Here is a 56,920-nt window from a genome sequence, read left to right on the forward strand (position 1 = left end):
GCCGGAAACCTGAGGGGCGGGCGTGGGAGCCGCCGCAGCTGCGGGCGCGGGCGCGGCGGCGGGCTTTTCCGGCGCGGGCGCGGGCGCCGCTGCCGACGCCGACGCCTTCGCTTCCGTATCGATGACCGCGATCACTTCATCCGCGTGAACGATGTCGCCTGCTTTTTTCAGGACTTCCACGAGCGCGCCGGCCGATGGCGCGGGCACTTCGAGCACGACCTTGTCCGTTTCCAGTTCGATGAGGATTTCGTCCTGCGCCACGGCGTCGCCCGCATTTTTCTTCCACGGCAACATCGTCGCTTCGGTGACGGATTCGGAAAGTTGCGGAACCTTGACTTCAACCCTGGCCATTCAGATTCTCCTTGTGAGCGATGCGTCGCGATGGGCGTGCCTTCTGTACGCGGCCTCGTCCGGCCGGCCCGACCCGCCGAAGGACACAAGGATACGCCGTGTGCGGACCGTGCGCGCGCGGTGTGGCCCTCGGCATTCGTCGATCCGGTTTTTCGCCCTCGTTATATTCGGTGGTATATTACGAAGCACGAATCGATTGACCCGTCGACGAGAAGACCCGGCGCAAGTCCCGAAAGCACGCGCCTTCCGGCCCAGCCGATCGAGCACGAGGTGATCATGCAAACCCCTCCGTTTCAACTCGCCCGCACGAGCGCGCCTGGCGCACGCGATGCCTGCTGTCAGCCGAGCGAAGCCCATTTGCGCGCGTTGCGCCGGCGCGCGCGGCTCGCCGAACTGGATTCGCATCTGCATTGCTCGGTGATCGGCACCTGTCTTTCGACCGGCGAACTGCGCAAGCTCGCGCCGAAGTTCACCGATCTCGACCGCTATCACGCAAGCGATCTGGAGATTCATCACGCCTCCGTCGAACTCGCGATTGCGGGCGGTGCGGGCGCGAAGGCGCTGAACAAGGCGCTCGACGAGCGCTATGCCGGTGCGATCCGCCGGTTCGACGCCGCGCGCGATCCGCAGGCGCTGCTCGATTTGTGGAACGATGCGTTGAAATCCGGCGATATTCCGCCCGCGTATTGGGCGGTGATGTCGCATCCGCACGCGACCATCGAAGTGCGCCAGTCCGCGTTCGGCGAACTGCATATGCTGTCGCATCTGGTCGGGGCGGCGAATCGCGCGGATATCCGGCGGCTCGTCGCGCTCGAAGCGGAGAATCAGGAACTCAAGGAAAAAGTCGAACGGCAGCAGGCGCGTCTCATCGAATTGAGCGCGGAACGTGACGCCAGCGTTAAACAGTCGAACGAGCAAGCGCTGCAGCTTGCCGCGCTCGCGGACCGCAAGGCGTATTTGTCGACGGCGCAACTCGAAGCCGAAGTCGAGCGCCTGCGCGAAAAGGTCGAAGACGGCGAATTACGGCTCGCGCTGCACACGAGCCGCCGCGCGGCCGCCGAGCAGCGCGCACTGCGGGACGAGGACGAGACGCGCGCGTTGCGCAACAAACTGGGCGACGCGCAGGCGCTACTCAAGATCGTGCAGGCCGAATGCACGGCGCTCGAACGCGCGACGCTCGATGCTGGCGATCGTCCCGATGCACGACAACGCGCCGTCGAATGGGTGAGCGGCAAGCGCATCGTCTATGTTGGTGGAAGGCCGAATTCGAATGCGGTGCTGAAGGCGCTGGTGCAGGCCGCGGGCGGGGAGTTGATCGTGCACGATGGCGGCATCGAGGATCGCAAGGGCCTGCTCGCGGCCGCGCTGCCGAACGCGGATGTCGTGCTGTTTCCCGTCGATTGCATCGATCACGATTCGATGAGCATGCTCAAGCGTGTCTGCGAGCGGCATGGCGTGGAATATTCGCCGTTGCGCACGGCGAGCGTCGCGAGTTTCGTGGAGTTCGCCGCGCGGCTTACCGCCAGCGCCCAGGCGACGCACCCGAGCGCGCCGCCGCCGTCGGCGTTCTGCCTACGTCACGGTTAGGGCTTGAGCAACCGCGTGAGCGATTCGATTTGTCCGGCGCACGCGGCTTGCGCCCGCGCTTCGACATCGCGATAAAGCCGGACGATGCTCTCGCCGACGGGTGTCAGCACGCAGCCGCCGCCGCTTTGTCCGCCTTGCTCGGAAATGGTCGCGGGCGATTCGAGCGAGCGATTGAGTTCGTCGATGAGCAGCCACGCGCGCCGGTACGACATGTCGAGGCTGCGCGCCGCCGCCGAGATCGAACCGTGCTTGCGCACCGCTTCGAGCAGCGAAACCTTGCCCGGACCGATTGCGATGGTCTCGCCTTTCATGACGCGCATGCGAAAGCGCACTTCGGCGGGCAGATTCGCCGCGTCCGTTCCCGATGCGCTTTCCGGTGTTTTCAGGGTCGTCGCCATGCCCGAGAGAATACACGAAGGAAATCGGACGGACGTTTCATGGCGGGCGTGCCGGCGTTATCGGTTCTCCGGATAGCAGAATCCGAAATCCTCGCATCCGGGACACCCCGGCGCGCAGGTCGGCTCGACGCCCCGCGCGTGCGCGACTTCCTGCGCGAGAAACTTTTTCCAGCGCATATTCGTGACGTTACGCGCGATGAGATCGGGATAGTGGCGGCCGAGCATGTCGGTGACGTCGTCGCGGCCGCCGAGACCCAAGTCGCGCCACAGGTGATCGGGACGCAGCGACGCGGCCGAAATGATCGTCGCGAGACAAAGCGCATCCTGCCGATGGCGCGTCGCCGAGCGGTCGTGCCACATCAGCAGTCCGCGCAGATCGCGCACGAACGCCCAGTGCGGCGTGGCGTGCATCGCGCCCGGCGGACGATCCATCGGCGCGCCCGGGAAATGACGGCTGGCCAGCGCCGAGAATGTGCCGGCGTCGAGTCCGAGCAGAAGCAGATCGTTCGATTCGATGCGCGCGCCGATGAGCCGCGCGAACAGCACAGTATCGGACGAATCGGGATTTGCCGCGTGCGCGAGCAGCGCACGCGCGGACGCGTTCATCGATGCGACGCGCCCAGCACGTGCGCATCGACGCGCACGAGGCGCTTCAGATGGCGCGGCGCGCGCACGGTGTCGGCGCCCGAAACGAGCACAGGCAGGCCATCCCCGATGCCGAGTTCGCGATCCTCGCATTCATACGCGATGATCACCTGCGCGCCGATCGGCGTATTGAAGAGTTCATGCCACGAAAACGTCACGGCATAGCCGTCGTGCGCGTGCGCGAGAAACACGGTGCGCTTGAAATCGGTGTTGTCCGGGCGGCGCACGCCCGCGGCGTCGAGCAGCACGCGCAACTGCACGCCGCGATAGCTTCCCATCGGACGAAGGTAGCGGCCCGTGGAAAAGCACACCAGATCGAACGGCTCGATGCTCGCGCGCTCGAATTCGCGCAATGCGGCGATGTCGAGCGTGAGCGGCCGCTGCACCGCGCCGCCGATCTCCACGTAGGAACTGCTCTCAATACTTGGGCTCAGTGACGACATGATTCCTCGAAGCATGGGCCGCGCGAACCGCGCTATATCCGAGACTATATTACGGGCTTTGGCCGATGACATTTCCGGGCGCGAATAATCGACATGCCTTGCGGGTAATCCCGGCAGCGAAACCGGCAAACGTGTACTGTTCTAGGCGGGCGCCCGCCGCTGGCGCTCGAACCGGCGAAGCGTAGTCGAATGCCGGTTGTCTCCCAGTTCCGCCCGCAAGAACGTCGAAGTCACTGCTGAGCGATGCGCCCAGCGTGGCGTCCTGCTCCATACCCTTTAACAAGAGAGGATTTGTCATGCCGTTCGTCACGACCAAAGATCACGTCGAAATTTTCTACAAGGATTGGGGACCGAAGGACGCGCAACCCATCGTCTTCCATCATGGCTGGCCGCTTTCTTCGGACGACTGGGATGCGCAGATGCTGTTTTTCGTCCAGAAGGGTTATCGCGTCGTCGCGCACGACCGGCGCGGACACGGGCGCTCGTCGCAAGTCTCGGAAGGTCACGACATGGACCACTACGCCGCCGACGCCTTCGCGGTCGTCGAGGCGCTCGATCTCAGGAACGCGGTGCATATCGGCCATTCGACGGGAGGCGGGGAAGTCGCCCGCTATGTCGCGAAGCACGGCGAACCGTCGGGACGCGTCGCGAAGGCGGTGCTCGTGAGTGCGGTGCCACCGCTCATGCTGAAGACGGAAGCTAACCCGGAAGGCCTGCCTATCGAGGTCTTCGACGGCTTTCGCAAGGCACTCGCCGACAACCGCGCGCAGTTCTTCATCGATGTGCCCGCGGGCCCGTTCTACGGCTTCAATCGACCGGGCGCGACGGTGTATCAGGGCGTGATTCAGAACTGGTGGCGTCAGGGCATGATGGGCAGCGCCAAGGCCCATTACGAGGGCATCAAGGCGTTCTCGGAAACGGATCAGACAGAAGACCTGAAGTCGATCTCCGTCCCTACGCTCGTTCTGCATGGCGACGATGACCAGATCGTGCCCATCGCCGACGCCGCGCTGAAGTCCATCGAGTTGCTGAAGAACGGCACGTTGAAAACGTATCCGGGCTTCCCGCACGGCATGCTGACCGTGAACGCGGACGTTCTCAACGCGGACCTGCTCGCATTCGTGCAGGCCTGAGCTTGGATACGGCCGGAGCGAGCCAGCTCGCTTAACAGGCTTCCATCCACGTTGCGATGAAGTGCTCGCGCTTTCCACTGGAAAGCGCGAGCACGCTCGAACGCCTCACGACGCCACATTCTTTTGCGCGGACATTGTTCGGCCGCGCCGGCAAGTCTGTTCAAGTCCCGATGCTTTTTCCCGCGCGCAACCGCGCTTAAAGTCTGGGACTCCAATCTCGCACCAATGCCATCATGCAAATCGATACACCATCCGTTGCGGCGTCGTCGCAAGGAGATCCGACGTCGATGCGTCAATGGCTCGCCGTCATTGCCGTGGCCGTGAGCGCGTTCGCGTTCGTGACCGCCGAATTCCTGCCGGTCGGATTACTGCCGCAAATCGCACACGACCTCGGCGTGTCGACCGGCGTCGCGGGCCTCATGGTGACGACGCCAGGCGTCATGGCCGCCATATTCGCGCCGACGCTCATCGTCGGCGCGGGCCGCATGGATCGCCGCCATGTCTTCCTGCTTCTCACGGCGGTGCTCCTCGTCGCGAATCTCGTGAGCGCCGTCGCGAACAGTCTTCCCGTCATGTTGACCGGGCGCGCTTTGCTCGGCGCCGCGCTGGGCGGTTTCTGGACGCTGGCGACCGCTGCCGCGCCGCGACTCGTGCAGGCAAAAGACGCGGCCAAGGCGACCGCGACCATTCTCGCCGGCGTGACCTTTGCGACCGTCATCGGCGTGCCGCTCGGAACGTTCATCGCGTCGTTCGCATCGTGGCGTCTCTCGTTCGCGGCGACCGCGGGACTGGTTGCGGTGGCGCTGGTCGCGCAGGCGCTTCTCGTGCCTTCGTTGCCGTCGGCGTCGGCACTGCGCATCGCCGATTTCAGGAAGCTGCTCGCACGGCCACACACGCGGTTGAGCATGCTGATGGTCGCGCTCGTTTTCGGCGCGCATTTTTCGACCTACACCTACATCGCGCCGCTGCTCGAACAGGATTTCTCCCTGAGCGCCATCACGCTGCTGCTTTTCGGATTCGGGCTCATCGGTTTCTTTTCGAATGCGTTGATGTCGATGGCGGTATCCACTCATCTCAAGAAGTCCGTCGCGGTGATGGTGTTGTTGTTGCTCGGCGCGATCTCGTCCATGTTGCTGCTCGAACATTCGGCCATCGGCGAAACGGCGGGAATGCTGCTTTGGGGCATCGCGTTCGGCGCGCTGCCGCTGTGTTTCAGCGTGTGGATTCAGCGCGGCACGGCGGACCTGCCGGAAGCGGGTTCGGCGATGTTCGTGAGCATCATTCAGGTCGCGATCGCAGTCGGTTCGGCGGTGGGCGGCACAATCGTCGACCGTGCGGGCGTACACGCCGACTTCATGCTGGGCCTTGCGCTCGCGCTCGTCGGGCTCGTTACGCTGCAACGGCTCGCCGCATCGGAGAGGCCTGCGGGTTCGTCCGCTTTCAAGCGCGGATACGACGCCTCGCCCGATTGACCGATCGTTTCGCGAAGGCGCGAAATGCCCGTGTCAGGCGCCTGAAAGTGACCGCGCGTGCTGCCGTGAGCGATACCGTGTCTGCGCTATATTGATCGTCCGGCCCGACGCCATCGCCTTGGGCTCATCGACGGAATATCGACGGACAATCGACGGGAGAAGCGCATGAAGCGTCGGCTGATGGCGGCAATCGCAACCACGTTGTTCCTCGCGGCGTGCGGATCGGTCGCGCCGGGCGCTGCGGTGCAGAACGTGCCGCTCGCGGGCACGCCCAACGGCGTCGCCGTGCGCGAATCGGACGGCGCCGTGTTCGTCACCGACGACCGAACCAATGCCATCGTGATGACCACGCATATCGGCGAAGACGACGCGCCCGCGTTCTCGCTCTACGCGCGCATTCCGGCAGCCGAGAAAGAGCGCACGAGCTTGAGCCAGATCGCGTTCGCGCCGAACGGTCATCTGCTCGTCGAGCAATTCGGTTTCGGAACGTCCGCCGCAATCTACGATGTCGCGCCGAGCGGTCAGGTCGCGCTCGCGTCGGACACGAATTCCGCGCGCCGGCGTCTGGGCTTGCTCGTGCTCGACGGCGGCACGTTCGTGTCGAGCTGGTTCATGAAAGAGGGCAGCGCGCCCCCCGAAGGCGGCGTGAGCGTGATTACGCGCGGCACGGCGCCGCGACAGGTGATCGAGCGCGATATCGTCACCGGATTGGGCAAGCCGGTCGGACTCGCGACGGTCGGCGACATGCTCTACATCAGCGATCAGGCCGCGAATCGCATCTACAAAGTGGATCTGCAGGCGGCGCGGGCGGCGAGCGCGCCCGTGCCCGCGAGCGATGTCTTCGCGACCGTCGAATCGCCCGACCTGATGGCCGCGACGCCCGACGGCAGGCTTTACACGAAATGCGGCGCGCACGCCGTATGCAGCTTTTCGAAGCGCGGCCACGCGACGGTCGTCGCGGACGGTTTCGAATCGCCGCGCGGCGTCGCGGTGGACGTCGCGCGCAACCGGTTGCTCGCGGTGGACCGGTCGAGCGCGCCGGACAAGCCGAGCGCGCTGCGCGTGGTGCCGATCAAATAACGGCGACCGCGCTCAACGCGGCGACGACCATCCCTTGTAGCTGCCAATGTTCTCGCGCGTGACGAGCGTCGAGGGCAACAGAATCGTCGCGTTGGCCGGCTTCTTTCCGTTCATCAGATCGTAGCCGACGCTCACCGCCTGCTGCGCCATCGCCCATGGGTCCTGACTCGCCGATGCCTGAACCATCGTGTCGGACTTGAGCGCCGTTTCGATATCGGGCGCGCCATCCACCGACGTGATCACGATATTGTTCCGATGCAGTTGCTTCGCCGCGAGGTCCGTGCCGATCGCTTGCGGATCGTTGATCGCGAACACGCCGTCGAGCTTCGGGAACCGCGTCAGATAACCCTGCATCGCGTTCATGCCGCCTTCGCGCGAGCCTTTCGCGTCCTGATCGTCGGAGAGAATCTTGATGCCCGGATTCTTCGCGAGCACGCTCTTGCAGCCCTTCACGCGATCGATCACCGCCGAAACCTGCGGCCCGTTCTCGATCACCACGTTGCCCTTGCCGTTGAGCTTCTTCGCCAGAAAATCGCAGGAGATTTCGCCTGCCTGCACGTTGTTGGTCTGCACGGTCGCGTCCGCGCCGGCCGCCGCGACGTCCACCGCGACCACGACGATGCCCGCCTTCTGCGCCTTCTTCACCGCCGGCTCGATCGCTTTCGGATCGACGGCGTTCAGCAGGATGATGTCGACGTGCGCCGAGATGAAGTTGTCGATCTGCGTGAACTGCTTGTTCATGTCGTAATCCGACGACACCGCTGTCACCTTGGCGTTCGGATTGATCGCCTTCGCTTTGGCTTCCGCGCCCTTCGTGATCGTGACGAAGTACGGATTGCCGAGCGAGCCGACCGTGATGCCGACCGACTTCAATTGCTTGTCGGCGGCGTGCGCGGATAGCGACAGGGTGAAACCGAGGGCGAGTGCGACGCTGGCGAAAAGCTTATTGTGCTTGCGCATGTTGTTGTCTCCAGGTTGGTCCGTTGGTATAGGGGCGGGCGCGAGCGGACCTGCAAGCGCCCGGATGATCGATGAAAATTCAGGTGCGAGCCGAGCCGCGCTGACGGTAACGATCGAGCGCCACCGCGCCGATGATCACGAGGCCCTTGATGATGTACTGCCAGATATCCGACACGCCGAGCAGCACGAGGCCGTTGCTCAAGACCGCGATGATGAGCGCGCCCACCAGCGTGCCGACGATCGAACCCACGCCGCCGACGAAACTCGTGCCGCCGAGAATCACCGCCGCGATGGCGTCGAGTTCATACGACTGGCCGAGCTGCAAGCCGTTGGCCGCATAAAGACGCGCCGCCGACATCACCGCGCCGAGGCCCGCGAGCAAGCCCGAAATCGCGTAGACGAAAAGCTCGATGCCCCACACCTTGATACCGGAAAGACGCGCCGCTTCGGGATTGCCGCCGACCGAATAGATGCGCAGACCGAGCACTGTGCGGCGCAGGATGAACCACGACACGGCCACGACGAGCAGCGCGATGATCACGAGCCAGGGCACGCCGAGCAGCGTGTCGTTGCCGATGAACGCGAACGACAGTTGCGGATTGAAGATCGTCGTGTCGTGCCCGATGAGCCGCGCGATGCCGCGCACCGCGGTCAGCGAGCCGAGCGTCACGATGAACGGCGGCAGCTTGAGCAGCGAGATCAGCAAACCGTTGATGACGCCGAAGCCGAGACCGACCGCGAGCGCCGCCGGAATGCCGAGCCATCCCCAGCCCGGAATGTTCGATGCGAGCAGCGCGGCGACCGCGCCCGCCGACAGAATCGAGCCGACCGACAAGTCGATGCCGCCCGTCAGAATCACGAAGGTCATGCCCGCCGCGAGCACGATGTTGATCGATGCCTGCTGCGTGACGATCGACAGATTCTGAAGACTGAAGAAGCCATCGGTGCCGACGCCGAAGCCGATGCACAGCAGGATCAGCACGGGCAGCATGCCGGCGGTGCGCATCAGCACCTGCATGCGTTCGCGATGCTCGATTCGGTTCTGCCGCTGCGATACGCTCTCGGCCGTCTTAACCGGCGCGCTGCCTGTTTCGTCGTGTTTCGTCGTGTTAGCCATGTCTCTCTCCAGATATCTTTTAAGCCGCCTGATCGAGCGCGACCTTCGAGCCCGTCGCCAGTTCGATGATCCCTTCCTGCGAAATCGGCTTGCCCGAATGGCCGCCGAGTTCACCCGCGATTTCGCCTTCACGCATCACGAGCACGCGGTCCGCCACGCCGATCACTTCGGGTAGCTCGCTCGAAATGACGATAACGCCGACGCCCGAGCGCGCCAGATCGTTGATGATTCGATAAATCTCCGACTTGGCTCCAATATCGACGCCGCGCGTCGGCTCGTCGAGAATCAGCACTTCGGGCTGGGTTTCGAGCAGCCGCGACAGCAGCACTTTCTGTTGATTGCCGCCCGATAGCGCGCCCACGTTCACGCGCATGTTCGGCACGCGGATGGTGAGCGCGGCGATCGCGTCCTTCGCGCGCGTGTTGCCGCGCGCGAGGTCCATCACGCCCGCTTTCGCATCGCGTCCGGCGATGGTGATGTTGATGTTGTCGCGCACGCTCATGTCGAGGAAAAGGCCCTGGCCCTTGCGGTCTTCCGTCAGATAGACGAGACCGGCGTCGATCGCGTCGCGCGGCGTGCGCAGTTTCACGGGCTTGCCGTGCATCGATACTTCGCCGCGCGTTTTTTCTTCCGCGCCGAAGATCAGCCGCGCGAATTCCGTGCGCCCCGCGCCGACGAGTCCCGCGATGCCCAGCACTTCGCCCTTGTGCAGATCGAGGCTGCATCCTTTCACGCGATTGCCGTCGGCCAGATCGCGCACGGAAAGCACGACGTTGCCCGGATCGTAAGGCGCGTGCTGCTTCTTGTAGAAGCCCGAGATGTCGCGCCCGACCATCATCTTGACGAGGCTGTCGGCGGAGAGTTCTTCGCGCATCAGCGTGCCGACGTAGGCGCCGTCGCGCAGCACGGAAACGCGATCGCTCAGCTCGTAAATCTCTGCCATCCGGTGACTGATGTAGATGATCGCGATGCCTTCCTCGCGCAGTTGCCGCACGAGCTCGAACAGACGATCGGTTTCGCGCGAGGACAGCGGCGTGGTCGGCTCGTCCATCACGAGGATGCGCGCATGGGCGTGCACGGCGCGTGCGATTTCGACGAGTTGCCGCTCCGCGATCGACAGATCGCCGACGAGCGTATGCGGCTTGAAGTTCGCGCCGAGACGCTTCAGCACGTCCTGGCAACCGTGCTCCATGCCCCGGCGATCGACCAACCTGCCGCGCCGGAGTTCGCGCCCCGCATAAATGTTCTCCGCGACCGAAAGATTCGGCGCGAGGCTCAGTTCCTGATAGATCACCGCGACGCCGAGCGCGCGCGCGGCGAGCGGCCCATCGATGACGACGGTCTTGCCGTCGATCAGGATTTGCCCGCCCGGATCGGCCTGATACGCGCCCGAGAGGATTTTCATCAGCGTGGACTTGCCCGCGCCGTTTTCGCCCATCAGCGAATGGACTTCGCCGGGATAGACCGACAGACGCACGTCGTTCAACGCGCGCACGCCGGGAAAGGTCTTGCTGATGCCGCGCATTTCGAGAAGCGGCGGTCGGCTGGAAGCATCATGCGGCATGGTTCACCTCCTGCGGTTTGATGCCCGCGTGGCGGATCGCCGCGCGCGGTGAGAAGTTGAAGAACATCGGTAGCGTGGCCGCGCCGATCGCGCCCGCATCCGGGCCGAAGGAGCCGCGCACGAGCGTCGGGGTGCCGCGCGCTTCGGGCGCGTTGGCGGCGAGCGTCTTTGAGAGGCGTTCGACGAGCTTGTCGAGCAGGCCGCCGTCGATGTCGGAATCGATCACGACCATCGGCACGTCGAGCACGCAGAGCGTCGCGCGCAGGGCGGGCGCGAGCGCCTCGATGCAGTCGTCGATCCATTCGTCGACGGCGGGAAGACTTCGCTCGATGCAGGCCTGCAAGTCGATGCGGTTGTCCGCCGCCGCGCCGCAGTAGTTCAGATGCCGCACGAGCGCGTTCAGCGACGCGCGCGACAGCAGAATGTCCCACTGGCCGTTAGGCTGCGGCGCGGAGGGCAGGCGGCTCGGCGGCACCGGAATCACGCCGATGTCGCCTGCATTGCCCGACGCGCCGCGCAGACAGTCGCCGTTGATCGCGATGCCGCCGCCGATTGCCGAGCCGAGAAAGAGATAAACGAAGTCGTCGCAACTGCGGCCGTGGCCGTAGAACAATTCGGCGGTCGCGGCGGCGTTGCCGTCGTTTTCGCTGAAGACCGGCAGCGAAAGCGCGCGGCCGAGTTCGTCGGCGAAATCCGTCTCGTCCCACGCGCGAAAACGCTCGGCGGGCAGCCCGAGTTCGCGCAGCCAACTGCCGAGATTGAACGGCTGCGCAACGCCGACGCCCGTCAGCCGCTCGCGCTCAGGCGCGGAAAGCAGGCGAAGCATGCTTTTAACATCGCGTTGAACGATTTTGACGACTTCGGAAGGGTGCGGTAGCACGGCGTCGAGTGCGCTGCGGGCGAGCACGTCGCCGGCGAAATTCACGAGCACCGTCTCGATTCCCGTGCGGTCCAGTCGCACGCCGATACCGAACGCGCCGCGCGGATCGAGCCGGATCAGCGACGCGGGCTGTCCGCGCTGGCCTTCGATGCGGCGTCCGGTGTATTCGATCAGTCCCGCATTTTCGAGCGACTCCACGATGCTTCCGACCGCCGTGCTCGTCAGATTCGCGTGACGGGCGAGATCGGCCTTCGACGCCGGCTCGGCGCGCCGCAGCGCCTGCAGGAGCAGGCGCTCGTTGTACCGGCGCACGTTCGCGGAATTGCTGCCTCTGCCGCTTGGGGATTTCACGCGCTGTCTCCGAAATAGCCGGCCATCGAGTCGTGGCCATTAATTAAATCAAGTTGATTTATTTAAGAACGACGGCGCGTCGAAGTAAAGGAGGGAAATCCCGGAGCGGCTGTTTAAGCGTTTTTTGAAAAGACGGATGCGTGAGGCACGATGCCCGACCACCGCAAATCACGGACCCGGTGAGCTTTCACACTAGGCGATGCAATCAGCAGTTCCAAGCTGCGCGCCGATGCTTTTGCGACGAGCTTTCAAGCCCCGATGAATCAACTTTCGACGCGCGGCGCGCGCGAAGCGCCGGGCGAATCGATGTGCTATCGTCTGCGACACTTTTCGACAACTCGTTCGCTGTTGCCATGTTTTCGATCTCCCAGGCCACGCACGCCAGCAAGGCCGTGCAATACGACGATCTGCTTCAGCAAGCGCGCGCGCTCATCGCCGATGAAACCGACTTCATCGCCAATGCCGCGAATTTCTCGTCGCTGATCTTTCATGCGCTACCCGATCTGAACTGGGCCGGCTTCTACCTGTTCGACGGCGCCGAACTCGTCGTCGGGCCGTTTCAGGGCAAGCCGGCGTGCGTGCGCATCGCGCTCGGACGCGGCGTTTGCGGCACGGCCGCGCGCGATCGGCGCACGCAGGTCGTGCCGGACGTGCACGCGTTTCCCGGCCATATCGCCTGCGATTCGGCGTCGCGCTCCGAGATCGTCGTGCCGCTCGTCGCGAGCGACGGCACGCTGATCGGCGTATGGGACGTCGATAGCCCGGTGCCGAACCGCTTCGACGACGAAGACGCGCTCGGCATGGAAGCGCTGTGCACGGCGTTCATCGCGCTCGCGTGGACGAAGCGCGAGACAGCGCGATGAGCGTTGACTCTGCGGATAACGGCGTCGTCACGATCGCGAGCGCGCACGGCGCCGTCGCGACCGCGGACAAACTGGAGGCGCTGATCCGCGCGCGCGGGCTGATGCTTTTCGCGCGTATCGACTTCAGCGGCGACGCCGCGCGCGCCGGCCTTGCCATGCCGCCAAGCCAGTTGCTCGTGTTCGGCAATCCGCGCGCGGGCACGCCGCTGATGCAGGCCGTGCCGACGGCAGCGCTCGACTTGCCGCTCAAGGCGCTGGCGTGGGAAGACGCGGACGGCCGCGCGTGGCTTTCCTATAACGCGCCGGATTATCTGCAAGCGCGTCACGGACTCGATGCCAGCCTGATGCAGCCCGTCAGCGGCGTGGCCGCGCTCGCGGAAGCGGCGGCGCGCTAACAATTTGGCGTTACTGGCGGCCGGGCGCCTGCGTCTACAATGAGACGTTTTCATCTGTCTCAAAATTCATGACGAGCCTTGTCCGCCGCCGCCTGCTTGCCGCGTGCGCCTTGAGCGCGTGCGCATTCGCACGCGTGCGCGACGTGCGCGCGGCATCGGATAAAGCGACCGTCGCGCTCGTGCTGAAGTCGCTCGGCGATCCGTTCGTCGTGTCGATGATCGACGGCGCGCGCAACTATCAGCGCCATTACGCATCGCAACTCGATCTCACGACGAACGGCACGCTCACCGACAACGACGTCGCCGGGCAGATTCACATCGTCGAGACGTTCATCGATACGAAAGTCAGCGCCATCGTCATCGCGCCCGCCGATTCGAAGGCGTTGCTGCCCGTGGCGGAGAAGGCGATCGCGGCGGGCATCATCGTGATCGCGATCGACAATCCGTTCGACGAAGCCGCGCAGGACGCGGCGCGCGTCACGATTCCGTTCGTCGGGCCGGACAGCCGGCGCGGGGCGAAGCTCGTCGGCGCGTATCTCGGTTCGAAGCTGAAGACGGGAGATGAAGTCGGCATCATCGGCGGGCCGCCGAACGATCGCAACGCGCAGCAGCGCACGCTCGGCTTCACGGAGTCGATGAACGCGGCGGGCATGCGCATCGCCGCCGTGGACAGCGGCGACTGGACGGCGGCGAGCGGCAAGGCGAGCGCGCTGGAAATGCTCTACGCGCATCCGGACGTGCGCGGCCTGCTCTGCGCGAACGACAACATCGCGATGGGCGCGATCGACGCGATCCGCATCGCCGGAAAAAACGGCCGCGTGCTGGTGACGGGCTACAACAACATCGACGCCGTGCAACCGATGCTCGACGACGCACGCCTGCTCGCGACGGTCGAGCAATTCGGCGCGCGGCAGGCGGTGTTCGGCTTGGATGTCGCGGTGAAGGCGCTGCTCGAAAAGCGGCGGCAAATGGATTTGTCGCCGTATATGGAAACGCCGGTGCAACTGGTGACGAAAGCGCAGGCGAAAGGGTTCCGGTTCGGGGCTTCCTAGACCGCCTTAAACCAATCCGCGCGCGGCGAGACTTCGATACAACGCGCGCACGCCGAACGTCCACGGCTCGATTTCGGTCGACAACCTCACCGTATTGACGAGCGCGCCGAGACTCGGCGTCGAGATGGTCACGACATCGCCGAGATGATGCGTGAAACCGCCGTCTTCGGTGTCGCGGTCCTTGATCGGCGAGAACATCGTGCCGAGAAACAGCATGAAGCCGTCCGGATACTGATGATGCGCGCCGTGCGTCTGCGTGACGAGATCGGCGGGATCGCGGCTGATTTCGCTCATGTGGCTCACGCCGTCGAGCACGAAGCCATCGTCCGCGCCTTCGATGCGCAGCGACAAGCTCGTGGCGCGCACCGAATCCAGCGTGAAGCGTTCGTCGAAAAGACGCACGAACGGGCCGATCGCGCACGACGCGTTGTTGTCCTTCGCCTTGCCCAGCAACAGCGCGCTACGGCCTTCGATATCGCGCAGATTGACGTCGTTGCCGAGCGTCGCGCCGACGATCTCGCCGCGCGCATTCACCGCGAGCACGATTTCCGGTTCCGGGTTGTTCCATTTCGAGGTCGGATACAGGCCGACATCCGCGCCGAATCCGACCGACGACATCGGCTGCGACTTCGAGAACACTTCCGCGTCCGGCCCGATGCCCACTTCCATGTATTGCGACCACGCGTCACGGCGCTCCAGCTCGGCCTTCAGCTTCGCCGCGCTTTCGGAACCCGGCTTGATCTTCGAAAGATCCGCGCCGATCAGCTTGGTGATCGTGTCGCGCACTTCCTGCGCGCGGCTCGCGTCGCCGCCCGCCTGTTCCTCGATCACGCGCTCCAGCAAGCTCACCGCGAACGTGACGCCGCACGCCTTCACCGCCTGCACGTCGCAGGGCGCGAGCAGGCGCGGGCCGTCGGCGGATGCGTCGAGCGTCGCTTGCAGCAGGTCCTGAACGTTGCCGAGATGCTCGCCTTCGGCGTTGCGGGCGATGTCGAGCGCGTCGGCGTTGTCGAAGAGATCGGCGGTGGTCGGCGCGGCGCGCGTGATGTCGAATACTTCGCCCCGGCGCACCGCGACGACGGCGGGACCGTTCACGGGCGCGGGACGCCAGACGCGGCCGATCAGCACGGCGTCGGCGAGATCTTCGGGCAGACAGGAGGAGACGTTGACGGTTTGCATGAATGCGAATGAAGGGCGGAAAAGGAATGCCGATCGTAGCCCGCGTGTCCTGATGTGTCCATCGGGTTGATTGAATGTCCAGCCTGTTGGAATATTCGTGCATGGAAAAAACTTACGACGTCCCCGCGCTGCGCCGCGCAAACGACATTCTCGAAGCCCTGGCCGCCGCCGCGAAACCGGTGCGCGCAGCCGCGCTCGCCGAACGCACCGGACTCTCGCGCAGCACGCTTTATCTGATGCTGGAAACGCTCGCGCGCATGCAATGGATCGAAAAACGCGACGACGGCTACATGATCGGCGTCGGCCTCTTCGAACTCGGCAACGCCTACGTGCGGCACGACAAGCTGCAAGCCGCGTTTCGCGACGGCGCGGGCGCGTTCATCAACAAGCACAACGAGGTCGTGCAACTCGCGGTGCTCGACGGTGTGCAGGTGGTGTATATCGCGCGCGAAGATGCGCATCGCCCGGTGCGGCTCGTGTCGGATCTCGGTTCGCGCCTGCCCGCGCATTGCTGCGCGCTCGGCAAGGCGCTGCTCGCCGGAATGACCGACGAAGCCGTGAGCGAGCGCCTTCCCGAGCGTCTCGAAGCGGTGACGCCGCGCACCATCACGCGGCGCGCGGCGTTGTTGCGCGAACTCGCGTCGATTCGCGCGAGCGGCCTCGCGATCGAGCGTGAGGAAGTCGCCGAAGGTCTTGCGTGCTTCGCGGCTTACGTCGGGATGACGCCGGCGGGCAAGCGCGTCGCGGTATCGACGAGCGTGCCGGTCGGCCGGCTCGATCCGAAACGCGAAAAGCAGATTTCGATCGGCATCGTCCAGCTCGCGGCTCACTTGCGCGGCGCGCTTTGACGATGCGAGCGGCGCGCGTCCGCATGGCCCGGTGACGCGGCGAAGCGCGCCTCGACCGCATCCATTTCCCGGTCCGCGGGAAGTTGCGCCGCTGCGTGCGCCGCGATCAGCACGTCGCATCGGGCGTGCGAGCAGACCACGTCGCGCAGTCGCGCTTCGCCGTGCCGCCACGCGGTGTCGGCCTCGCCGCCGAGCACGATGAGGTCCGCGCCCGCCGCTTTCGCCTCCCGCGCGATCAGTGCGCCGACGCTCGTGCCGTCGAGCGGCTGCGTGACGCTGCGCGCGATGCCGTCGATGCCCGCGCTTTCGATCAGCCGCGCCGCGTAGCGCGTGACGGCGCGCGCGTGGTCCTCGATGACGTCGAGCGTTTCGCCCGGATTGCTGTCGGCGGTAACGATGGCCCACCACGGCGTCTGATCGACGATATGCAACGCGGTCAGCCGCGCGTTGCAGTCGCGGGCGCGCGTGATGGCCGTGGTCAGGGCGCTTTCGCTGAGGCTCGTGCCTACCGCGACGAGAATGTGCTTGTACATGATGAGTCTCCGTTCCGTTTCGTTTCGCTCAGACCGGATGATCGGCGCGCAGAGTTAGCTCCGAATGAGCACACGACGCCGCGTCTTTTACAAAGGAATTTAAGAAGGACGCGCTCGCGTTGAAACGCGCGTCGCGCGGATTCCCGCCACGGCGCACACACGAAGCGTCTCTGCTCGAATCGCAAGGCGTGTACGACAGGTGCGACGGCTTCGGCGCGAACGCATCGATTCCGCGACCCGACCGGTCACGCTCTTTCAGGACGGCTTCGATGCATCGTGGGATCGGCGAATGCGCAGACGCAGGCCGAGATCGAAAGCCGCAACGATGCGCTCGTGTCGCTCGAATCGGAAGTCGCGCGTGCTCGACGCCGAACGGAAGCTTGCACAGACGCGCGAGCAACTCGCGCAATCAATCGACGGTCAACGTGACGACCGATCTCATCGCCGTGTACAAGTCGCTCGACGGCGGATGGCAGGACGACGCCGCCGCGACCGCGCAAAACTAAGGTCTGCGCTTTTTCCAGTCGTAGTCGGCGGGTGGATCGGCAACGCCGGGCTTGCCGACCGAATGCGGATTTTCACTGCATAGCGTGACGAAGCCAATGGACTCGCCGTCGGACTGGCGGCGGCGCAGGTCTTCCGCGAAACGCAGCGCTTCGGCGAGCGCGTTTTCGTCGAAGCGCTTGTAGCAGGCCGCGCCTTCGACGTTAGGGTTGCCGCCAAGCCAATACACGACGAACATCGATTAGCCTCTCATCTTGGGGATGTATGCACCATCGTCGACGCTCACGCGACGGCGATGCAGATCCTGCACGGCGACGGTGCATCGGCGCGCCGCGACAGCCAGCGGGTATTCCCGAAGTGTAACGTCGGCCGGCCGCGCGCCGCCTGACGATGCGCTCCCGGGGCCCGCGAGGGAACGATCGTTGCTGTCATCTCCGTTCATTCCGAGGCCTGAACGATGCAACGACACGACCGTGTTTCTTCGCAAGCGCTGTGGCATATTCCGCCAAGCGCGATGTGCTACGACGAGCCGCGCGTGCTCATCGCCGATGACGATATGGACGCGACGCGCGCGATTTGCCTCGCGCTCGAAGACGCCGATTTCACCGTGCGCGCGGTGCACACGGGTCTCGACGCCGTGACGCTCGCGCGCAAATGGCGGCCGGGCGTGGTGCTGCTCGATCTGATGATGCCGCTCGGCGACGGCTGGGAAGCGGCCGAGGCGATCCGCGCAATCGATTTGTCGATGCTGCTGATCGCGCATACGAGCTGCACGGACCCTGAGGATTTGAGGCGCGCGCAACGCACGGGCTTCAATGGCTATTTCGTGAAACCGACGGAGCTCGACGGAATGATCGCGGTGCTGCGCGATTATTTCTCGGCGCGTCTAGGCGACACGGTCCCAACGCGTTCATAGCATGGGGAATCGCTCAGGCGTCGGGGCGCTTGTGGGACGTATGGACCAGCTTCAATGCAGGCCGGCCGCGGCTGCGCTCGCCGCGATCCTGCAGCATGGCCTCCCAGTACTGGCAATAACCCGCCCAGAAAGGCATCTGCGCATGCGCGGACACGGCTTCGGGCAGGCAATCGGGCAGCATGCCGCTTAGACGCCGGATCTCCTTGTGCTTCCACTGCAGCAGCGTCCGCCGGTGTCCGCGCAGCGGCGGCCACGATGCGTTCATTTCGTCGACCGTCAGCCTGAGGCCTTCGGCGGGACGCGAAGCCATTGTGTTCAGGACGTTCGTCTGCGGCGACGGGCCGCGTTCATGGCAGATGATTGCGCCGATCTGGCCCAGGATATACATGACTCTCGCCGTCGGCGTTTCGGAATGGTGTTGCATGGCGCCTCTCTGTTTTGTCGTTACCAGTTATTGCGATTTGAGCGCCTCTGAGCGAGTTCATCTCAATATTGATACGTTGTCTTGTTATTAAGATACAGGAAGGCGATTGTTACGCATCACGAATCGACGAAATGATACAAAAATGCCCTCGCACACCGATGCGAGGGCTTGGCTATCGTCAGGTCAGGCGAACCGGCGCTGCGCGCGGTCCTCCTTTGGCGCCACAGGCTCAGTGGCCTTGAGCGACTGGCAGAGGTTGGGGACTTTTGATGGCCTCTTCTTTCTGACGATGCTCGATCGCCGCGCGAACGCCGCGTTCGTAGTAGGTCTGCGCCATGTGCTTTTCGAGCGCTTCGAGATTCGGAATCTGCTCTTCGGCGAGCGACTGCATCAGCGTGAACATTTCGCGCTTGAAGGGTTCGGCGAACTCGCCGAGACGCTCCATGCCGCCCGGCGCGGCGAGCGTGTCGATGAGCGACGCGAGCCGACGCGCGCGGCTGCGGCAATGTTCGCCGATCGGCATCGAATGAGAAACGACAGCATTGCCTTGGGCGTCGACGGTAACTTGAAGGGATTTCATTTCCACACCGTTAATTTGCGATGAGTGCTATTAAGCATCATCCCGATTAAGAAACGGCTAAGACGCATCCTATAGAATGTTTCGCTTGCTACAACGAACTGGATCGATCAGCGAAACGAGTCCATGTGGTCGAGCACGAATTGCTCGAAAAGTCGGCGCACATGTTCCGTGGGAGGATGGATTTCCGACGCGACCGCCGCGACGATCAGCTCTCGCCGCGCGATGAAAATGAACTGTCCGCCGTGTCCCGCCGCGAAGACGTAACGTGGATCGATCCAGCAGAGATAGCCGTATTGGGCATCGTCCATCGGCGGACCGCCGTCGCTTTGCACGGATATGGCTTCGTCGATGAACGCTTCGTCTATGATTCGCGCGCCGCGCCATACGCCGCGATGCATCATCAGGAGGCCGAGATCGATCATGTCGCGTGTGCGCAGCATGAGGCCGCGTCCACCGAACGTGTGGCCGTCCTCGTCGCTGATCCATTCGCCCGCCGAGATGCCGAGCGGCGCAAACAGCGCGTCGCGCGCATAGCATTCGAGCGTGCGTCCCGAAACTGATTCGATGACCTGCGACAGCAACTGCACCGCGTGCGAGTCATATTCGAAACGCATGCCGGGCTGCGCGATCGGCCGTCGCAGAATGAAGCGCAGACGGCTCTCTTCGCGGCTGAACTGTTCGCAGGGACCGAGCACGCACTCGTCGACGACGCTTTGATCCCACTCGAAGCCCGACGTCATCGTGAGCAGGTGCCGGAGCGTGATGCGCTTAACGCGTCGATCGAGATCGTGCTCGCGCATCTGCGGCAAGATCTGGCCGACAGGCGTGTCGAGCGGCGGCAGCAAGCCTTCGTGCAGCGCCGCGCCGACCGCCAGTCCGACAACGGTCTTCGTGACCGAATTGACGTCGTGCAAGGTTTCCGGCCCGAGGTCGCTTCGATAGTGCTCGAACACGACGCGATCGTCATGCGCGACCAAGAAACTGCGCACACCGGCCTGCTCGGTGAGCGCCTGACGCAACTCCTTTTCGAATGTCATGGATGAATCAAGTGAGCGTGAAGATAAGTAGGATAACAAAGTAAGTGATTTCGTTCCTCGATCGAGAGATGAAGATCGAGCCATCCGTGTGCAACGTCAGCGAAATCGTGTTACACATTGAGCAATCCGGGTGCCACGCACGAGCGGCATCGCAGCCTTTCAGCGGTTTCAATTCACTTTCGACGAGCCTGAATTTGTTTCTGCGACGACTTGCGACGCTCTGGCGGCTTGGCCGGGCGTTCGTCCACGAAAGCCATCTGACAGGCGACGGCGCAGCGATGACGCGCGTGGCGCATTTCTTCGCCACGCACGGCGCACGCGCCGCGCCGCTCGGCGCCGGCGTGCCTGCGCTTTCGCAACTCTCGCGCGTGCTGGAAAACGCATCCGGCGCGCTCGCGCGTCATCCGGCGCTCGCGGAAACGGCGGTGCGCGTCGCGCTGACCGAAGTCGACGGGCTTTTCACGCCTTACGACGCGACTCGCTTTCGCGACGCGTGCAAGGCCGCGTTCCCGCCAACGCTATCTTTCGAACTCACCGATCTGAGCGACGTGCCGCTGCGCTCGGGCATCGCGGAGCAGACGCATCGCGCGCGCATCCGCGACATGGCGGTGCGCGTCACGCTATTGCGCGCCGACGCGCATGCCGAACTAGACGACGATCTCGACCTCGCGCTAGCGGCGGCGCGATTCGCGGAACGACGCTCGGCGAAGGCGCGCGACCTGCATCCGGTGGAGTGGGTGCGGCGTTCACGCGAGAGCGTGGAAGCGATGATCGATCTGCGCCAGCGCGCCGCGGACCAGAGCTACTTGCGCTTCCGCCTGCGTGACGACGAGCGTCTCGCCGTGCCCGAAGTGCTCTGGGACTATTGCAACGATTCGGTGCTGACTACGCGCGCGATCGAAACCGCCGCGTTCTCGGACGCGCAAGCGCTCGCGTCATGCGGGCTCGATCAGGCCGATGTCCTCGCGACGCTCATCGAAGCGTTCTTCGAAATGGCGCTGGGCGTCGGGCTGTATCACGCGGGACTGGATGCGGCGGGCGCGCGCGTGAGCATCGAGCGCGAGACGCGCGGCCAGATCGTGCTCGAAGCCGACAATCCGATGATGTTCTTCGCGGCGCACGAACGCGACTTCATCGTCGGCGTTTCGCATGCGCTGATGGAGGGCGATCACAAGGCGGCGGCGCGCGCGCATCTCGAACACGGCCGCCCTGAGGCGAACGCGACGCAGCATGAAGTGCGCGTCGAAGCGACGTATCGGCGCGAAGCCGAGCGTTTTGCTTCACCGAACGCGCGCCGCAATGTCGGCGTGGCGCATCTGTTCGGCGCGATCGGCAAGGCGCCCGCGGAGCACATGTTCAGCGCGTCGCACGGGCGCATTGCGTCGCGGGCGGTGCTGCTCTCGCGCTCGGCGGAACGCATCGAGCGCGCCGCGCAGCAGATCGCGCCGGACCTCGATGTGTGGAAGATCGCGCGCAAGGTCATCGTGCGGCTCGCGGCGGATCAACTTAGCTTCAGGAGCATAGCGGCGCGCTTCGCGCACGAGGCGACGCATTGGCCGCACACGTTGCCGCGTCTGCCACGGCTGATTGCGCAGCGCGCGGACGCGGCCGGCACGTTCCGTCGCGTCCGGTAACGCGTCAGCGCGTGCCTGGCGACATGCGTTCCGCGACCGCGCGGCACGCTTGCCTCAACGGTTCGACGTAGGTTTCGAGCGGCGTCGCGCTCTTTCTGAACAGCGGAATGCTGACGCTGACGCAGCCGAGCGTCACGCCGTTCGCGCCGACGATCGCGCAGCCGTAGCAGAAAATCTGCGCCTCGTTTTCCTCGCGGTCTTCGGCGTAGCCGCGCGCGCGGGTCGCGTCGAGTTCCGCGTCGAGCGCGCCTCGATCGACGATGGTATTCGGCGTGAAGCGCGCGAACGCGATGCCGTGCAAAAGCGCATCGCGTTCGGCGGGCGATTGTGTCGACAGATAGGCCTTGCCGACGGAACTCGAATAGAGCGTCACGCGCGTACCGATACGCGAGGCCATGCGCACCGCATGCGGACTTTCGAGCTTCTCGACGTACACCATCTCGGAGCCGCTTCGCACGGCCAGATGCACCGTTTCCTGCGTCGCGTCGCGCAGCGCCTGCAACGCGTCGGTGGCGGCGATGCGCAGATCGGAGCGCTCCCAACTGCGGCTCGCGAGCGACATCAGGCGCGGACCGGGCGCGTAACATGCGCCGCGCGCGCTCTCGACGACCAGGCCTTCCGCGATCAACGCACCGACGATGCGATAAACGGTCGGGCGCGGATAACCGCTCGCCGTGGTGAGACGCGCGATGGTCGGCGCTTCGTCGGCATCGGCGATGAGTTGCAGCACCACCATGAACTTCGAGAAGGCGGCGGTGCCGGTGGCTTTGGCGGCGTCGAGGGCGGGAGAGTCAGCAAGCATGATGCTGCGAATCATGCCACGAGATAGCCGCCATCGACGGGCACGATCGCGCCCGTCATGAACGACGCCGCCGGCGACGCGAGAAACGCCGTCACGCGCGCGACATCTTCTGGCAAGCCCCAACGCTTCATCGGCGTGCGGTCGAGAATGGCTTGCGAGCGGCCGTCGTCCTCCTGCAGCGCTTGCGTGAGCGGCGTCGCGATCCAGCCGGGCGCGACCGCATTCACGCGAATGCCGTCGGCGGCATAGGCGATCGCGAGCGATTTCGTCAGTTGCGCGACGCCGCCCTTGCTCGCGCTGTACGCGGGCACGAGTCCGCCGCCGAAGAACGTCAGCATCGACGCCGTGTTGACGATCGAACCTTTGCTCTTCGCGAGCAACGGTCGCGCGTGGGCGCACATGCGCATCGTGCCGTTGAGATTCACGGCGATCACGCGCTCGAAGATTTCGATGTCATGCTCGTCGCCGCGACGGATCATGCCCGCGCAGTTGACGAGCACGTCGAGCGAATCGAGGCTGGCGAAAAGCGCGGCGGCGCTGTCGGCATCGGCGACATCGAGGGCGGCGAGTTCGATGCCATCGCCCAATGCACCCAATGCATCGCGTTGCGCATCGCTCGGCGCGAGGCCGGCGGCGATCACGCGCGCGCCGAGTGCCGCGAACTGCTGCGCGATGCCCGCGCCGATGCCCTGCGTTCCGCCGGTCACGACGACGGTCTTGCCCTTGAAGAGATCAGCTTGAAAAGTCATATGGTTTCGATTCAGACGACGGGAACGGCGGCGGCTTGCTGCTCGGCGTCCTCGATTGGCGCGCGCACGACGAACATGTAGACGAGCGCAGCGGCGAACGCGACGGCCGCGCTGATCAGGAACGCGTTGACGAACGAGTGCGTCTTTTCGACGACGAGACCGGTGATGAACGGCGCGAACGAGCCGCCGAAATAGCCGCCGAAGTTCTGGATGCTGCCGAGCGACGCGACCATGTGGCGCGGCGCGGCGACGGAAACGAGCGCCCACGCGGCGCCGCTCGCCATGTTGACGAAGAACATCGCGGCCGAGAGATACACGATGGCGAGCGTGAGATTCGGCGTGAACGCGGCGGGCACGGTGAAGAGCGCGCCACCGATGAGACCCGAGCAGATCGGCCACTTGCGGCTTCGGATCGGAGCGACGCCGCGCGCCATCAGGCCATCGGCGATAAAACCCGAAGACAGCATGCCGAGCGTGCCCGCGAGATACGGAATCGTCACGACCCAGCCTGTCTTCGCGATCGTCAAATGACGCTCGTGTTCGAGATACGCGGGCAGCCACGTCAGATACAGCCACACCATGTAGATCACGCCCATGAAGCCGAAGATCATGCCCCACGTGGTCGCCTTGCCGAACAGCCCGCGCCATTCGGCGAAGGTCATGTTGCGTTCCGCGCGCTGCGCCGGTTCGCCCTCGGTCAGATGCGCGAGTTCCTGCGCTTCGAGCTTCACGTCTTTTCGATTGCGATAGACGATGTACCAGCCGATCGACACCGCAATGCCGAGCACGCCCATGATGACGAACATGTTGCGCCAGCCGAAGGACAGCAGCAGTACCGTGAGGATCGGCGGCGCGAGCGCGGGTCCGATCGTCGATGAGGTGACGAAGATGCCCGTCGGCTTGCCGCGTTCGCGTTGCGCGAACCATTCGGACACCACTTTCGCGCCCGCCGGAAACTGCGGCGCCTCGCCGATGCCGAGCGCGATGCGCGCCGCGAGAAACTGGTGCAGGCCGGTGACGAGCCCGCCGAACAACTGCGCGACCGACCACACGAACATGCCCAGACCGAGCATGATGCGCGCGCCGAAGCGGTCGAGCATCACGCCGATGGGCAACTGCGAGAACGCATAGGCGAACGAGAACGCGGAGAGCAGCAGGCCCATCTGCGAGGCTGAGAGCCCGAGTTCCTGCGTGACGGAGTGATTCGCGATCGAGAGCGTGCTGCGATCGAGATAGTTCACGATGCCCGCGAGCGTCAGAAACGTGAGCGCGATCCACTGAATGCGCTTCAGGCGCGGTGATTTTTCCAGCATGTTGTCTCCTCCGAATGCTCTTTTGAGTCTGCTAGAGGTGGTTGGGGAAATTAACGAATGAACTGATCGACGAAGTCCGCGCCGAGACCGACCGACTCGTAATGCTTGCGGCACATGTCGACTTTGGTGAATACGTCCTCGTAGCCGGTGTAGTTGCCGTACGGGTCGCAATAGAACATCACGCCGTTCACCTGGAAGTAGGTGATCATCTCCTCGACGTCTTCCGGCACATAGAGCGTGTGCGTTTCGCCGGGCGGCTCGAAGACGTAGCTGCCTTCGGTCGCCTCCCAGTCATGTTCGAGATAGCGCCAGCGGCCTTTCAGCACCATGCCGTGTACCGCTTGCGGATGACGGTGACGCGACAGCACGCCGGATTTGCGCACACGCAGGAGGTTCATCCAGTAGCCAGTCGACACATTCAGGCATAGCGGACGGAACCACACGTTTTCGGCCTGCGGCACCCACTCGCGTTCGTCGGTGGGAATCGCGCTGGGCACGACGATCTCTTTCTGCGCTTCCTTGGGGAACGGAAGTTGATACGGCGTCATGGCGTCCGCGGCGGGCTTTGGCGCGCTCATCGTGTCTCCTTGTCCATATTGTGGATTGTCAAATCAAATTATGGACAGATATTCTTCCTCGTTTCGCGGATTGTCAAGATTCTTCACCGGATGATGAATTCGCGCAGGAGTGGCGTTTTCGACGGACGAAAAAAAGGCGGACCCGCGGGTCCGCCTTCGATCACTGAAAAACTTAAGCGATTAGCGCGCCATCATCAACATATGCACGTTATGCATCACCCAGACGGTGCCGACGATCAAAATCAGCGACATCGCAATGGTGTACGCGAACGACAACAGATGCCAGCGCTGTCCCTTCGACGTGTTCACGTGCAGGAAGAAAACGACATGCACGATCACCTGTACCGCGGCCAGCACGGCCAGCACGACCAGCGCGCTTTCGCCCTTGAACGCGCCCGAGGTCACGCTCAGGAACGACGCCACGGTCAGCACGACCGCCAGCACGAAGCCGAGGAGATAACCTCCCGCGCTGACGTGCGGAACATCGCTGTGATGCGCGTCATGGTTGGTATGTGTAGTAGCCATTACACGAAACTCGCAAGATAGACGAAGGAGAACACGCAGATCCAGACGATGTCCAGAAAGTGCCAGAAGAGGCTCAGACACGCGAGACGACGCAGGCGCCGCTCTTCCGAGCCCGTCTTGAGCACCATCTGTACGATCAGCACGAGCATCCAGATCATGCCGAGCGTGACGTGCAGACCGTGCGTGCCGACCAGCGTGAAGAACGCCGACCAGAACGCGCTGCGGCTCGGGCCCGCGCCTGCGGCCACGAGATGCGCGAACTCGTGCAGTTCGAGGTACAGGAAGCCCGCGCCCAGTGCGAACGTGACGACCAGCCACGCCAGCGTCATGCACGTCTTCTGGCGCGTCGCGCTGATCATCGCGAATCCGAAGGTCAGGCTGCTCGCGAGAAGCAGGCCGGTTTCGAAACCGACATCGTTCAGCTTGAACAGATCCTTGCCCGTCGGGCCGCCCACTGTCTCCATCGCGAACATTGCGAAAGTCGCGAAGAGGGAAGCGAACAGCACGCAGTCCGTCATCAGGTAGGCCCAGAAGCCGAACACCGATTGCGACGGGACGTGCTCATGCTCCTGAGCGTGTTGCGGGGATTGCATCGATTGCGACGACATTAGACAACCTCCAGTTCCACATCGCGCGCCGCGCCCGTCTTGAGCGGCGACTGCGGACCCTTATAGCCTTCGATGGCCATGACGGTCGATGCGGGAATGATGTAACCCTCGTTCTTCAGGAAGCTGTGAGCGATGGCGGTAAAGGCAATGCCCAGGGCACAGACGATGGCGAGCCACCAGATATGCCAGATCAGCGAGAAGCCGAGCACCATGCTGAATACGCCGATGAAGATGCCCGCGCTCGTGTTCGACGGCATGTGGATGTCGCGGAACGCGCCTTGATAGAGGCTCTTGCCGGTTTCCTTGGCTTCTGCGAACGCGTCCAGTTCGTTGATCTGCGGTATGCGCGCGAAGTTGTACTTCGGCGGCGGCGAGCTGATGGACCATTCGAGCGTGCGGCCATCCCACGGATCGCCCGTGACGTCGCGATACTCAGGCTTGTTACGGTTCTTGGTCGAAACGATGATCTGCGCGGCCTGGAACACGACGCCCACCGCAATGATCGCCACGCCCACGGCCGCGACGATGAAGTACGGTTGCCATTCCGGGTTGTCGTAGTGATTCATGCGTCGGGTTGCGCCCATGAAGCCGAGCACGTACAACGGCATGAATGCCACGAAGAAGCCCACGATCCAGCAAACGACGGCGCTCTTGCCGAGCTTTTCGTTCAGCTTGAAGCCGAACACCTTCGGCCACCAGTACGACACACCTGCGAAGTAACCGAACACCACGCCGCCGATAATCGTGTTGTGGAAGTGAGCGATCAGGAACAGCGAATTGTGCAGCAGGAAGTCCGCGCCCGGGATGGCGAGCATCACGCCGGTCATGCCGCCGATCGTGAAGGTGATGATGAAGCCGATCGACCACAGAATGTGCGAAGTCATCTGCACACGGCCGCGGTACATCGTGAACATCCAGTTGAAGATCTTCACGCCGGTTGGAACGGCGATGATCATCGTCGCTATGCCGAAGAACGCGTTGACGTTCGCGCCCGAGCCCATCGTGAAGAAGTGATGCAGCCACACGAGGAACGCCAGCACCATAATGCAGCACGTCGCGTAGACCATCGTCTTGTAGCCGAACAGCGGCTTCTTGGAAAAGGTCGCGACGACTTCCGAATAGATGCCGAAGGCCGGCAGAACCAGAATGTAGACCTCGGGATGACCCCAGGCCCAGATCAGGTTCAAATAGACCATCGGGTTGCCGCCGCCGTCATTCGTGAAGAAGTGCATGTCGAGGTAGCGGTCCAGGCCCAGCAGCGCGAGCGCCACGGTCAGGATCGGGAACGTCGCCATGATCAGCACGTTCGAGCAGAAGGCCGTCCAGACGAACACCGGCATCTTCATCCACGTCATGCCGGGCGCGCGCATCTTCACGATGGTGACGAAGAAGTTCACACCCGAAAGCAGCGTGCCGACGCCCGAGATTTGCAGCGCCCATATGTAGTAGTCGACGCCTGTGCCCGGACTGAACTGCGTCTCTGAAAGCGGCGGATACGCGAGCCAGCCGGTCTTCGAGAACTCGCCGATGAACAGCGACAGGTTGATCAGTATCGCCGCACCCGCCGTCATCCAGAACGACAGCGAGTTGAGCATCGGGAAAGCCACGTCCCGCGCGCCGATCTGAAGAGGTATGACGAGGTTGAAGAGTGCGACCAAGAGCGCCATGGCCATGAAGAAGATCATGATGGTGCCGTGCGCCGAGAAAATCTGGTCGTAGTGATGAGGCGGCAGATAGCCAGGCGAGTCCATCGCGATGGCCTGCTGCGCGCGCATCATGACGGCGTCGATGAAGCCGCGCACGAGCATGAGACCCGCCACGACCAGATACATCACGCCGATGCGCTTATGGTCGGTGGAAGTCAGATACTCGCGCCAGAGCCAGCCCCACTTGCCGAATTTGGTGAGAGCGCCCACCGTACCAAGCACTATCACCGCCATGAGGGCGGTCGCCATCATGATGATGGGTTCGTGGTACGGGATCGCCTCAAGCGTTAATTTGCCGAACATGCTTACCCCTTGGTTGCACAATTTGCGCCTACTACGGAGTTGCCGTAGTTGTACTTCGCGACGATGTTATTGAAGAGCTTGGGATCGACGGTCGAGAAGTAGCGCACCGCGACTTTCTCGCTCGGACGCGCGACACCTGCGTAGACGTCCATGCTGAGGCTCTCGGGCGCGCTCTTGACCTTCTTGACCCACGCGTCGAAGTCGGCGCTGGACATGGCCAGTGCACGGAACTTCATGTCTGAGAAGCCCTTGCCGCTGTAGTTCGCCGAGATGCCCGCGTAGTCGCCCGGGTGATCGCTCAGCAGGTGCAGTTGGGTCTGCATGCCGGCCATTGCGTAGATCTGACCGCCGAGTTGCGGGATGAAGAACGAATTCATTACCGCATCCGACGTGACGCGGAAGTTCACCGGCGTGCCGACCGGAAAGGCGAGCTGGTTCACCGACGCGACGCCCAGGTCCGGATAGATGAACAGCCACTTCCAGTCGAGCGCGACGACTTCGACGTTGATCGGCTTGACATCGGATTGCAACGGCTTGTACGGATCGAGCTCATGCGTGGTTTTCCACGTCAGGATGCCGAGGTACAAGATGATGACGGCGGGAATCGCCCAGATCGCGACTTCAATGGCCGTGGAATGCGCCCACTTCGGCGCATACGTGGCCTTAGTGTTGGACGCGCGATAGCGCCATGCGATAAACAGGGTGAGCAGGATCACCGGGACTACGACGAGAAGCATGGTGTACGTCGCAGTGGCGATCAGCGAGACTTCAGCCGAGCCGATTACGCCTTTCGAGTCGAGCACCTCCAGCTTGCATCCCGAAAGAGAAAGACTGGCTATCAACCCCGATAACAATGGCACTGCTAAACGGTGGGTATTTTCATTCATTGCATTCGCTGGTTTCAATGATCGAAGCGTCCCGGGAAGAACGCCGTTGCACGGCTTTGCGCCGCGTCCAGATCATGCCACGCGCGATTTTTCGCGATGACGCGAATGGTTGAAATTTTGTCTCAGATCAAGCCGATGCGACGGAGTGTCGCGCGGGGAGCAGACGCTTGCGCCCGCTCCGAAAGGAGTAGATGAGTCTACAACGAAGGAGTGAGATTGCAGACGTAATAAAGGGTGATCAAAGCGCGCGTTCGAGCCGTGCGGCGACTTGCTGCAAGACCGGCAGGAAGTCGCGCCGCATCGCATCGACACTCACGCGCGCCGACGACACGCTCACGCTCACCGCCGCCTCGATGCCGCCCATGCGGTTCTTCACCGGCACGGCCATAGCGCGCATGCCGAGTTCGAGTTCCTCGTCGCTGATCGCGTAACCGTCCGTCTGCACGCGATGGATCGCGGCGATCACTTCGTCGGGCGCGCTGATCGTGCGCGGGGTGAGCTTTCTGAGCGGCACGGCCGAGATATGCCGCGCGATTTCGCCTTCCGATTTTTGCGACAGCAGCACGCGGCCCGTGGCCGAGCAATACGCAGGCAAGCGGCCGCCGAGCTTCGCGCCCGTCGACACGATGCGAAGCGCCTCCGCGCGCCCGACGAACACCGAATGCCCTTCGTCGAGCACGGCGAGCGACACGGATTCCTGCAACTCGTCACGCGCGGCGGCGAGCAGCGGCTGCGCGATCTGCGCGAGCGACGAGGTGCTGAGATACGCGCCGCCTAATCTGAGCATGCGCGGCAGCGGCGTGAAGAACTTGCCGTCGTGCGCGAGATAGCCGAGATCGACGAGCGTCAGCAGACACCGGCGCGCGGCGGGGCGCGTGACGTCCGCGAGGCGCGCGGCCTCCGCGACGGTCATCCGCACGGTCGTCGCGCTGAACGCCTCGATGATCGCGAGTCCCTTCGCGAGACCGCCCATTCCTTCGCGCGCACGGGGTTCCGACGCTTCTTCGGCGGTGAATTCGGAATCGGCTAGCGACGCGGGCGCGCCGTCGTCGCCGTTGACAGGCAATTTGACGGATGTCATGATAGTTCTATATTCGAACAATGTACGGTATTCGAACACATCGGCGAGGCAGTGTCAAGCGCCGGATCGGACAAGAAATCGGATGCCGTCGCGAGACATCGAGACATCGAAGGAGAAAACGCTTGAACATCATCCCCATCAAACCGGCGCCGCGCGCCAACGTGACGTGGCCCGAGGAAGGGCTGACGCGCGTGCCGTACAGCATCTTCCAGAGCCAGGACGTCTATGCCGACGAACAGGACAACGTGTTTCGCGGCGCGAACTGGAACTTTCTGTGCCTCGAAGTCGAAGTGCCGAATCCGGGCGATTTCCGCTCGACGTTCGTGGGCGATACGCCCGTCGTCGTCACGCGCGATGAAGACGGCGAACTGTATGCGTTCGAAAATCGCTGCGCGCATCGCGGGGCGCTCGTGTGTCTCGAAGACCAGGGCAACGCGAAGGACTTCAGTTGCGTCTATCACGCGTGGACTTACAACTTGCAGGGCGATCTGCTCGGCGTCGCGTTCAAGGACGGCATCAACGGCAAGGGCGGCATGAAGCCCGACTTCTGCATGGAAGATCACGGCCTGCGCAAGCTGCGCGTCGAGACGCTGCACGGCCTCGTGTTCGGCAGCTATTCCGACGACGTCGCGCCGCTCGATGAATATCTCGGCGAGGAAATCGTGTCGCGCATCGCGCGCGTGCTCGAAGGCCGCAAGCCTGTCGTGCTCGGCCGCTTCACGCAGATGCTGCCGAACAACTGGAAGCTCTATGTCGAGAACGTGAAGGACTCCTATCACGCGAGCATCCTGCATCTGTTCTTTACGACGTTTCAGTTGAATCGGCTTTCGCAGCGCGGCGGAATCATCGTCGATCCGAGCGGCGCGCATCACGTCAGCTATTCGGCCGTCGATCATGCGAAGGAAACGGCCAGCGCCGATTACTCGCAGCAGAACATCCGCTCCGAAAGCGGTCATCGGCTGGAAGACACATCCGTGCTCAAGGGCACTGATGAATTCGGCGACGGCATCACGCTGCAAATCCTTTCCGTATTCCCTGGCTTCGTGCTGCAGCAGATTCAGAACGCGATCGCCGTGCGCCAGATCCTTCCCCGCGGCATCGCGGAGACCGAACTCAACTGGACCTATCTCGGCTTCGAGGACGACACGCCCGAGCTGCGCGAAATGCGTTTGCGTCAGGCGAATCTCGTCGGCCCGGCGGGATATGTGTCGATGGAAGACGGCTGCGTCGGCGGCTTCGTGCAACGCGGCATCGAAGGCGCGGAGCACGCGTGCTCGGTCATCGAAATGGGCGGCGACACCGCCGAGAGCAGCGAGAGCCGCGTGACGGAAGCCTCGATTCGCGGGTTCTGGAAGGCGTATCGCCACGCAATGAACTATTGAGCACGACGGGGACCAGCATCATGCAAGACACTTTTCAGTTGATCGCGCGGGCGCAGGCAGAATACGCGCGCTGCATCGACGATGGCGATCTGACGCAATGGCCGGACTTCTTCGTCGGCGAATGCGTGTACAAGGTGACGACCGAGGAAAACCACAAGCGCGGTCTCGAAGCGGGGCTGATCTACGCGGCGTCGCGCGGCATGCTGATCGACCGCATCGCTTCGCTGCGCGATGCGAACATCTACGAGCGCCATGCATATCGGCATTTGCTCGGACAGCCATACATCGTGTCGGAGAATGGCGACGAAGTGCGCAGCGAAACCTCGTTCATGGTCGCGCGCATCATGCGCGACGGCACGACGAGTCTCTTCGTCACCGGTCGTTATCTCGACGTCTACGTGCGTCACGAAAGCAGCGTGAAACTGCGCGAGCGAATCGCGGTGTGCGACAGCTCGCGCATCGACACGCTGCTCGCATTGCCGCTATGACGCGCGCCGCTTCCGTCATCGCGCTTTGCATCGGCGACCCGAACGGCATCGGACCGGAAATCGCCGTGAAAGCGGCGGCGCGGCTCGCGCTCGACGAAGGCCCGCGCGCGGTGCTCGTCGGCGATGCGCACGTGATCCGCTGGTATGCGCGACGCTGCGCGCCATTGTTCGACGTGCGCGAAGTATCCGCCGATGCCTTGCCCGCGTTCTCTCCCGCCGCGCTCGACGTGCTGAACGTCGACGCCCTTCCCGCCGATTCGTTCAAACCCGGCGCGGTGAGCGCGGCGGCGGGCGCGGCGACGCTCGCGTATGTGCGCGCGGCGCTCGATCTCGCGCGCGCTGGACGCGCCGATGCCGTCATCGCATGTCCGCATTCGGAGACCGCGATCAACGCATCGGGCACGACGTTCGCGGGCTATCCCGGTTATGTCGCGAAGCATCTCGGCCTTGCATCGGACGACGTGTATCTGCTGCTCGTCGGCGGCGGCCTGCGCATCGTTCACGCAACGTTGCATGAAGGACTCGCGTGCGCGCTTGCGCGTCTCACGTCGAAACAGGTTGAAGGCGCGGCTCGCGCGGCCGTGCGCGCGATGAACGCGCTGGGAGTCGAGCGGCCGCGCATCGGCGTGATGGGCATCAATCCGCATGCGGGCGAAGGCGGCTTGTTCGGCCGCGAGGATATCGACGTGACCGAGCCGGCCGTCGCGACGTTGCGCGATGAAGGCATCGACGTGATCGGGCCGCAAGGCGCGGACTTGCTGCTCACGCGCGAGGACATCGACGTGTTCGTCGCGATGTATCACGACCAGGGCCACATTCCGGTGAAGCTGCGCGCCGGGCGCAACTCGGCGGCGATGTCGATCGGCGGCGACGTGGTGTTTTCGAGCGTCGGACATGGCAGCGGCTTCGATATTGCCGGCCAACTCGTCGCGGACCCCGCGCCCTTGCTCGGCGCGATCGGTCTCGTGGCACGCGGCTCATCGCCAGCTTGAAAGGAGTGTCAGTGTCTTATCAGATCAGCGTCGCCGCGAGCGACATTAGTTTCGATTGCAACGATGGCGAAAGCGTCCTCGACGCCGCCGAACGCGCGGGCTTCGCGCTGCCGTATTCGTGCCGCAAGGGTGTGTGTTCCGAGTGTCAGGGCGGCGTGATGAACGCGCAAGGCGTCATCGAAAAAGCCTTGATGTGCTGCGTGCGTCCCGCCGCGAACATGACGATCGCGCCGCGCAAGATCGAGAAGCGCGAGCGCATCGTGCGCAAGAAGCTCGATGCATCCGTGTTTCGTATCACGCAGGCAGCGCCCGATGTCACCGTGCTGCAACTGCGCCTGCCGATCGGCGTGCGCGCGAAGTTTCGCGCGGGCCAGTATCTGCAGGTTCATCTCGACGATGAAACCGTCCGCAACTATTCGATGGCGAATCCGCCGCATCAAAGCGACGGCGTGCATCTTCACGTGCGCCACGTGCCGGGCGGCCGCTTCTCCGATGACGCGCTGAAGGAACTCGCGGTCGGCGCAAAGTTGCGTATCGAACTACCTTATGGCGAGTTCTTCTTTCGCGACGAATCGGAGAAGCCGGTGATTCTCGTCGCGACGGGAACGGGCTTCGCGCCGGTGAAGTCGATCGTGGAGGATGCGATCAAGCGCAAGCTCGCGCGCCCGATGAAGCTGTACTGGGGCGCGCGCCGCAAGCAGGATTTGTATCTTGCCGATCTCGCGCGCAAGTGGCACGACGAGGGACATGTCGAGTTCATTCCGGTGCTGTCCGATCCCGACGATGACTGGACGGGCCGCGCGGGTCCCGTGCATCGGGCGGTGCTGGCGGATCATCCTTCGCTCGATGAACATCAGGTCTACGCATGCGGCAGTCCGGCGATGACGAGCGCCGCGCGCGACGAGTTCACGCAAGCAGGTCTGCCGGAAGACGAGTTCTTCTGCGACGCCTTCGTGCAGACCAACGCGCTCGAACCGGCAGCATAGCAATAGCGTCCGGCACATTCATATAACAAGCGAACGGAGACAAAAAAGTGGGTTCCCCAAGTATCGACGTTGCAGACATCATCGAGCGGCAGCGCATCAACGGTCGGCAATATCTGATCGTGCTGCTGTGCGCGCTCCTGATGTTTCTCGATGGCTTCGACACGCAAGCCGTCAGTTACATCGTGCCGGTGCTCGCGAAAACATGGCACTTGCCGCGCGAGATTCTCGGCTCGATTTTTTCGGCGGCGCTCGTCGGCCTGATGGTCGGCTATCTCGCGATTTCACCGCTGTCGGGGCGTTTCGGTCACAAGCGCATGATGGTTTTCAGCACCGTGTTCTTCGCGATCTTCACGCTGCTCACGGTATTCGCGACGAACGTCACCGAGTTGATCGGCTTGCGCTTTCTGACCGGCATCGGTCTCGGTGCGGCGGCGCCGAGCGCGGTCGCGTTGACGTGCGAGTTCGCGCCGAAGCGCGTGCGCTCGACCTTCGTGCTGCTCGTGTATTGCGGCTTCTCGCTGGGCTTCGTGGTTGCGGGATTCACCTCGGGCGTGCTGTTGCCCGCGTTTGGCTGGCAATCGTTGATGCTCGCGGGCGCGGTCGCGCCGCTTTCGCTCACGTTGCCGCTCGCGTTCATGCTGCCCGAGTCGCTTGCGTTCCTGAAGAAACGGCCGCAAGCCGATGAACGCATTCGCGAACTCGTGCTGAAAGTGTTTCCGTCCGCGCCGATTCCGCCGGGCAGCGGCTTCATTCTCGAAGACGAAGGACAATCGAGAGCGAGCGTTGCAGCGCTGTTTCGCGGACGCACGTCGGTCGGCACATTGCTGCTGTGGGGCGTGTTCTTTCTGAATCTCGCGGAGTTCTACTTCCTGCAAAGCTGGCTGCCGACGATGCTCACCGGCCTCAACTATCCCGCCGCGACGGTCGTGTGGGTGACGGCCTTGCCGACGATCGCGGGCGTGATCTCGGCCCTGCCGCTCGGACTGGCGATGGACCGCGTCGGCCCGTATGTCACGTTGACAGCGATGTACGCCGCCGGTTGCCTCTTCATGTTCATGGTGGCGTCGACGTTCGCCGCGCCCGTGTGGTTGTTGATGATCGCGGTGTTCTGCGCGGGCTTTTGCATCAGCGGCGGGCAAAAGAGCGTGATCGCGCTTGCGGCCATCTACTATCCGTCGAGCCTGCGTTCAACCGGAGTGGGCTGGGCGCTGGGCATTGGACGCCTTGGCGGGATCGCGGGGCCGTTGATCGTCGGCGTGATGTATTCGGCGCACTGGACGCCCGCGGAAGTGTTTCGTGTCGCGGCGTTGCCGGTGCTCGTCGCGGGCTGCGCGGTGTTCCTGATGGGGCGCTTGTCGGGGTCGCCTCATGAGATGGAGGCGAGGCGCGTGCCGGGCTGAACTTTCAAACCGGTTGCGCATGCATACGGCGCGGTGCGGCTCTCAACGCCGCGCCGCGCCTTTTTATTTCATTGCACAGAACGCTCACCGTGCCAGCCGGCCCCTAGTATTTTCCGCAGGTTTATTTGCTTAGTTACCTAAGCTTATGATGCCCTTCATCCGATGAAACTCAGTCGATCACTTCGAGGAGGGGCCGCGCTTGGAACTGACATTCGATGCGATGAAAGCTGCAATATCGCGTTCCACGCGGCTCGATACGAAGCGGCTCGTGATCGGCGGCGCAGTCGCGGTCGTGGGCGTGCTTGCGTTGATCCCGCTCGTCTTCCTCTTCTGGCAAAGCTTCTTCACGCCGCAAGTCGCCGACAATCCCGCCGTTTTCACCTTCGGCAATTACAAGCTCGCCTACGGCAGCCCCGAAACGCTGCGCACGCTTTTCAACTCGCTCAAATTCGCGTTCGGCGCGGCGTGCGTGTCGTTCTCGATCGGCACCGTGCTTGCGTGGATCATCGAGCGCACGAACACGCCGTTTCGCAAGTTCTTCTACGCGATCACCATCGTCCCGCTGATCGTCCCGAGCATTCTCTTCACCATCGCGTGGATCTTTCTGGCGAGCCCGAAAATCGGCGTGCTGAACATGGCGCTCGGATCGCTCTTCGGCGTGACGAAACCGATCTTCAACATCTACAGCATGAGCGGGATGATCTGGGTCGACGGCCTGCATTATTCGACGATGGCCTTCCTGCTGATGTCGGCGTCGTTTCGCGGCATGGACCCGTCGCTGGAGGAATCGTCGTTGATGAGCGGCGCGGGCATCGCACGCACGATGTGGCGCATCACGCTGCGGCTCGCGTTTCCCGCCATCGTCTCGACGATGCTGATTCTCTTCGTGCGCGCGCTCGAGTCGTTCGAAGTGCCGGCGCTCATCGGCTTGCCGGTGAAGTTGCAGGTGTTCACGTCGTCGATCTACGAGGCGATCGAGCAGTATCCGAGTCAGATCGGTCTCGCATCGTCGTATTCGATGCTGCTGCTCGTGATCACTTCAGTCGGACTCTATCTGCAATCGCGCGTGTCCTCGGGCGGCGGCAAGTATTCGACGATGAGCGGCAAGGGCTTTCGTCCGCGCGTCGTGGAAATCGGCAAATGGCGGTATCTCACGGTCGGCGTGTTCGTCGTGTACTTCCTGCTGATCGTCGCGCTCCCGTTCGCCGTGCTGCTCTGGTCGTCGCTGCAGAAGTATTACCGCACGCCGTCGCTCGCCGCGCTGCATCATCTTTCCTTCGATGCTTACCGCTACATCCTGCATCTCTCGACGCTGCGTCACGCGGTGGTCAATAGTCTTCTGCTTTCGTTCGGCTGCGCGAGCGCCGTCATGCTGCTCTCGGCGGTGATCTGCTGGATCGTCATCAAGACGAAGCTGCCGGGCCGCTGGTTTCTCGACAATCTCGCGTCGCTGCCGCTCGTGTTTCCTGGGCTCGTGCTCGGCCTCTCGTTCATGATCGTGTCGCTCAAGGTCGATATCGGCATCTACGGCACGCTGTGGATTTTGCTGATCGCGTACATCACGCGCTTCATGCCGTATGGCATGCGCTACACCACCACGTCGATGGTGCAGATCCACAAGGAACTCGAAGAGTCCGCCGCAATGAGCTGCGCGAGCTGGAGCGCGACGTTCTTCCGCATCGTGTTGCCGCTGCTCAAGCCGGGACTTCTGGCGGGCTGGATCTACGTGATGATCGTGTCGATTCGCGAACTGTCGAGCTCGATCCTGCTCTATAGCCCGGGCTCGGAAACGGTCTCGATCGTGATCTGGGAGTTGTGGCAGAACGGGCAGTACGTCGAACTCTCGGCGCTCTCGGTGATGCTCGTGCTTGCATTGCTCGCGCTCGTCATGCTGCTTCAATGGATCGGCGGCAAATTCGGCGTGAAAGCCAGCCACGGCTGAAAAGAATTACATCGGAGACGAACGTGCTGAACGTACAAGGCCTGAACACCGAATATGTCGATGGCAACAACGTGCGCGTGAGAGCGACGCGCGACGTGTCGTTCGACGTGCCCGAAGGCAAGCTCTTCACGCTGCTCGGCCCGAGCGGTTGCGGCAAGACGACGACACTGCGCTCTATTGCCGGGCTCGAACGTCCGGTCGGCGGTTCGATTTCGGTGAACGGCGTGACCGTATTTTCCGCGCGCGACGAGACCTTCGTGCCGCCGAACCGGCGCAAGTTCCGCATGGTGTTTCAGTCCTACGCGATCTGGCCGCACATGACGGTGTTTCGCAACGCGAGCTTTCCGCTCGAAGTCGGGGAAAAGAAGTATTCGAAGCGCGAAATCGAAGAGAAGGTGATGCGCGTGCTGACCGCCGTCGGACTCGATCACGTCGCGCATCGCGAGGCGACGCGCATGTCCGGCGGGCAGCAGCAGCGCCTTGCGCTGGCGCGCGCGCTCGTCATGGAGCCGAAGCTGCTCTTGCTCGACGAGCCGCTTTCCAACCTCGACGCGAAACTGCGCGACAAGATGCGCTTCGAATTGAAGCGCATGCAGCGCGAACTGCGCATCACGACAATCTACGTGACGCACGATCAGGAAGAAGCGCTCGCGCTCTCGCATGAGATCGCGGTAATGAAAGACGGCCAGATCGTGCAGAAGGCCGCGCCGCGCGCGATCTACGATTTGCCGAACAGCAGGTTCGTCGCGGACTTCGTCGGCACGACCAATTTCATCGATGGCCGCGTGCGCGATTGCGAAGGCGACGAGGGCAACGTGCTGATCGAATCGTCGATCGGACCGATTGCGGTGGCGAACGCCGTGTCGTGTCGTCCCGGCGACGAAGTCGCGATTTCCGTGCGCCCGGAAAACGTCATGGTCCACGAATCGCTCGATGGCGTGGGCGCGCGCAACGTGTACACCGGCACGGTCGCGGCGAAAGTGTTTCTCGGGGAAACGCTCGATTTCCAGATCAGGGTCGGCGAACAGATCGTGCTGGCGCGCGTGCATCCGTCGCACAAGACGCCGGTCGGGGAGACCATTCATTTTTCGATCGATCCGGCGAGTTGCATCGCGCTGGCATCTCAAAAAAGCTGAAAGCACGACCGCTAGTCCCTTCGGACTACGCCGCATGAGCTAGCGACACAGCGCCGCCGCATACGCACGGTGGATAGGCGTGTCACGCCACGCTCCTTACTCTTGTCGACAAAGTTACAACGACAAGGAAAGGACGATGAGCGTCGTCGACACCCCTCTCAGCACACACGCGTCCACCGACAAGCGCGCCTGGCGCGTGCTCGGCGCGAGCACCTTCGCATTCACGATCTGCTTCGCCATCTGGATGGTCTTTGCCATTCTCGGCATTCCTCTCAAGAAGCAGCTCAATCTCACCGATACCGAGTTCGGCGTCATCGCCGCGACGCCCGTGCTCACGGGCTCGCTGCTGCGCGTGCCGCTGGGCATCTGGACCGACCGCTTCGGCGGCCGCATCGTCTTTTTCTGCACGATGGCCGTCACCATCGTACCGATCTGGCTGATCAGCTACGCCACCGAGTTGTGGCAATTCCTCGTGCTCGGGCTGTTCGTCGGCATCGCGGGCGCATCGTTTTCGGTCGGCACGCCGTATGTCGCGCGCTGGTTCCCGAAGTCGCGTCAAGGTTTCGCGATGGGCATCTTCGGCGCGGGCAATTCGGGCGCGGCGCTGACCAAGTTCGTCGCACCCGTGCTGATCCTCTCGGCGGGCACGTGGACCATCGTGCCGAAGGTCTATTCGGTCGCGATGCTCGTCACCGCGCTCGTCTTCTGGTTCGTGTCGGTATCGGATCCCGCGCATCGTAGCGCGAGCACGCAGAGTTTCGCCGCGCAGATGGCCGTGCTGAAAGACCGGCGCGTGCAGCGTTACGCGCAGTACTACTCGGTCGTGTTCGGCGGCTATGTCGGCCTCGCCTTGTGGATGCCGCAGTACTACGTGAATCAATACGGCTTCGGTATCGAACAGGCTGCGTTCCTCGCCGCCTGCTTCTCGCTGCCCGGCGGCGTGCTGCGCGCGCTCGGCGGCTGGATGTCCGACCGCTTCGGCGCCTATCGCACGACCTGGATCGTGATGTGGATCGCGCTCGCGTGCTTTTTCCTGCTGAGCTATCCGGCGACGGATTTCATCGTCCACGCCAAAGACGGCCCGCGCACGTTCCACATCGAAATGGGACCGTTCGCTTACACGGCGTTGATGTTCGTCGTCGGCGTCGCAATGGCGGTCGGCAAGGCGTCGGTGTTCAAGTTCGTCTCGGACGAGTTCTCCGCGAATATCGGCGCCGTCTCGGGCATCGTCGGGCTGGCTGGCGGACTCGCCGGCTTCCTGTTGCCGATTCTCTTCGGCTTGCTCGTCGACCTCACCGGTGTGCGCACCACCTGTTTCATGCTGATGTTCGGCGCGACCGCGGTCAGCCTCATTTGCATGCACTTCACATTTCAACAAAAGCAATAGCCATGTCATCACGTTACCTGCTCACCAAATGGGAGCCCGAGAACGCCACCTTCTGGCGCGCGACGGGCGAATCGGTCGCCCGCCGCAATCTCTGGATCTCGATTCCCGCACTCGCGCTGGCGTTCGCCGTGTGGTCGCTGTGGAGCGTCGTCGTCGTCAGTCTCGACAAGGGCGGCTTTCACTTTTCGAAGGACCAGCTCTTCTGGCTCACCGCGTTGCCTGCGTTGTCGGGCGCGACGCTGCGCATCTTCTATTCGTTCCTCGTGCCGATTTTCGGCGGACGCCGCTTTACGGCGTTCTCCACGGCAAGTCTGCTGATTCCCGCGCTCGGCATGGGCTTCGCGTTGCGCGATCCGTCGACGGGCTATACGACGTTGCTTGTGCTCGCATTGTTGTGCGGCTTCGGCGGCGCGAACTTCAGTTCGTCGATGGCGAACATCAGCTTCTTCTTTCCGAAGGCGGAAAAGGGTTTCGCGACGGGCATGAATGCGGGCATCGGCAATCTGGGTGTGTCGCTGGTGCAGTTCGTGACGCCGCTCGTGATCTCGGCGAGCGTGTTCGGCGCACTCGCGGGCGCAGGCCAGTCCTACGACGTGAACGGCGTCGAGCACAGCGTCTGGTTGCAAAACGCGGGCTTCATCTGGGTGCCGTTCATCGTGATTTCGGCGCTCGCGGCGTGGTTCGGGATGAACGACATCGCTGACGCGAAGGCGTCGTTCGCCGAACAGGCAGTCATCTTCAAGCGCAAGCACAACTGGCTTATGTGTCTGTTGTATACCGGCACGTTCGGATCGTTCATCGGTTTTTCGGCAGGGCTCGCGCTGCTGACGAAGGCGGAGTTCACGTCGGTGAATCCGACTGCCTACGCGTTCCTCGGGCCGCTGGCCGGCGCGCTCACGCGGCCGTTCGGCGGCTGGATCTCGGATCGCCTCGGCGGCGCGCGCGTGACGCTGTGGACCTTCATCTTGATGATTGCAGCGGTTCTCGGCGTGATGGCGTTTCTGCCGCACGACGGCGCGGGCGGCAACTTCGCCGGTTTCCTCGCGATGTTCGTCGTCTTGTTCGCGCTGACGGGCATCGGCAACGGCTCGACCTTCCGCATGATCCCTGTGATCTTCCTCACGCAGAATCAGCGCAAAACGCAAGGCCAGTCGGACGCCGCGAAAAAGGAGGGCTTGCATGAAGCCGCGAAGGAATCGGCGGCGGTGCTCGGCTTTGCCGGCGCGATCGGCGCATACGGCGGCTTCTTCATCCCGCGCAGCTTCGGCTCGTCGATGAGCATGACCGGCTCGCCCAACACCGCGCTCTGGTGCTTCATCGGCTTCTATGCGCTGTGCGCGGCGGTGACGTGGTTCTGCTACGCGCGCCGCAACGCGGCCATGCCGTGCTGAACTAGTCCGAAAGGAGTGCGCGCACTAGTCCTTCTGGCGCGCGCCGGTCGCTCCTTTCGGGGAATGGGCGTGCGGGCATCGTGCCTCTACACTCGAATAAATGTATTCATGGCGGCGCATGGCCGCCGTGTCGGAGAAACGGATGAGTCACTTTCTGGATCGGCTGAAGTTCATGTCGCGCATCAAGTCCACGTTTTCGAATGGACATGGCGCGGTGGTGAACGAAGACCGCGGTTGGGAGAACGGCTATCGCAGCCGCTGGCAGCATGACAAGATCGTGCGCTCCACGCATGGCGTGAACTGCACGGGCTCGTGCTCGTGGAAGGTCTACGTCAAGAACGGCCTGATCACGTGGGAAACGCAGCAGACCGACTACCCGCGCACGCGCCCCGATTTGCCGAATCACGAGCCGCGTGGATGTCCGCGTGGCGCGTCGTATAGCTGGTACGTGTATTCCGCGCAGCGCGTGAAGCACCCGATGGTTCGCGGCCGTCTCATCGAAATGTGGCGCGAGGCGCGCAAGACGCTCGATCCGGTCGCGGCCTGGGCGTCCATTTGCGAAGACCCGGTGAAGGCGAAGCGCTACAAGAGTGTGCGCGGTCTGGGCGGCTTCGTGCGCGCTGACTGGGACACGGCGAGCGAGATCATCGCGGCGGCGAATGCGTACACCATCGGCAAGTACGGTCCGGACCGCGTGATCGGCTTCTCGCCGATCCCCGCGATGTCGATGGTTTCCTACGCCGCCGGTGCGCGCTATCTGAGCCTGATCGGTGGCGCATGCCTGTCGTTCTACGACTGGTACTGCGATCTGCCGCCCGCATCGCCGCAGGTCTGGGGCGAACAGACCGACGTGCCCGAATCCGCCGACTGGTACAACTCCACGTACCTGATGGTGTGGGGCTCGAACGTGCCGCAGACGCGCACGCCGGACGCGCACTTCTACACCGAAGTGCGCTACAAGGGCACGAAGACGGTTGCGGTGTCGTCGGACTACGGCGAAATGGTGAAGTTCGGCGACATCTGGCTCGCGCCGAAGCAGGGCACCGACGCCGCGCTCGCCATGGCGATGGGCCACGTCGTGCTGAAGGAGTTTCACGCGAGCGGCAAGTCCGCGTACTTCCGCGACTACGTGAAGCGCTATACCGACATGCCGATGCTCGTCGTGCTGCGCGAACACGAAGGCACGCTCGTGCCCGATCATTTCCTGCGCGCATCGCAACTGCAGAACGATCTCGACGAAGCGAACAATCCGCAATGGAAGACGCTCGTCATCGACGAGCCGAGCGGCAAGATCGTCGCGCCGAACGGCACGATCGGATTCCGCTGGGGCGAGGTGAATCACAACGATGGCGCGAAGGTCGGCCGCTGGAATCTCGAACAGAAGGACGGCGGCTCGGGCCGCGATATCGATCCGCGTCTATCGCTTGTCGACGCCTGCGACGAAGTCGCCGAGGTCAGCTTCCCGTACTTCGGCGCGGAACACGAAGCGCTGCTCGCGCGTCGCGTGCCGGTGAAACGCATTGCGCTTGCGGATGGCACGAGCGCGCGCGTCACGACCGTGTATGACCTTCAGATGGCGAACTACGGCGTCGATCAAGGGCTTGGCGGCGCGAACGTCGCGACGTCCTACGATGACGACGTGCCCTACACGCCCGCATGGCAGGAAAAGCACACGACCGTGCCCCGCCATCTCGTGATTCAGGTGGCGCGCGAGTTTGCCGACAACGCGGATCGAACGCAGGGCAAGAGCATGGTGATCGTCGGCGCCGCGCTGAATCACTGGTATCACAACGACATGATCTATCGCGGCATCATCAATCTTCTGATGATGTGCGGCTGTATCGGTAAGAGCGGTGGCGGCTGGGCGCATTACGTCGGCCAGGAAAAGCTGCGTCCGCAATTCGGCTGGGCGCCGCTCGCATTCGCGCTCGACTGGTCGCGTCCGCCGCGGCAGATGAACGGCACGTCGTTCTTCTACAACCACACGAGTCAATGGCGTCACGAAAAAGTCGCCGTCAACGAAGTGCTCGGACCGACCGCCGACAAGTCGCGTTACGAGAACCTCTCGATGCTGGACATGAACGCCAAGTCTGAGCGCATGGGCTGGTTGCCCTCGGCGCCGCAGCTCGGCATGAATCCGCTCGATATCGTCGACGCCGCGAAGCGCGAGGGCCGCGACCCGATCGAATACACGGTGGAGCAACTGAAGTCGGGCAAGCTCGATTTCGCGTGCGACGATCCCGACAATCCCGCGAACTTCCCGCGCAACATGTTCGTGTGGCGCTCGAATATTCTCGGCAGTTCCGGCAAGGGACACGAATACTTCCTGAAATATCTGCTCGGTACGCAGAACGCGCTGTTCGCCGACGAAGCCGATGCGATCAAGCCCGTTGAAGTGAACGTGCGCGACGCGGCAGAGGGCAAGCTCGATCTGCTGACCGTGCTCGATTTCCGTATGAGTACGACGTGCCTCTATGGCGACATCGTGCTCCCGAGCGCGACCTTCTACGAGAAGGACGACCTCAACACATCGGACATGCACCCGTTCATCCATCCGTTGTCGGAGGCGGTGCAGCCCCTGTGGGAAAGCAAGAGCGACTGGGAAATCTATAAGGCGATCGCGAAGAAGTTTGCCGAGATCGGCGGCAAGCATCTCGGCACGCGCACGGACCTCGTCTGCACGCCGCTCTTGCACGACACGCCGGGCGAACTCGGCCAGGCGTTCGAACCGAAAGACTGGCGTCACGGCGAATGCGATCTGATTCCCGGCAAGACCGCGCCTTCGATGACGCTCGTCGAGCGCGACTACAACGCGATCTACGAGAAGTTCACGACCGTCGGACCGTTGCTGGAGAAGCTCGGGAACGGCGGCAAGGGTATCAACTGGAACACGGCGCACGAAGTCGAAGAATTCGCGGGCCTCTCCGGCGAGAACAAGGGACGTCCGCGACTTGAGACCGCCATCGACGCCGCGGAGATGATTCTCACGTTCGCGCCCGAAACGAATGGTCATGTCGCGGTGAAGGCGTGGGAAGCGCTCTCCAAGATCACGGGCCGGGATCATGCGCACCTCGCGCTTGGTCGCGAGCACGACAAGATCCGTTTCCGCGACGTTCAGGCGCAACCGCGCAAGATCATTTCCGCGCCGACATGGTCCGGGCTCGAATCGGAAGAAGTCAGCTACAACGCGGGCTACACGAACGTCCACGAGCTGATTCCATGGCGCACGCTCACCGGGCGTCAGCAGTTCTATCAGGATCATCGCTGGATGCTGGACTTCGGCGAAGGCTCGTGCGTCTATAGGCCCGCGATCGACACGAAGACCATTTCGCCAATGCTCGGCGCGAAGCCCAACGGCGAGCACGAGTTGGTGCTGAACTGGATCACGCCGCACCAGAAATGGGGCATCCATTCGACGTACACGGACAACCTGCGCATGCTCACGCTGTCGCGCGGTGGTCCGCACGTGTGGGTGTCGGAAGCGGAAGCGAAGGAAGCCGGTCTGAAAGACAACGACTGGGTCGAAGTGTTCAACGTGAACGGCACGCTGACGGCGCGCGTCGTCGTGAGTCAGCGCGTACCGCGCGGGATGTGCCTCATGTATCACGCGCAGGAAAAAATCATCAACGTGCCGGGCGCCGAGACGAGCGGCATGCGCGGCGGCATCCATAACTCGGTCACGCGCACGGTGCTCAAGCCGACGCACATGATCGGCGGATACGCGCAACAGGCTTACGGCTTCAACTATTACGGCACCGTGGGCAGCAACCGCGACGAATACGTCATCGTGCGCAAGATGAAGAAAGTCGACTGGCTCGAAGGCCCGCTCAAGGAAGGAGCAGCATCATGAAGATCCGCGCCCAGGTGGCGATGGTCCTGAATCTGGATAAGTGCATCGGCTGCCATACCTGTTCGGTGACATGCAAGAACGTGTGGACGTCGCGCGATGGCGTCGAGTACGCGTGGTTCAACAACGTCGAGACTAAGCCGGGTATCGGCTATCCGAAGCAGTGGCAGAACCAGGACAAATGGAACGGCGGCTGGGTTCGTAAAAGCGATGGACGCATCGAGCCGCGTCAGGGTCCGAAGCTGAAGGTGCTCGCGAACCTGTTCGCGAACCCGAATCTGCCGGCCATCGACGACTACTACGAGCCGTTCACATTCGACTACGAGCGCCTGCAGAACGCGCCGCTTTCGGAGACGCCGCCCACGGCTCGCCCCGTGTCCGCGATCACCGGCAAGAAAATGGACAAGATCCATTGGGGCCCGAACTGGGAAGACGATCTCGGCGGCGAATTCGAATCGCGCGGACGCGATGCGCTCTTCGAGAACGTGCAAAAGGAGATGTACTCGACTTTCGAGAACACCTTCATGATGTATCTGCCGCGCCTGTGCGAGCACTGCCTGAATCCGGCGTGCGTGGCGTCGTGCCCGTCGGGTTCCGTGTACAAGCGCGAAGACGACGGCATCGTGCTCGTCGATCAGGACAAGTGCCGCGGCTGGCGCATGTGCGTGTCCGGTTGCCCGTACAAGAAGATGTACTTCAACTGGAAGTCGGGCAAGGCCGAGAAGTGCGTGTTCTGCTATCCGCGTATCGAATCGGGCGAGCCGACGGTGTGCTCGGAAACGTGCGTGGGCCGCATCCGCTATCTCGGCGTGATGCTGTACGACGCGGATCGTATCGCCGAGGCTGCGTCGGTCGAAGCGACGACGGATCTCTATCAGTCGCAACTCGATCTGTTCCTCGATCCTAACGATCCGGACGTTCAGGCCGAAGCGCTGCGTCAGGGCATCTCGCAAAGCTGGCTCGATGCGGCGAAAAACTCGCCGGTGTATCGCATGGCGTGCGAGTGGAAGGTCGCGTTCCCGTTGCATCCGGAATACCGCACGTTGCCGATGGTCTGGTACGTGCCGCCACTTTCGCCCATCCAGTCGGCCGCCGATGCCGGTCACATGGGCTTGAACGGCATGATTCCGGACGTGAAGAGCCTGCGCATTCCGATGCGCTACCTCGCAAATCTGCTCACCGCCGGCGATGAGGCGCCGATCGTCGCCGCGCTGAGTCGCATGCTCGCAATGCGTGCGTTCAAGCGCGGTCAGAACGTGAACAACGTGAACGACGACGCTGTGTTGAACGATGTCGGTCTCACGGCTTCGCAAGTGGAAGAGATGTACCAGTTGATGGCGATCGCCAACTACGAAGACCGTTTCGTCGTGCCGTCGTCGCACAAGGAAATGACGGAGGACAGCTTCGATGAAAAGGGCAGTTGCGGGTTCGAGTTCGGCAATTGCAGTTCGCGGGGCGTATCGGAAGCATCGCTCTTCGGATCGCGCACGCATGGCGAAGTGAGCTACGCGGCCCTTCCGAAGTCGCGCAAAAAATCCCTCCAGGAAGGCTGATCGAGGATCAAACTATGTCGCTCTATCCCATTCTTTCCGCGCTGCTCGATTATCCCGAGCCCGCGCTCCTGGAGGCGCTGCCGGAGATCGAAGCCGCGCTGCACGAGTGGCCGCAGGCACGGGCGCATCTCGCGCCGCTCATCGCGTCGCTGAAGCGTCCGCTGATCGACGTGCAACTCGCATACGTGGCCACGTTCGATCGCAATCCGTCGCACTCGCTGCATCTGTTCGAGCACGTTCACGGCGAAAGCCGCGATCGTGGTCAGGCAATGGTCGATCTGCTCGACGAGTATCGCGGTCTCGGCCTCGATGTCGAATCGAACGAATTGCCCGATTACGTGCCGCTCTTTCTCGAAGCGCTGGGCGCGGTCGATCCGGATCGCGCGCAGTCGCTGCTCGATGACGCCATCCACGTGCTCGACGCGATCGGTGGGCGTCTCGCTCGCGATGAAAGCCCGTATGCCGCGATCTTCGCGGTGCTGCGCGAACTCGCGACAATCGAGCCGCGCCCGCTCTCGCATCCGCCCGTGCGCGACATGGACGAGATGCTCGCGACGATCGAGCCGGGCCCGGACGGCGTCGAACCGCTGCTCGCACCGCACGTGCGTCTGGAGACGCAGACCATTCGCTTTCACCCGCGCGGCGCAATGACGGCCGGCGCGGACGCACCCACCGCAAAGGACGCACGATGAACATGATCAACTCCTTCGTGTTCGGCATCTATCCGTATATCGCCGCCAGCATATTTCTCTTCGGCAGCCTCGTGCGCTTCGAGCGCGAGCAATACACGTGGAAGGCAGACAGCACCCAACTCATCGATCGCGGTAATCTCCGACTGGGCAACATTCTGTTTCACATCGGGATTCTCGGACTGTTCTTCGGGCACCTCGTCGGCTTGCTCACGCCAGTCGCGGTGTGGGATGCGCTCGGCGTCGAACATAGCGTCAAGCAGGTTCTCGCGATGGTCGCCGGCGGCGTGATGGGCACGATGTGTCTCGCGGGCCTGCTGATCCTGCTGCATCGACGCCTGACTAGCGCGCGCCTGTCCGCCGTGACGAAGGTCGGCGACCGCGTGCTGCTGCTGTGGATTCTGATCACGCTGTTGCTCGGCCTGTCGACGATCGGCGTATCGGCCGGTCACTTGGACGGCGCGATGATGGTGCGGCTCATGACCTGGGCACAGCACATCGTCACGTTCAGGGGCGATGCCGCGCAATATGTCGCAGATGCGCCGCTACTCTTCCGTGTACACTTGTTCATGGGCATGAGTCTCTTCGTGATCTTCCCATTCACGCGTCTCGTGCATGTGTGGAGCGGCTTCGCTTCGCTCGGCTATCTCGGGCGCGCGTGGCAACTGGTCCGCAGCCGCTGAAATCTTCGATCTAGCAGCATGTTCCTGTCTTCGTTTCGCGAACGCCTGACCACGCGCATCGTCACGCTGTCGACGGTGTCGCTGGTCCTGGTGCTCGCGATGATCGGCGGGACACTCTGGCTCTCATGGCAACTGCAAGGCGCAGGCGCCGCGATCAACGACGCGGGCAGCCTGCGCATGCGCGCGAACGCCGTGGCTATTGCGCTGTTGAAGGGCGAACGAGCGGCATCACCGCCGCTGCAGCTTCAGATCAAAGAGATGAACTCGACGCTGGATCGTCTGCGCAAGGGCGATCCGGCGCGCCCGCTTTTCCTCCCCAATGATTCCGATGTCCGCCGCCAATTCGATCACGTCGCGAATGAGTGGCACTCGCGACTCGAACCAGATGTTCGCGAAGGCATGACTGCCGCAGATTCACTGGCGATTTCGCGCTATCTGCTTCGATTGCGCACTTTCGTCACGGGCGCGGACCAACTGGTCGGTTTGATCGAACGCGAGAACGCGCGCAAGACCGCGTGGCTGCGCACGTCTCAGATGGCGCTCGCGGCGATGGCGTGCATCGGCACCGCTGCAATCGTTTATCTGCTCTATTTATGGATCGTCGTGCCCGTGCAGCGCCTGCATGAAGGGCTTGCGCGTATTGAGGCACGCGAGTTCGATGCGCGTCTGCCCGTTGAAACGCAAGACGAATTCGGACATCTCGCCGCGGGCTTCAACCGTATGGCCGCGGAATTGCAGACGCTCTATCGCGACCTCGCAGGCCGTGTCGAGGCGAAGACCGCCGAGCTCGCCGCGCAGAACCGCGAACTCACGGCGCTCTATGAAATGGCGGCGTTCGTGAATCAGCCGAACGATGTCGACGCGCTGTGCCGAGGCTTTCTCGCACGCCTCATGCTTCAGTTCGACGCCGACGGTGCGGCGGTTCGTCTCCTCACAGAAGATGGTCAAGTGCGCCTGATCGGCTCGGAAGGATTGCCTGCTGTGTTGCTTCAGGACGAACGTTGTTTTGCCGCCGGCACCGGCGCGTGCGACCAGCGTCCCTGCCGGCAAGTGGGTTTCGCGAGCGTCGCGGCGTTCAACATCGTGTCGCAGGGAGAAAAGCTTGGCGCATTTTCGCTGCACTTCAGCGGCGAGCGGACCATTCCGGCGTCGGAAGCGCAATTGCTCGAAACGCTCGGCGCGCATTTCGGTACGGCGCTCAAGAGCCGTCGGCTCGCGGCGCTGGCGCGGCAACTTGCGGTATCGCAGGAACGAAATCTCGTCGCGCAGGGTCTGCACGACAGCATCGCGCAGAGCCTGAATTTCATGAAAATGCACGTGCATCTGCTGGACGCGGCCACGCGCGAAGAGCGCATGGACGAGATCCGCGAGATCGTGCCGTTGCTCGCGGGCGGCGTGGCGGACAGCTACGACGACGTGCGCGAACTCCTGATGAATTTCCGCACGAAGCTTGGTAGCGGCGATCTACGGTCCGCCGTGGACGAATCCATCGAACGCTTTGGAACGCAGACGGGCATCGCTTTGTCGCTCGATTATCGCGAAGAAGGCGGCTTGCCCTTGTCGCCGGATCAGCAGTTGCAAGTGCTTTTCATTTTGCAGGAGGCGCTCTCGAACATTCGCAAACATGCGGAGGCACGGCACGTTTTCGTGACAATCGTCAATAATCGCGACTTCAGCCTCCTTGTCGAGGACGATGGTCAGGGCTACGATCCGAAAGAGATGGCCGTCCTTGGCGAGACGCATGTCGGCTTTCACATCATGCGCGAGCGCGCGCAAAGGCTCGGCGCTGCGCTTCGGTTGACCGGTGCGCCCGGACATGGCGCGCGCGTCGAACTCGTCTTGCCGGCCCCGGCGCGTCAGACTGCTTGAATATGGTCCCGCGCGGTCGTTTCTAGAGCTGCTTCGAGTTGTCATGACCATCCGCATTCTGTTGATCGACGATCACGCGTTGTTTCGCTCAGGCGTTCACGCGCTGCTGCAACGTCAGTCCGATTTCGAAGTCGTCGGCGAAGCGTCCGATGGGCTCGAAGGCCTCAAGCGCGCGAAGCAGTTTCGTCCAGACGTGATTCTGCTCGATCTCAACATGCCCGGACTTTCCGGACTCGAAACACTGAAACTGCTGGTGCAGGACGTCCCACAAACTGCGGTCGTCATGCTGACCGTATCCGAAGATCTCGACGAACTCTCAACGGCGTTGCGCGATGGCGCATGCGGTTATCTGCTCAAGAGCATCGAAACGGAGACGCTCGCAAGTGCGATCCGCAAGGCGGCGGCGGGCCAGCCCGTGATTGCCGACGACATGACGGCGAAGCTCGTCGCGAGCATGCGCGCACCGAAGGTCGCGCCGGTTCCCGCTCCAGCGGCGGCCGCGGATCCGCTTACGACACGCGAGCGCGACATCATGCGCGAACTGTCGCACGGCGCAAGCAACAAGGAAATCGCGCGCTCGCTCATGCTCGCGGAAAGCACCGTGAAAATCCACGTGCGCAACATTCTGCGCAAGCTCAATCTCACGAGCCGCGTGCAGGTCGCGATCTACGCGGTCGGGCACGACGCGATGCAGGCCACACACGCTGCCTGAACATTCGCGGCGCTGCATCGAAGCTCGCATCACATCTTGCTGTACACCATGAATTCATATCAAACTGAGTTGCCCATGACCTCTCACGCTCATTCCTTCGCGCCGCTCACGATTCGTGGCCGCAATCTGCTGCCGATCGTGCAGGGCGGCATGGGCGTCGGCATTTCCGCGCATCGGCTCGCGGGCAGCGTCGCACGTGAAGGCGCGCTCGGGACCATCGCGAGCATCGACTTGCGGCATCACCATGAAGACTTGCTCGCGATGTGCCGCGAAGACCACACGCGGCCGACGCTTGAGCGTGCGAACCTCATCGCGCTCGCGCGCGAGATCAAGGCGGCGCGCGAGTTGTCGGAAGGGCGCGGCATGATCGCCATCAACGTGATGAAGGCCGTGAGCGCGCAGGCCGACTACGTGCGCGTGGCGTGCGAAGAAGGCGCCGACGCCATCGTGATGGGCGCGGGCCTGCCGCTCGACCTGCCCGATCTCACGCAAGGCTGCGATATCGCGCTGATTCCCATTCTTTCGGACAGCCGCGGTGTCACGCTCGTGCTCAAGAAATGGATGAAGAAGGGCCGCTTGCCCGACGCCATCGTGATCGAGCATCCGGCGCACGCGGGCGGCCATCTCGGCGTCGCCGACGTCGCGGACATGAACCACGAGCGTTTCGGCTTCGAGCGCGTGCTGAACGAACTCGATGTATCGTTTGCGACGCTCGGGCTCAAGCGTGAAGACGTGCCGGTGATCGTCGCGGGCGGCATCAACAGTCACGAAGCCGTGCGCAAGTGGCTCACGGCCGGCGCGAACGGCGTGCAGCTCGGTACACCTTTCGCCGTCACGGAAGAGGGCGACGCGCATCCGGAATTCAAGCGCGTGCTGGTCGAGGCGACGCCCGACGACATCGTCGAGTTCGTCAGCGTGACGGGCCTGCCCGCGCGCGCCGTGAAAACGCCTTGGCTCATGCGCTATCTGCGCAACGAAGAACGCATTCGCACGAAAATCGGCGCACGCAAGCAGACGTGCCCGTCGGGGCTCGAATGCCTGAGCGCGTGCGGTCTGCGCGACGGCATCGAGAAGTTCGGCCACTTCTGCATCGATACGCGTCTCGCCGCTGCGTTGCGCGGCGATGTCGGCAATGGCCTGTTTTTCCGCGGGCGCGAGAAGCTGCCGTTTGGCGCGGCGATCCGCAATGTGCGCGATCTGATCGATCTGTTGTTGACCGGCGCGACGAAAATTTCTCCGGCCGCGTGCTGAGAAACTGAAACGTCGCATTTCGCTGCGAGCCGTGACCGCTCGTCCTGATCCTATTGGCGCGGAACGGGTCCGGTTTTAGGCTTGAGGTCGATGGCTCGCATGCCGCAATCCACGGAGCACCACGATGTCGAAGCGATTTCCGCTGAACCCGCAGCACCCGGAGCGCAACTGCTGGGGCTGTGACCACTACTGCGCGACGGATGCCATGCGTTGCGGAAACGGTTCGAGCCGCACGCAGCATCCGGCCGAGTTGCTCGGTGAAGACTGGTACGAGCAAGGCGACTGGGACCTCGATATTGCCGAGAACGCCAAATCGGTTCAGCCCGGGGTCGTCAAACCGCGCTGAATTGCGCGCTCAACGTACAACATCGCCGATCGTCACTTCGATGACGCCAGCGTTTTTCGTCGACGCCGGTCCGCTCGATCCAGTCAGATCGCCGGGCGCCGGCCGTGCCTGTCCCGAAGCCGACACGCGCGCATCGATGTTCACGCGTGCGAAAGCCGAGAGCCGGCGGCTCGGCGTCATCGACATGGAATCGTCGAGATAAACCGTCGCGGGAAGCTGATTCGCGCTCAGCCGCTGCACTGCGAGCGGCATGCGCGAGCCATCGTCGGCGAGCGCGTACACGAAGAGCGTATCTGTCGGGCGGACGCGCGTTTTTAGCTCCGGACTCAGTTTCACGTGCACTTCGATCGAAGCCGCACTTCCTTTGGCGATGACGGCTCGCGTCTCGTCGATATTCTTCTGCGCCTGCTGCGCGATCTGCGGTGCGAGATCCGGAACTTGGCTCAGGCGCTCCCAGAACCCGATTGCGTTCGTATAGTCGCGCCGGTCGAATGCGGCCGACGCAGCCAGCGCCAGCGCCTTCGGTTCACCCGCGTCGAGGGCGAGCGCCGAGTCGACGACTCGCAGCGCGGCGTCGTTGAGATTGCCGCCGTTCGCGCTTGCGATGGCATCGGCGTAATCGGCGAGCAAATCGGCATCGCGCGGATTCAGTGCGACAGCGCGCCGATAGGCCTGCGTTGCATCGGCGGGGCGCTCCAGCACCATGTACGAGCGCCCGAGCATCGCCCAGCCCTGGGCATCGCCGGGACTGCGCCGCAAGCGCGCGGCCAGAAGACTGACGGCCGCTTCCATCGATGCGGGCGTGTCCGCGTGCTCGCCCGCCGACGAAGCCGCCGCCGTCTGAACCGCGAGCGCCGCCGGATCGCCGATGCGCATGTAAAGCGTGAGCGCGGACGCCGGCACGAGCGCGATCAGCAAACCGGCGAGCGCGGCATGCGCCGTACCCTGTCGCGTGACGGGCGCGCGCAACAGCGGCGGCACGACGCAGGCGAGCGCGGCGAGCAGCATTGCGGCAGCGATCAGCCAGAACGGGATCATCGGGTCGTCCTCCTGCTCCGTCGCGCCTGCTGCGCGCGCCGCACATACCGCGCCATTGCAATCGCGCCCGCCGCGAGCACGGCGAACGGCCCGAACCACAACGCCCACGTCGCCGGCTTCACCGGCGGCCGGTACAACACGAAATCGCCGTATCGACGAACCATGTACGCCTGAATCTGCTCGTCGCTCGCGCCTTGCCCGACTTGCTCGCGAATGCGCGCGCGCAGATCGGCGGCGAGATCCGCGTTGGAATCGGCGAGGCTCTGGTTCTGGCACACGACGCAGCGAAAATGCTCGGCGAGATGGCGCGCGCGTTCGTCATCGGGCGACTGTTGCGCATGCGCGCAGCCGATGCACATAACGAGCAACAACGCGAGTCGTCTAATCACGCGCGTTCTCCTTTTGCAGCTTGCCGACGAGCGGAAGGATCACGCGATCGATCGACGCGCGCGTAAGCGGCCCGGCCTGCCGATATCGCACGACGCCCGCTCGATCGATCACGAAGGTCTCCGGCACGCCGTACACGCCGTAGTCGATGCCGGTGCGTCCGTCGCGATCGAAGAACGACGTCACATACGGATTGCCCGCCGTCGCAAGCCATTGCAGCGCGGGCTCGCGCTCGTCGCGGTAGTTCAGACCGTACACCGGCACCGCGCCGCTCGCCGCGAAGTCCATGAGGACGGAATGCTCGTCGCGGCACGCTTCGCACCACGACGCCCACACGTTCAGAATCCACACGCGCCCACGCATTGCGTCCGACGACATCGTCTGGTTCGCGGCGTCGAGACGCGGCAGATCGAACCCGGGCGCGGTCTTGCCGATGAGCGCCGACGGCAGGCGACGCGGATCGTGCCGCAAGCCGGCCGCGAGCACGGCGACGACGAGCCCGAATATGACGAGCGGAATCAGAAAGCGCTTCATCGTCCGGTTTCGCCGATCGTTTGCGGCGATTCCGCGGCAATCGCGACGGCCGCGGCTCGCCGCGGCGCGCGCAGCTTCGCGTAACGCCGATCCGCCGCCGCGAGCAAACCGCCGAGCGCCATCAAAATGCAGCCGCCCCAGATCCAGCGCACGAACGGCTTGATCTGGATGCGCACGGTCCACGCATCGCCGCCCGCCGGCTGATCGAGCGCGACGTACAGATCGCGCAGCACGCCTTGGTCGATGGCGGCTTCGGTCGTCGGCGTGTTGGAGACGAGGAATTCGCGCTTCTCGGGATACAGTGTCGCGACGGCGCGCCCTTCGCGCGTCACGGCGATGGTCGCACGCGTCGCGCGATAGTTCGGGCCGTCGATCGCGCGCACGTCATCCAGGCGGAAGCGATAGCCGCCCGCTTCGACGCTGTCGCCGGGCGCGAGCCGCGCATCCTGCTCGACCGGAAAGCCCTTCACCATCGTCACCCCGACGATGAACACGCCGATGCCCGCATGCGCGACCCACATGCCGACGGTCGCGAGCCGCACGCGTTGCCGTCCTTTAACGATGCGCTCGATCACGCCCGTCGCGATCGTCGTGAAGGTCCACGCGGCGAGCAGAAAACCGAGGCTCACGAGCGGTCGCGACACGCCTGGCAGAAACGCCGTCGCGACGCTCACGAGCGCGGCCCAGCGCAGACGCACGGCAAGTTCCGGCAGGCGCGCGACCTTCCAGCGCGCGAGCGGGCCGACGCCCATCAGAAAGATGGCGGGCGTCATCAACGGGACGAAAACGCTGTCGAAGTAGGGCGCGCCGACGGATATCTTGTCGAGGTCGAGCGCGTCGAGGACCATCGGATAGAGCGTGCCGAGCATCACCGAAGCGGCGGCGGCCAGCATCAGCAGATTGTTCGACAGCAGGAACGCCTCGCGCGACACGGGTTCGAAACCGATCGCCGATGCGGCACGCGGCGCGCGCCACGCAAAGAGCGCGAGGCCGCCGCCCGAAAACAGCGCGAGCAGCGCGAGGATGAAGACGCCGCGCGTGGGATCGGACGCGAAGCCGTGCACCGACGTCACGACGCCCGAGCGCACGAGGAACGTGCCGAGCAATGAAAGCGAGAATGCGCAGATCGCGAGCAACGCGCTCCACGCGCGAAACGCGCCGCGTTTGGCGGTCGCGGCGAGCGAATGGATCAGCGCGGTGCCGACGAGCCACGGCATGAACGATGCGTTTTCGACGGGGTCCCAGAACCACCATCCCCCCCAGCCGAGTTCGTAATAGGCCCAGGCGCTCCCGAGCATGATGCCGAGCGTCAGAAACAACCACGCGGCGAGCGTCCATGCGCGCGATGCGCGCGCCCACGCGGCATCGAGCTTGCCTTCGAGAAGCGCGGCGATGGCGAACGCGAACGCCACCGAAAAGCCGACATAGCCCATGTACAGCAGCGGCGGATGAATCACCATGCCGGGGTCCTGCAGCAGCGGATTGAGGTCGCGGCCGTCCATGGCGGGCGGCATGATGCGCGCGAACGGATTCGACGTCAGCAGCATGAATAGCAGAAAGCCCGCGTCGATCCAGCTCATCACGCCGAGTACGCGCGCGGCGAACGGCAGCGGCAGGCGCCGGCCGAAGCACGTCACGGCGGTCATCCACAGCGTCAGCAGCAGCGCCCACAAGAGCAGCGAGCCTTCGTGGCCGCCCCACACGGCGGTGAACCGATAGATGGCCGGCAGCGCCGAGTTCGAGTTCTCGACGACGTAGATCACCGAGAAATCGTTGCCGAGAAACGACGTCGCGAGACAGCCGAACGCAATCGCGATGAAGCCGAACTGCGCGCACGCGGCGGGCGCGGCGACGCGCATCCATCGCTCGATGGAAAGATGCGCGCCGAGCATCGGCAGAATGCCCGCGACGAGGGCGAGCAGCATCGCGAGAATCAGCGCGAAGTGGCCGAGTTCGGGAATCATTGGCGCGCTCCCGCGTTCGTGTCCGTCGACGCGCGCACCTCGCGCAGCGCGCGTTCAAGTTGCGGCGGCGTGTATTTTTCGTCGTGTTTGGCGAGGACTTCGTCGGCGCGCATGCGTCCATCGGCGCCGAGCGTGCCTTGCGTGACGACGCCGCTGCCTTCGCGGAAAAGGTCCGGCAGCGCGCCCGTGTAGATGACGGGAATCGACGCGCGCCCGTCCGTGACGATGAAGCTCACGGTGCGGCTGTCGGCGCTGCGCACGAGCGAGCCGCGTTCGACGAGTCCGCCGAGCCGGAAGCGCTGCGTGCGCGTCTCCTCGTGCGACGCGATCTGGCTCGGGCTGACGAAGAACATTACGTTGGCGCGAAATGCATTGAGCACGAACGCGCACGCGAGCGCGGCGCTCCCGAGGCCAAGCGCGATGAAAGCGAACCGGCGATGACGCG

56 protein-coding genes (1 of these 56 cut by a window edge) are annotated in these 56,920 nt (G+C 63.5%); 28 read left to right on the forward strand and 28 right to left on the reverse strand.

What is annotated here, in order from left to right; genetic code table 11:
- A partial coding sequence (locus tag AWB82_RS26325; RefSeq protein WP_143756862.1) for a biotin/lipoyl-containing protein occupies positions 1-351 on the reverse strand: 351 nt, incomplete at its 3' end.
- Positions 352-627: 276 nt separating this feature from the next.
- Between AWB82_RS26325 and AWB82_RS26330 the strand changes: the two genes are divergently transcribed.
- Entirely contained in the window at positions 628-1,938 is a 1,311-nt protein-coding gene (locus tag AWB82_RS26330) for a DUF2325 domain-containing protein (RefSeq protein ID WP_086972340.1), read from the forward strand.
- Here AWB82_RS26330 and AWB82_RS26335 read toward each other — a convergent pair.
- From AWB82_RS26335 to AWB82_RS26345, 3 genes are read right to left on the reverse strand one after another with little or no spacing between them, the layout of a single operon-like run.
- Positions 1,935-2,336 carry a winged helix-turn-helix domain-containing protein gene (locus AWB82_RS26335; RefSeq protein ID WP_086972289.1) on the reverse strand — a complete coding sequence of 134 codons (402 nt, stop codon included), beginning with the start codon at positions 2,334-2,336 and terminating at the stop codon, positions 1,935-1,937. The genes AWB82_RS26330 and AWB82_RS26335 overlap by 4 nt on opposite strands.
- A gap of 57 nt (positions 2,337-2,393) precedes the next feature.
- The gene (locus tag AWB82_RS26340) at positions 2,394-2,942 is read right to left on the reverse strand and encodes a nitrogen fixation protein NifQ (protein ID WP_086972290.1); all 549 of its coding nucleotides are present in this window, start codon (positions 2,940-2,942) and stop codon (positions 2,394-2,396) included.
- On the reverse strand, positions 2,939-3,424 hold the full coding sequence (locus AWB82_RS26345; RefSeq protein ID WP_086972291.1) for a molybdopterin-dependent oxidoreductase: 486 nt from the start codon (positions 3,422-3,424) through the stop codon (positions 2,939-2,941). Before AWB82_RS26345 ends, AWB82_RS26340 begins: the two co-directional genes overlap by 4 nt.
- A 296-nt stretch (positions 3,425-3,720) precedes the next feature.
- On the opposite strand from AWB82_RS26345, the gene AWB82_RS26355 reads away from it, so the two are divergent.
- The 3 genes from AWB82_RS26355 (at position 3,721) to AWB82_RS26365 (ending at position 7,109) form a co-directional block, all read left to right on the forward strand.
- The gene (locus AWB82_RS26355) at positions 3,721-4,557 is read left to right on the forward strand and encodes an alpha/beta fold hydrolase (protein ID WP_086972293.1); all 837 of its coding nucleotides are present in this window, start codon (positions 3,721-3,723) and stop codon (positions 4,555-4,557) included.
- A gap of 233 nt (positions 4,558-4,790) precedes the next feature.
- Entirely contained in the window at positions 4,791-6,029 is a 1,239-nt protein-coding gene (locus AWB82_RS26360; protein WP_086972294.1) for an MFS transporter, read from the forward strand.
- Between the two features lie 165 nt (positions 6,030-6,194).
- The gene (locus tag AWB82_RS26365; RefSeq protein ID WP_086972295.1) at positions 6,195-7,109 is read left to right on the forward strand and encodes an NHL repeat-containing protein; all 915 of its coding nucleotides are present in this window, start codon (positions 6,195-6,197) and stop codon (positions 7,107-7,109) included.
- 12 nt (positions 7,110-7,121) lie between these two features.
- Here the strand turns inward: AWB82_RS26365 and AWB82_RS26370 are convergent, their stop codons facing one another.
- The 4 genes from AWB82_RS26370 to AWB82_RS26385 all read right to left on the reverse strand — a co-directional run bounded on the left by AWB82_RS26370 (position 7,122) and on the right by AWB82_RS26385 (position 11,981).
- Positions 7,122-8,069, reverse strand: a complete 948-nt coding sequence (locus AWB82_RS26370; protein ID WP_096031462.1) for an ABC transporter substrate-binding protein — start codon at positions 8,067-8,069, stop codon at positions 7,122-7,124.
- Between the two features lie 79 nt (positions 8,070-8,148).
- Entirely contained in the window at positions 8,149-9,186 is a 1,038-nt protein-coding gene (locus AWB82_RS26375; RefSeq protein ID WP_086972296.1) for an ABC transporter permease subunit, read from the reverse strand.
- Positions 9,187-9,205: 19 nt separating this feature from the next.
- Positions 9,206-10,750, reverse strand: a complete 1,545-nt coding sequence (locus AWB82_RS26380; protein ID WP_086972297.1) for a sugar ABC transporter ATP-binding protein — start codon at positions 10,748-10,750, stop codon at positions 9,206-9,208.
- Positions 10,740-11,981 (reverse strand): ROK family transcriptional regulator, encoded by a 1,242-nt coding sequence (locus AWB82_RS26385; RefSeq protein ID WP_086972298.1) that lies wholly within the window; start codon positions 11,979-11,981, stop codon positions 10,740-10,742. Before AWB82_RS26385 ends, AWB82_RS26380 begins: the two co-directional genes overlap by 11 nt.
- A 353-nt stretch (positions 11,982-12,334) precedes the next feature.
- Between AWB82_RS26385 and AWB82_RS26390 the strand changes: the two genes are divergently transcribed.
- From AWB82_RS26390 to AWB82_RS26400, 3 genes are all read left to right on the forward strand, one after another.
- A complete protein-coding gene (locus AWB82_RS26390) occupies positions 12,335-12,844 on the forward strand; it encodes a GAF domain-containing protein (protein WP_086972299.1) in 510 nt (169 codons plus the stop codon).
- Positions 12,841-13,239 carry a DUF302 domain-containing protein gene (locus AWB82_RS26395; protein WP_086972300.1) on the forward strand — a complete coding sequence of 133 codons (399 nt, stop codon included), beginning with the start codon at positions 12,841-12,843 and terminating at the stop codon, positions 13,237-13,239. Before AWB82_RS26390 ends, AWB82_RS26395 begins: the two co-directional genes overlap by 4 nt.
- Before the next feature lie 68 nt (positions 13,240-13,307).
- Positions 13,308-14,291, forward strand: a complete 984-nt coding sequence (locus tag AWB82_RS26400) for a substrate-binding domain-containing protein (RefSeq protein WP_086972301.1) — start codon at positions 13,308-13,310, stop codon at positions 14,289-14,291.
- 6 nt (positions 14,292-14,297) lie between these two features.
- Here AWB82_RS26400 and AWB82_RS26405 read toward each other — a convergent pair whose 3' ends face one another.
- A complete protein-coding gene (locus AWB82_RS26405; RefSeq protein WP_086972302.1) occupies positions 14,298-15,470 on the reverse strand; it encodes a fumarylacetoacetate hydrolase family protein in 1,173 nt (390 codons plus the stop codon).
- A gap of 101 nt (positions 15,471-15,571) precedes the next feature.
- Between AWB82_RS26405 and AWB82_RS26410 the strand changes: the two genes are divergently transcribed.
- Positions 15,572-16,318, forward strand: a complete 747-nt coding sequence (locus tag AWB82_RS26410; RefSeq protein WP_086972303.1) for an IclR family transcriptional regulator — start codon at positions 15,572-15,574, stop codon at positions 16,316-16,318.
- Here AWB82_RS26410 and AWB82_RS26415 read toward each other — a convergent pair.
- Positions 16,297-16,851 (reverse strand): universal stress protein, encoded by a 555-nt coding sequence (locus AWB82_RS26415; protein WP_086972304.1) that lies wholly within the window; start codon positions 16,849-16,851, stop codon positions 16,297-16,299. The genes AWB82_RS26410 and AWB82_RS26415 overlap by 22 nt on opposite strands.
- Positions 16,852-17,231: 380 nt before the next feature.
- Between AWB82_RS26415 and AWB82_RS38890 the strand changes: the two genes are divergently transcribed.
- Positions 17,232-17,357 carry a hypothetical protein gene (locus tag AWB82_RS38890; protein WP_268811043.1) on the forward strand — a complete coding sequence of 42 codons (126 nt, stop codon included), beginning with the start codon at positions 17,232-17,234 and terminating at the stop codon, positions 17,355-17,357.
- Here the strand turns inward: AWB82_RS38890 and AWB82_RS26425 are convergent.
- On the reverse strand, positions 17,354-17,593 hold the full coding sequence (locus tag AWB82_RS26425) for a hypothetical protein (RefSeq protein WP_086972305.1): 240 nt from the start codon (positions 17,591-17,593) through the stop codon (positions 17,354-17,356). The two genes, AWB82_RS38890 and AWB82_RS26425, sit on opposite strands and share 4 nt — an antisense overlap.
- 219 nt (positions 17,594-17,812) lie before the next feature.
- Between AWB82_RS26425 and AWB82_RS26430 the strand changes: the two genes are divergently transcribed.
- On the forward strand, positions 17,813-18,271 hold the full coding sequence (locus AWB82_RS26430; RefSeq protein WP_086972306.1) for a response regulator: 459 nt from the start codon (positions 17,813-17,815) through the stop codon (positions 18,269-18,271).
- Positions 18,272-18,284: 13 nt separating this feature from the next.
- Here AWB82_RS26430 and AWB82_RS26435 read toward each other — a convergent pair whose 3' ends face one another.
- The 3 genes from AWB82_RS26435 to AWB82_RS26445 all read right to left on the reverse strand — a co-directional run bounded on the left by AWB82_RS26435 (position 18,285) and on the right by AWB82_RS26445 (position 20,312).
- Positions 18,285-18,695, reverse strand: coding sequence for a hypothetical protein (locus tag AWB82_RS26435; RefSeq protein WP_086972307.1), 411 nt, complete (start codon positions 18,693-18,695; stop codon positions 18,285-18,287).
- A 229-nt stretch (positions 18,696-18,924) separates the two neighbouring features.
- Positions 18,925-19,275, reverse strand: a complete 351-nt coding sequence (locus AWB82_RS26440) for a hypothetical protein (RefSeq protein WP_086972308.1) — start codon at positions 19,273-19,275, stop codon at positions 18,925-18,927.
- A 107-nt stretch (positions 19,276-19,382) separates the two neighbouring features.
- Positions 19,383-20,312 carry a serine hydrolase domain-containing protein gene (locus AWB82_RS26445; protein WP_159462627.1) on the reverse strand — a complete coding sequence of 310 codons (930 nt, stop codon included), beginning with the start codon at positions 20,310-20,312 and terminating at the stop codon, positions 19,383-19,385.
- A gap of 194 nt (positions 20,313-20,506) precedes the next feature.
- Between AWB82_RS26445 and AWB82_RS26450 the strand changes: the two genes are divergently transcribed.
- Positions 20,507-21,946, forward strand: a complete 1,440-nt coding sequence (locus AWB82_RS26450) for an AarF/UbiB family protein (RefSeq protein WP_086972342.1) — start codon at positions 20,507-20,509, stop codon at positions 21,944-21,946.
- 4 nt (positions 21,947-21,950) lie between these two features.
- On the opposite strand, the gene AWB82_RS26455 is transcribed toward AWB82_RS26450, so the two are convergent.
- From AWB82_RS26455 to AWB82_RS26495, 9 genes are all read right to left on the reverse strand, one after another.
- Positions 21,951-22,763, reverse strand: a complete 813-nt coding sequence (locus AWB82_RS26455; protein WP_086972310.1) for an IclR family transcriptional regulator — start codon at positions 22,761-22,763, stop codon at positions 21,951-21,953.
- On the reverse strand, positions 22,760-23,497 hold the full coding sequence (locus tag AWB82_RS26460) for an SDR family NAD(P)-dependent oxidoreductase (protein WP_086972311.1): 738 nt from the start codon (positions 23,495-23,497) through the stop codon (positions 22,760-22,762). The genes AWB82_RS26455 and AWB82_RS26460 overlap by 4 nt, the downstream gene beginning before the upstream one ends.
- An 11-nt stretch (positions 23,498-23,508) precedes the next feature.
- Complete coding sequence (locus tag AWB82_RS26465) at positions 23,509-24,810, reverse strand: MFS transporter (RefSeq protein ID WP_086972312.1); 1,302 nt, start codon at positions 24,808-24,810, stop codon at positions 23,509-23,511.
- A 50-nt stretch (positions 24,811-24,860) separates the two neighbouring features.
- Entirely contained in the window at positions 24,861-25,388 is a 528-nt protein-coding gene (locus tag AWB82_RS26470) for a 2,4'-dihydroxyacetophenone dioxygenase family protein (protein ID WP_086972313.1), read from the reverse strand.
- A gap of 180 nt (positions 25,389-25,568) precedes the next feature.
- On the reverse strand, positions 25,569-25,913 hold the full coding sequence (cyoD, locus tag AWB82_RS26475; RefSeq protein WP_086972314.1) for a cytochrome o ubiquinol oxidase subunit IV: 345 nt from the start codon (positions 25,911-25,913) through the stop codon (positions 25,569-25,571).
- Positions 25,913-26,521: a cytochrome o ubiquinol oxidase subunit III gene (gene cyoC, locus AWB82_RS26480; protein WP_086972315.1), complete on the reverse strand. Its 609-nt coding sequence runs from the start codon at positions 26,519-26,521 to the stop codon at positions 25,913-25,915. Before cyoC ends, cyoD begins: the two co-directional genes overlap by 1 nt.
- Complete coding sequence (cyoB, locus tag AWB82_RS26485) at positions 26,521-28,530, reverse strand: cytochrome o ubiquinol oxidase subunit I (protein WP_086972316.1); 2,010 nt, start codon at positions 28,528-28,530, stop codon at positions 26,521-26,523. Before cyoB ends, cyoC begins: the two co-directional genes overlap by 1 nt.
- A gap of 2 nt (positions 28,531-28,532) precedes the next feature.
- Entirely contained in the window at positions 28,533-29,417 is an 885-nt protein-coding gene (gene cyoA, locus AWB82_RS26490) for a ubiquinol oxidase subunit II (protein WP_086972317.1), read from the reverse strand.
- 238 nt (positions 29,418-29,655) lie between these two features.
- Positions 29,656-30,498 (reverse strand): IclR family transcriptional regulator domain-containing protein, encoded by an 843-nt coding sequence (locus AWB82_RS26495; protein WP_086972318.1) that lies wholly within the window; start codon positions 30,496-30,498, stop codon positions 29,656-29,658.
- 122 nt (positions 30,499-30,620) lie between these two features.
- On the opposite strand from AWB82_RS26495, the gene AWB82_RS26500 reads away from it, so the two are divergent.
- The 17 genes from AWB82_RS26500 to AWB82_RS26580 all read left to right on the forward strand — a co-directional run bounded on the left by AWB82_RS26500 (position 30,621) and on the right by AWB82_RS26580 (position 52,552).
- Entirely contained in the window at positions 30,621-31,880 is a 1,260-nt protein-coding gene (locus AWB82_RS26500; protein WP_086972319.1) for an aromatic ring-hydroxylating dioxygenase subunit alpha, read from the forward strand.
- Between the two features lie 17 nt (positions 31,881-31,897).
- A complete protein-coding gene (locus tag AWB82_RS26505) occupies positions 31,898-32,368 on the forward strand; it encodes an aromatic-ring-hydroxylating dioxygenase subunit beta (RefSeq protein WP_086972343.1) in 471 nt (156 codons plus the stop codon).
- Positions 32,365-33,360 carry a PdxA family dehydrogenase gene (locus tag AWB82_RS26510; RefSeq protein ID WP_086972320.1) on the forward strand — a complete coding sequence of 332 codons (996 nt, stop codon included), beginning with the start codon at positions 32,365-32,367 and terminating at the stop codon, positions 33,358-33,360. Before AWB82_RS26505 ends, AWB82_RS26510 begins: the two co-directional genes overlap by 4 nt.
- 11 nt (positions 33,361-33,371) lie before the next feature.
- On the forward strand, positions 33,372-34,346 hold the full coding sequence (locus tag AWB82_RS26515) for an FAD-binding oxidoreductase (protein ID WP_086972321.1): 975 nt from the start codon (positions 33,372-33,374) through the stop codon (positions 34,344-34,346).
- Between the two features lie 47 nt (positions 34,347-34,393).
- A complete protein-coding gene (locus AWB82_RS26520) occupies positions 34,394-35,746 on the forward strand; it encodes an MFS transporter (RefSeq protein WP_086972322.1) in 1,353 nt (450 codons plus the stop codon).
- Between the two features lie 199 nt (positions 35,747-35,945).
- Positions 35,946-37,688: an ABC transporter permease gene (locus tag AWB82_RS26525; protein ID WP_086972323.1), complete on the forward strand. Its 1,743-nt coding sequence runs from the start codon at positions 35,946-35,948 to the stop codon at positions 37,686-37,688.
- 23 nt (positions 37,689-37,711) lie between these two features.
- Positions 37,712-38,824, forward strand: coding sequence for an ABC transporter ATP-binding protein (locus AWB82_RS26530; RefSeq protein ID WP_086972324.1), 1,113 nt, complete (start codon positions 37,712-37,714; stop codon positions 38,822-38,824).
- Positions 38,825-38,960: 136 nt separating this feature from the next.
- The gene (locus tag AWB82_RS26535; RefSeq protein WP_086972325.1) at positions 38,961-40,211 is read left to right on the forward strand and encodes an MFS transporter; all 1,251 of its coding nucleotides are present in this window, start codon (positions 38,961-38,963) and stop codon (positions 40,209-40,211) included.
- Between the two features lie 2 nt (positions 40,212-40,213).
- Complete coding sequence (locus tag AWB82_RS26540; RefSeq protein ID WP_086972326.1) at positions 40,214-41,602, forward strand: NarK family nitrate/nitrite MFS transporter; 1,389 nt, start codon at positions 40,214-40,216, stop codon at positions 41,600-41,602.
- Between the two features lie 142 nt (positions 41,603-41,744).
- A complete protein-coding gene (locus AWB82_RS26545) occupies positions 41,745-45,452 on the forward strand; it encodes a nitrate reductase subunit alpha (protein ID WP_086972344.1) in 3,708 nt (1,235 codons plus the stop codon).
- Complete coding sequence (gene narH, locus AWB82_RS26550) at positions 45,449-47,002, forward strand: nitrate reductase subunit beta (RefSeq protein WP_086972327.1); 1,554 nt, start codon at positions 45,449-45,451, stop codon at positions 47,000-47,002. Before AWB82_RS26545 ends, narH begins: the two co-directional genes overlap by 4 nt.
- A 14-nt stretch (positions 47,003-47,016) precedes the next feature.
- Entirely contained in the window at positions 47,017-47,694 is a 678-nt protein-coding gene (gene narJ, locus AWB82_RS26555; RefSeq protein ID WP_086972328.1) for a nitrate reductase molybdenum cofactor assembly chaperone, read from the forward strand.
- A complete protein-coding gene (gene narI, locus AWB82_RS26560; RefSeq protein WP_086972329.1) occupies positions 47,691-48,374 on the forward strand; it encodes a respiratory nitrate reductase subunit gamma in 684 nt (227 codons plus the stop codon). Before narJ ends, narI begins: the two co-directional genes overlap by 4 nt.
- Before the next feature lie 18 nt (positions 48,375-48,392).
- A complete protein-coding gene (locus AWB82_RS26565; RefSeq protein WP_086972330.1) occupies positions 48,393-50,243 on the forward strand; it encodes a type IV pili methyl-accepting chemotaxis transducer N-terminal domain-containing protein in 1,851 nt (616 codons plus the stop codon).
- A gap of 43 nt (positions 50,244-50,286) precedes the next feature.
- Positions 50,287-50,955, forward strand: a complete 669-nt coding sequence (locus AWB82_RS26570) for a response regulator (RefSeq protein ID WP_086972331.1) — start codon at positions 50,287-50,289, stop codon at positions 50,953-50,955.
- A gap of 75 nt (positions 50,956-51,030) precedes the next feature.
- Complete coding sequence (locus AWB82_RS26575) at positions 51,031-52,206, forward strand: NAD(P)H-dependent flavin oxidoreductase (protein WP_096031463.1); 1,176 nt, start codon at positions 51,031-51,033, stop codon at positions 52,204-52,206.
- Positions 52,207-52,330: 124 nt separating this feature from the next.
- Positions 52,331-52,552, forward strand: coding sequence for a DUF3079 domain-containing protein (locus AWB82_RS26580; RefSeq protein WP_086972333.1), 222 nt, complete (start codon positions 52,331-52,333; stop codon positions 52,550-52,552).
- A 9-nt stretch (positions 52,553-52,561) separates the two neighbouring features.
- Here the strand turns inward: AWB82_RS26580 and AWB82_RS26585 are convergent, their stop codons facing one another.
- The 5 genes in view from AWB82_RS26585 to ccmE are tightly spaced (each overlapping or abutting the next) and all read right to left on the reverse strand, a layout consistent with a single transcriptional unit that may run on beyond the window.
- The gene (locus AWB82_RS26585) at positions 52,562-53,590 is read right to left on the reverse strand and encodes a tetratricopeptide repeat protein (RefSeq protein WP_086972334.1); all 1,029 of its coding nucleotides are present in this window, start codon (positions 53,588-53,590) and stop codon (positions 52,562-52,564) included.
- Positions 53,587-53,979 (reverse strand): cytochrome c-type biogenesis protein, encoded by a 393-nt coding sequence (locus tag AWB82_RS26590; RefSeq protein WP_235023448.1) that lies wholly within the window; start codon positions 53,977-53,979, stop codon positions 53,587-53,589. The genes AWB82_RS26585 and AWB82_RS26590 overlap by 4 nt, the downstream gene beginning before the upstream one ends.
- Positions 53,972-54,511 (reverse strand): DsbE family thiol:disulfide interchange protein, encoded by a 540-nt coding sequence (locus AWB82_RS26595; RefSeq protein ID WP_086972336.1) that lies wholly within the window; start codon positions 54,509-54,511, stop codon positions 53,972-53,974. Before AWB82_RS26595 ends, AWB82_RS26590 begins: the two co-directional genes overlap by 8 nt.
- Positions 54,508-56,475, reverse strand: coding sequence for a heme lyase CcmF/NrfE family subunit (locus AWB82_RS26600; protein ID WP_086972337.1), 1,968 nt, complete (start codon positions 56,473-56,475; stop codon positions 54,508-54,510). Before AWB82_RS26600 ends, AWB82_RS26595 begins: the two co-directional genes overlap by 4 nt.
- Positions 56,472-56,920, reverse strand: partial view of a cytochrome c maturation protein CcmE gene (gene ccmE / locus AWB82_RS26605; RefSeq protein ID WP_086972338.1) — the 3' portion only. It continues 7 nt past the right edge of the window; 449 of the gene's 456 nt are visible here — the last part of the coding sequence; the start codon falls outside the window, past its right edge — the gene reads right to left on this strand; its stop codon occupies positions 56,472-56,474. Before ccmE ends, AWB82_RS26600 begins: the two co-directional genes overlap by 4 nt.

Source organism: Caballeronia glebae, from assembly GCF_001545035.1.
GTDB lineage: Bacteria > Pseudomonadota > Gammaproteobacteria > Burkholderiales > Burkholderiaceae > Caballeronia > Caballeronia glebae.

Coding starts and splice junctions, on each gene's coding strand:
- AWB82_RS26510 (WP_086972320.1), top strand. CDS start 32,365: ATGACGCGCGCCGCTTCCGTCATCGCGCTTTGCATCGGCGACCCGAAC.
- AWB82_RS26460 (WP_086972311.1), bottom strand. CDS start 23,497: ATGACTTTTCAAGCTGATCTCTTCAAGGGCAAGACCGTCGTCGTGACC.
- AWB82_RS26365 (WP_086972295.1), top strand. CDS start 6,195: ATGAAGCGTCGGCTGATGGCGGCAATCGCAACCACGTTGTTCCTCGCG.
- cyoC (WP_086972315.1), bottom strand. CDS start 26,521: ATGTCGTCGCAATCGATGCAATCCCCGCAACACGCTCAGGAGCATGAG.
- AWB82_RS26370 (WP_096031462.1), bottom strand. CDS start 8,069: ATGCGCAAGCACAATAAGCTTTTCGCCAGCGTCGCACTCGCCCTCGGT.
- AWB82_RS26570 (WP_086972331.1), top strand. CDS start 50,287: ATGACCATCCGCATTCTGTTGATCGACGATCACGCGTTGTTTCGCTCA.
- AWB82_RS26465 (WP_086972312.1), bottom strand. CDS start 24,810: ATGCTGGAAAAATCACCGCGCCTGAAGCGCATTCAGTGGATCGCGCTC.
- AWB82_RS26400 (WP_086972301.1), top strand. CDS start 13,308: ATGACGAGCCTTGTCCGCCGCCGCCTGCTTGCCGCGTGCGCCTTGAGC.
- AWB82_RS26440 (WP_086972308.1), bottom strand. CDS start 19,275: ATGAAATCCCTTCAAGTTACCGTCGACGCCCAAGGCAATGCTGTCGTT.
- cyoA (WP_086972317.1), bottom strand. CDS start 29,417: ATGAATGAAAATACCCACCGTTTAGCAGTGCCATTGTTATCGGGGTTG.
- AWB82_RS26340 (WP_086972290.1), bottom strand. CDS start 2,942: ATGAACGCGTCCGCGCGTGCGCTGCTCGCGCACGCGGCAAATCCCGAT.
- AWB82_RS26585 (WP_086972334.1), bottom strand. CDS start 53,590: ATGATCCCGTTCTGGCTGATCGCTGCCGCAATGCTGCTCGCCGCGCTC.
- AWB82_RS26595 (WP_086972336.1), bottom strand. CDS start 54,511: ATGAAGCGCTTTCTGATTCCGCTCGTCATATTCGGGCTCGTCGTCGCC.
- AWB82_RS26425 (WP_086972305.1), bottom strand. CDS start 17,593: ATGTTCGTCGTGTATTGGCTTGGCGGCAACCCTAACGTCGAAGGCGCG.
- AWB82_RS26540 (WP_086972326.1), top strand. CDS start 40,214: ATGTCATCACGTTACCTGCTCACCAAATGGGAGCCCGAGAACGCCACC.
- AWB82_RS26360 (WP_086972294.1), top strand. CDS start 4,791: ATGCAAATCGATACACCATCCGTTGCGGCGTCGTCGCAAGGAGATCCG.
- AWB82_RS26455 (WP_086972310.1), bottom strand. CDS start 22,763: ATGATTCGCAGCATCATGCTTGCTGACTCTCCCGCCCTCGACGCCGCC.
- AWB82_RS26335 (WP_086972289.1), bottom strand. CDS start 2,336: ATGGCGACGACCCTGAAAACACCGGAAAGCGCATCGGGAACGGACGCG.
- AWB82_RS26575 (WP_096031463.1), top strand. CDS start 51,031: ATGACCTCTCACGCTCATTCCTTCGCGCCGCTCACGATTCGTGGCCGC.
- AWB82_RS26345 (WP_086972291.1), bottom strand. CDS start 3,424: ATGTCGTCACTGAGCCCAAGTATTGAGAGCAGTTCCTACGTGGAGATC.
- AWB82_RS26565 (WP_086972330.1), top strand. CDS start 48,393: ATGTTCCTGTCTTCGTTTCGCGAACGCCTGACCACGCGCATCGTCACG.
- AWB82_RS26495 (WP_086972318.1), bottom strand. CDS start 30,498: ATGACATCCGTCAAATTGCCTGTCAACGGCGACGACGGCGCGCCCGCG.
- AWB82_RS26390 (WP_086972299.1), top strand. CDS start 12,335: ATGTTTTCGATCTCCCAGGCCACGCACGCCAGCAAGGCCGTGCAATAC.
- narH (WP_086972327.1), top strand. CDS start 45,449: ATGAAGATCCGCGCCCAGGTGGCGATGGTCCTGAATCTGGATAAGTGC.
- AWB82_RS26435 (WP_086972307.1), bottom strand. CDS start 18,695: ATGCAACACCATTCCGAAACGCCGACGGCGAGAGTCATGTATATCCTG.
- AWB82_RS26380 (WP_086972297.1), bottom strand. CDS start 10,750: ATGCCGCATGATGCTTCCAGCCGACCGCCGCTTCTCGAAATGCGCGGC.
- cyoB (WP_086972316.1), bottom strand. CDS start 28,530: ATGTTCGGCAAATTAACGCTTGAGGCGATCCCGTACCACGAACCCATC.
- AWB82_RS26410 (WP_086972303.1), top strand. CDS start 15,572: ATGGAAAAAACTTACGACGTCCCCGCGCTGCGCCGCGCAAACGACATT.
- narI (WP_086972329.1), top strand. CDS start 47,691: ATGAACATGATCAACTCCTTCGTGTTCGGCATCTATCCGTATATCGCC.
- AWB82_RS26355 (WP_086972293.1), top strand. CDS start 3,721: ATGCCGTTCGTCACGACCAAAGATCACGTCGAAATTTTCTACAAGGAT.
- AWB82_RS26375 (WP_086972296.1), bottom strand. CDS start 9,186: ATGGCTAACACGACGAAACACGACGAAACAGGCAGCGCGCCGGTTAAG.
- AWB82_RS26445 (WP_159462627.1), bottom strand. CDS start 20,312: ATGACATTCGAAAAGGAGTTGCGTCAGGCGCTCACCGAGCAGGCCGGT.
- cyoD (WP_086972314.1), bottom strand. CDS start 25,913: ATGGCTACTACACATACCAACCATGACGCGCATCACAGCGATGTTCCG.
- AWB82_RS26470 (WP_086972313.1), bottom strand. CDS start 25,388: ATGAGCGCGCCAAAGCCCGCCGCGGACGCCATGACGCCGTATCAACTT.
- AWB82_RS26405 (WP_086972302.1), bottom strand. CDS start 15,470: ATGCAAACCGTCAACGTCTCCTCCTGTCTGCCCGAAGATCTCGCCGAC.
- AWB82_RS26395 (WP_086972300.1), top strand. CDS start 12,841: ATGAGCGTTGACTCTGCGGATAACGGCGTCGTCACGATCGCGAGCGCG.
- AWB82_RS26330 (WP_086972340.1), top strand. CDS start 628: ATGCAAACCCCTCCGTTTCAACTCGCCCGCACGAGCGCGCCTGGCGCA.
- AWB82_RS26580 (WP_086972333.1), top strand. CDS start 52,331: ATGTCGAAGCGATTTCCGCTGAACCCGCAGCACCCGGAGCGCAACTGC.
- AWB82_RS26535 (WP_086972325.1), top strand. CDS start 38,961: ATGAGCGTCGTCGACACCCCTCTCAGCACACACGCGTCCACCGACAAG.
- AWB82_RS26545 (WP_086972344.1), top strand. CDS start 41,745: ATGAGTCACTTTCTGGATCGGCTGAAGTTCATGTCGCGCATCAAGTCC.
- AWB82_RS26600 (WP_086972337.1), bottom strand. CDS start 56,475: ATGATTCCCGAACTCGGCCACTTCGCGCTGATTCTCGCGATGCTGCTC.
- narJ (WP_086972328.1), top strand. CDS start 47,017: ATGTCGCTCTATCCCATTCTTTCCGCGCTGCTCGATTATCCCGAGCCC.
- AWB82_RS26430 (WP_086972306.1), top strand. CDS start 17,813: ATGCAACGACACGACCGTGTTTCTTCGCAAGCGCTGTGGCATATTCCG.
- AWB82_RS26415 (WP_086972304.1), bottom strand. CDS start 16,851: ATGTACAAGCACATTCTCGTCGCGGTAGGCACGAGCCTCAGCGAAAGC.